At 56.0% G+C, this 57,671-nt stretch carries 53 protein-coding genes (1 of these 53 running past the window's edge); 24 read left to right on the top strand and 29 right to left on the bottom strand.

Annotated features, from left to right (window positions below; all coding sequences use genetic code 11):
- From rhaB to rhaM, 9 genes are all read left to right on the top strand, one after another.
- Positions 1-1,275, top strand: the 3' portion of a protein-coding gene (gene rhaB, locus ABLU95_RS24765; protein ID WP_032454471.1) for a rhamnulokinase. 192 nt of this gene lie to the left of the window's left edge; only the last 1,275 of its 1,467 coding nucleotides appear in the window; its start codon lies off the left edge, out of view; the stop codon is at positions 1,273-1,275.
- A complete protein-coding gene (locus tag ABLU95_RS24760; RefSeq protein WP_032454470.1) occupies positions 1,272-2,531 on the top strand; it encodes an L-rhamnose isomerase in 1,260 nt (419 codons plus the stop codon). The genes rhaB and ABLU95_RS24760 overlap by 4 nt, the downstream gene beginning before the upstream one ends.
- 149 nt (positions 2,532-2,680) lie before the next feature.
- Positions 2,681-3,511, top strand: a complete 831-nt coding sequence (rhaD, locus tag ABLU95_RS24755; RefSeq protein ID WP_023291521.1) for a rhamnulose-1-phosphate aldolase — start codon at positions 2,681-2,683, stop codon at positions 3,509-3,511.
- A gap of 81 nt (positions 3,512-3,592) precedes the next feature.
- A complete protein-coding gene (gene rhaS / locus ABLU95_RS24750; protein ID WP_023291520.1) occupies positions 3,593-4,579 on the top strand; it encodes a rhamnose ABC transporter substrate-binding protein in 987 nt (328 codons plus the stop codon).
- 113 nt (positions 4,580-4,692) lie between these two features.
- Positions 4,693-6,204 (top strand): sugar ABC transporter ATP-binding protein, encoded by a 1,512-nt coding sequence (locus tag ABLU95_RS24745; protein WP_048296391.1) that lies wholly within the window; start codon positions 4,693-4,695, stop codon positions 6,202-6,204.
- Complete coding sequence (locus ABLU95_RS24740) at positions 6,201-7,208, top strand: ABC transporter permease (RefSeq protein WP_072096694.1); 1,008 nt, start codon at positions 6,201-6,203, stop codon at positions 7,206-7,208. Before ABLU95_RS24745 ends, ABLU95_RS24740 begins: the two co-directional genes overlap by 4 nt.
- Entirely contained in the window at positions 7,205-8,209 is a 1,005-nt protein-coding gene (locus ABLU95_RS24735; protein WP_065883469.1) for an ABC transporter permease, read from the top strand. Before ABLU95_RS24740 ends, ABLU95_RS24735 begins: the two co-directional genes overlap by 4 nt.
- 157 nt (positions 8,210-8,366) lie before the next feature.
- Positions 8,367-9,515 carry a lactaldehyde reductase gene (gene fucO / locus ABLU95_RS24730; protein ID WP_289553605.1) on the top strand — a complete coding sequence of 383 codons (1,149 nt, stop codon included), beginning with the start codon at positions 8,367-8,369 and terminating at the stop codon, positions 9,513-9,515.
- Entirely contained in the window at positions 9,512-9,826 is a 315-nt protein-coding gene (rhaM, locus tag ABLU95_RS24725) for an L-rhamnose mutarotase (RefSeq protein ID WP_023291515.1), read from the top strand. Before fucO ends, rhaM begins: the two co-directional genes overlap by 4 nt.
- 47 nt (positions 9,827-9,873) lie before the next feature.
- Here the strand turns inward: rhaM and ABLU95_RS24720 are convergent, their stop codons facing one another.
- The 9 genes from ABLU95_RS24720 to ABLU95_RS24680 all read right to left on the bottom strand — a co-directional run bounded on the left by ABLU95_RS24720 (position 9,874) and on the right by ABLU95_RS24680 (position 22,645).
- Entirely contained in the window at positions 9,874-11,253 is a 1,380-nt protein-coding gene (locus ABLU95_RS24720) for a carbohydrate porin (protein WP_032429039.1), read from the bottom strand.
- A gap of 157 nt (positions 11,254-11,410) precedes the next feature.
- Positions 11,411-12,772 (bottom strand): NosD domain-containing protein, encoded by a 1,362-nt coding sequence (locus tag ABLU95_RS24715; protein WP_348880457.1) that lies wholly within the window; start codon positions 12,770-12,772, stop codon positions 11,411-11,413.
- A 59-nt stretch (positions 12,773-12,831) separates the two neighbouring features.
- Positions 12,832-14,520, bottom strand: a complete 1,689-nt coding sequence (locus ABLU95_RS24710; protein WP_348880456.1) for a glycoside hydrolase family 32 protein — start codon at positions 14,518-14,520, stop codon at positions 12,832-12,834.
- Positions 14,504-15,925, bottom strand: a complete 1,422-nt coding sequence (locus ABLU95_RS24705) for an MFS transporter (RefSeq protein WP_348880455.1) — start codon at positions 15,923-15,925, stop codon at positions 14,504-14,506. The genes ABLU95_RS24710 and ABLU95_RS24705 overlap by 17 nt, the downstream gene beginning before the upstream one ends.
- A gap of 70 nt (positions 15,926-15,995) precedes the next feature.
- Positions 15,996-17,006, bottom strand: a complete 1,011-nt coding sequence (locus tag ABLU95_RS24700; protein ID WP_023291510.1) for a LacI family DNA-binding transcriptional regulator — start codon at positions 17,004-17,006, stop codon at positions 15,996-15,998.
- Positions 17,007-17,465: 459 nt separating this feature from the next.
- Positions 17,466-18,731, bottom strand: coding sequence for an MFS transporter (locus ABLU95_RS24695; protein WP_023291509.1), 1,266 nt, complete (start codon positions 18,729-18,731; stop codon positions 17,466-17,468).
- Between the two features lie 41 nt (positions 18,732-18,772).
- A complete protein-coding gene (locus ABLU95_RS24690) occupies positions 18,773-20,896 on the bottom strand; it encodes an alpha-galactosidase (protein WP_101978044.1) in 2,124 nt (707 codons plus the stop codon).
- Between the two features lie 114 nt (positions 20,897-21,010).
- Complete coding sequence (locus tag ABLU95_RS24685) at positions 21,011-22,006, bottom strand: substrate-binding domain-containing protein (RefSeq protein WP_032454463.1); 996 nt, start codon at positions 22,004-22,006, stop codon at positions 21,011-21,013.
- A gap of 90 nt (positions 22,007-22,096) precedes the next feature.
- A complete protein-coding gene (locus ABLU95_RS24680; protein ID WP_002882865.1) occupies positions 22,097-22,645 on the bottom strand; it encodes a helix-turn-helix domain-containing protein in 549 nt (182 codons plus the stop codon).
- A gap of 100 nt (positions 22,646-22,745) precedes the next feature.
- Here ABLU95_RS24680 and ABLU95_RS24675 point away from each other — a divergent pair, with 100 nt between their 5' ends.
- Positions 22,746-23,405, top strand: coding sequence for an AzlC family ABC transporter permease (locus ABLU95_RS24675; protein ID WP_072421422.1), 660 nt, complete (start codon positions 22,746-22,748; stop codon positions 23,403-23,405).
- Positions 23,405-23,728, top strand: a complete 324-nt coding sequence (locus tag ABLU95_RS24670; protein ID WP_008807893.1) for an AzlD domain-containing protein — start codon at positions 23,405-23,407, stop codon at positions 23,726-23,728. Before ABLU95_RS24675 ends, ABLU95_RS24670 begins: the two co-directional genes overlap by 1 nt.
- On the opposite strand, the gene ABLU95_RS24665 is transcribed toward ABLU95_RS24670, so the two are convergent.
- From ABLU95_RS24665 to fdhD, 9 genes are all read right to left on the bottom strand, one after another.
- Complete coding sequence (locus tag ABLU95_RS24665; protein ID WP_348880454.1) at positions 23,725-24,318, bottom strand: AAA family ATPase; 594 nt, start codon at positions 24,316-24,318, stop codon at positions 23,725-23,727. The genes ABLU95_RS24670 and ABLU95_RS24665 overlap by 4 nt on opposite strands.
- Positions 24,315-24,752 (bottom strand): PTS sugar transporter subunit IIA, encoded by a 438-nt coding sequence (locus ABLU95_RS24660; protein WP_130939759.1) that lies wholly within the window; start codon positions 24,750-24,752, stop codon positions 24,315-24,317. Before ABLU95_RS24660 ends, ABLU95_RS24665 begins: the two co-directional genes overlap by 4 nt.
- 9 nt (positions 24,753-24,761) lie before the next feature.
- The gene (locus ABLU95_RS24655; RefSeq protein WP_017899833.1) at positions 24,762-25,031 is read right to left on the bottom strand and encodes a hypothetical protein; all 270 of its coding nucleotides are present in this window, start codon (positions 25,029-25,031) and stop codon (positions 24,762-24,764) included.
- Between the two features lie 59 nt (positions 25,032-25,090).
- Positions 25,091-25,933 carry a class II fructose-bisphosphate aldolase gene (locus tag ABLU95_RS24650; RefSeq protein WP_032429032.1) on the bottom strand — a complete coding sequence of 281 codons (843 nt, stop codon included), beginning with the start codon at positions 25,931-25,933 and terminating at the stop codon, positions 25,091-25,093.
- Entirely contained in the window at positions 25,920-27,287 is a 1,368-nt protein-coding gene (locus ABLU95_RS24645) for a PTS sugar transporter subunit IIC (RefSeq protein WP_004203642.1), read from the bottom strand. Before ABLU95_RS24645 ends, ABLU95_RS24650 begins: the two co-directional genes overlap by 14 nt.
- Positions 27,280-27,594, bottom strand: a complete 315-nt coding sequence (locus ABLU95_RS24640) for a PTS sugar transporter subunit IIB (RefSeq protein ID WP_004203640.1) — start codon at positions 27,592-27,594, stop codon at positions 27,280-27,282. The genes ABLU95_RS24645 and ABLU95_RS24640 overlap by 8 nt, the downstream gene beginning before the upstream one ends.
- A gap of 11 nt (positions 27,595-27,605) precedes the next feature.
- The gene (locus ABLU95_RS24635; protein WP_032454459.1) at positions 27,606-28,586 is read right to left on the bottom strand and encodes a 6-phosphofructokinase; all 981 of its coding nucleotides are present in this window, start codon (positions 28,584-28,586) and stop codon (positions 27,606-27,608) included.
- 389 nt (positions 28,587-28,975) lie between these two features.
- On the bottom strand, positions 28,976-29,188 hold the full coding sequence (locus ABLU95_RS24630) for a YdgH/BhsA/McbA-like domain containing protein (protein WP_023291501.1): 213 nt from the start codon (positions 29,186-29,188) through the stop codon (positions 28,976-28,978).
- A 128-nt stretch (positions 29,189-29,316) separates the two neighbouring features.
- Positions 29,317-30,153 carry a formate dehydrogenase accessory sulfurtransferase FdhD gene (fdhD, locus tag ABLU95_RS24625; protein ID WP_023291500.1) on the bottom strand — a complete coding sequence of 279 codons (837 nt, stop codon included), beginning with the start codon at positions 30,151-30,153 and terminating at the stop codon, positions 29,317-29,319.
- A gap of 156 nt (positions 30,154-30,309) precedes the next feature.
- Here fdhD and fdnG point away from each other — a divergent pair, with 156 nt between their 5' ends.
- From fdnG to ABLU95_RS24600, 5 genes are all read left to right on the top strand, one after another.
- The gene (fdnG, locus tag ABLU95_RS24620) at positions 30,310-33,360 is read left to right on the top strand and encodes a formate dehydrogenase-N subunit alpha (protein ID WP_182962358.1); all 3,051 of its coding nucleotides are present in this window, start codon (positions 30,310-30,312) and stop codon (positions 33,358-33,360) included.
- Between the two features lie 12 nt (positions 33,361-33,372).
- Positions 33,373-34,275: a formate dehydrogenase subunit beta gene (gene fdxH / locus ABLU95_RS24615; RefSeq protein ID WP_002882822.1), complete on the top strand. Its 903-nt coding sequence runs from the start codon at positions 33,373-33,375 to the stop codon at positions 34,273-34,275.
- A complete protein-coding gene (gene fdoI / locus ABLU95_RS24610; protein WP_004203632.1) occupies positions 34,272-34,907 on the top strand; it encodes a formate dehydrogenase cytochrome b556 subunit in 636 nt (211 codons plus the stop codon). The genes fdxH and fdoI overlap by 4 nt, the downstream gene beginning before the upstream one ends.
- Positions 34,904-35,833 carry a formate dehydrogenase accessory protein FdhE gene (fdhE, locus tag ABLU95_RS24605; RefSeq protein ID WP_004203631.1) on the top strand — a complete coding sequence of 310 codons (930 nt, stop codon included), beginning with the start codon at positions 34,904-34,906 and terminating at the stop codon, positions 35,831-35,833. Before fdoI ends, fdhE begins: the two co-directional genes overlap by 4 nt.
- Positions 35,834-36,110: 277 nt before the next feature.
- On the top strand, positions 36,111-37,028 hold the full coding sequence (locus tag ABLU95_RS24600; protein ID WP_065883488.1) for an alpha/beta hydrolase: 918 nt from the start codon (positions 36,111-36,113) through the stop codon (positions 37,026-37,028).
- A gap of 10 nt (positions 37,029-37,038) precedes the next feature.
- On the opposite strand, the gene fabY is transcribed toward ABLU95_RS24600, so the two are convergent.
- The 5 genes from fabY to typA all read right to left on the bottom strand — a co-directional run bounded on the left by fabY (position 37,039) and on the right by typA (position 41,871).
- Positions 37,039-37,980 (bottom strand): fatty acid biosynthesis protein FabY, encoded by a 942-nt coding sequence (fabY, locus tag ABLU95_RS24595; RefSeq protein ID WP_004178031.1) that lies wholly within the window; start codon positions 37,978-37,980, stop codon positions 37,039-37,041.
- 44 nt (positions 37,981-38,024) lie between these two features.
- Positions 38,025-38,462: a D-aminoacyl-tRNA deacylase gene (gene dtd / locus ABLU95_RS24590; RefSeq protein ID WP_004203627.1), complete on the bottom strand. Its 438-nt coding sequence runs from the start codon at positions 38,460-38,462 to the stop codon at positions 38,025-38,027.
- Positions 38,459-39,319 (bottom strand): virulence factor BrkB family protein, encoded by an 861-nt coding sequence (locus ABLU95_RS24585; RefSeq protein ID WP_004203625.1) that lies wholly within the window; start codon positions 39,317-39,319, stop codon positions 38,459-38,461. The genes dtd and ABLU95_RS24585 overlap by 4 nt, the downstream gene beginning before the upstream one ends.
- Positions 39,313-39,912 carry a glucose-1-phosphatase gene (yihX, locus tag ABLU95_RS24580; RefSeq protein ID WP_017899838.1) on the bottom strand — a complete coding sequence of 200 codons (600 nt, stop codon included), beginning with the start codon at positions 39,910-39,912 and terminating at the stop codon, positions 39,313-39,315. The genes ABLU95_RS24585 and yihX overlap by 7 nt, the downstream gene beginning before the upstream one ends.
- 135 nt (positions 39,913-40,047) lie before the next feature.
- Entirely contained in the window at positions 40,048-41,871 is a 1,824-nt protein-coding gene (gene typA, locus ABLU95_RS24575) for a ribosome-dependent GTPase TypA (protein WP_023291496.1), read from the bottom strand.
- A gap of 378 nt (positions 41,872-42,249) precedes the next feature.
- Here typA and glnA point away from each other — a divergent pair, with 378 nt between their 5' ends.
- The 4 genes from glnA (at position 42,250) to ABLU95_RS24555 (ending at position 46,536) form a co-directional block, all read left to right on the top strand.
- The gene (glnA, locus tag ABLU95_RS24570) at positions 42,250-43,659 is read left to right on the top strand and encodes a glutamate--ammonia ligase (protein ID WP_004203622.1); all 1,410 of its coding nucleotides are present in this window, start codon (positions 42,250-42,252) and stop codon (positions 43,657-43,659) included.
- Positions 43,660-43,847: 188 nt separating this feature from the next.
- Positions 43,848-44,897 (top strand): nitrogen regulation protein NR(II), encoded by a 1,050-nt coding sequence (gene glnL / locus ABLU95_RS24565; RefSeq protein WP_004203621.1) that lies wholly within the window; start codon positions 43,848-43,850, stop codon positions 44,895-44,897.
- Positions 44,898-44,905: 8 nt separating this feature from the next.
- Entirely contained in the window at positions 44,906-46,315 is a 1,410-nt protein-coding gene (glnG, locus tag ABLU95_RS24560; protein WP_002882749.1) for a nitrogen regulation protein NR(I), read from the top strand.
- A gap of 110 nt (positions 46,316-46,425) precedes the next feature.
- The gene (locus tag ABLU95_RS24555; protein WP_004152951.1) at positions 46,426-46,536 is read left to right on the top strand and encodes a YshB family small membrane protein; all 111 of its coding nucleotides are present in this window, start codon (positions 46,426-46,428) and stop codon (positions 46,534-46,536) included.
- Between the two features lie 35 nt (positions 46,537-46,571).
- Here the strand turns inward: ABLU95_RS24555 and hemN are convergent, their stop codons facing one another.
- The gene (gene hemN, locus ABLU95_RS24550) at positions 46,572-47,945 is read right to left on the bottom strand and encodes an oxygen-independent coproporphyrinogen III oxidase (protein ID WP_050534191.1); all 1,374 of its coding nucleotides are present in this window, start codon (positions 47,943-47,945) and stop codon (positions 46,572-46,574) included.
- Positions 47,946-48,133: 188 nt separating this feature from the next.
- On the bottom strand, positions 48,134-48,640 hold the full coding sequence (gene yihI, locus ABLU95_RS24545; protein ID WP_048296382.1) for a Der GTPase-activating protein YihI: 507 nt from the start codon (positions 48,638-48,640) through the stop codon (positions 48,134-48,136).
- A 584-nt stretch (positions 48,641-49,224) separates the two neighbouring features.
- On the opposite strand from yihI, the gene yihA reads away from it, so the two are divergent.
- On the top strand, positions 49,225-49,860 hold the full coding sequence (gene yihA / locus ABLU95_RS24540; RefSeq protein ID WP_023291493.1) for a ribosome biogenesis GTP-binding protein YihA/YsxC: 636 nt from the start codon (positions 49,225-49,227) through the stop codon (positions 49,858-49,860).
- A 360-nt stretch (positions 49,861-50,220) separates the two neighbouring features.
- On the opposite strand, the gene polA is transcribed toward yihA, so the two are convergent.
- On the bottom strand, positions 50,221-53,013 hold the full coding sequence (gene polA, locus ABLU95_RS24535; RefSeq protein WP_048296380.1) for a DNA polymerase I: 2,793 nt from the start codon (positions 53,011-53,013) through the stop codon (positions 50,221-50,223).
- 396 nt (positions 53,014-53,409) lie between these two features.
- Between polA and ABLU95_RS24530 the strand changes: the two genes are divergently transcribed.
- Positions 53,410-54,318, top strand: a complete 909-nt coding sequence (locus ABLU95_RS24530) for an acyltransferase (RefSeq protein ID WP_060591356.1) — start codon at positions 53,410-53,412, stop codon at positions 54,316-54,318.
- Between the two features lie 39 nt (positions 54,319-54,357).
- Here ABLU95_RS24530 and dsbA read toward each other — a convergent pair whose 3' ends face one another.
- The 3 genes from dsbA to ABLU95_RS24515 all read right to left on the bottom strand — a co-directional run bounded on the left by dsbA (position 54,358) and on the right by ABLU95_RS24515 (position 56,340).
- Complete coding sequence (gene dsbA, locus ABLU95_RS24525; RefSeq protein WP_004203613.1) at positions 54,358-54,981, bottom strand: thiol:disulfide interchange protein DsbA; 624 nt, start codon at positions 54,979-54,981, stop codon at positions 54,358-54,360.
- A 27-nt stretch (positions 54,982-55,008) separates the two neighbouring features.
- Complete coding sequence (locus ABLU95_RS24520; protein WP_065883493.1) at positions 55,009-55,995, bottom strand: serine/threonine protein kinase; 987 nt, start codon at positions 55,993-55,995, stop codon at positions 55,009-55,011.
- 75 nt (positions 55,996-56,070) lie between these two features.
- On the bottom strand, positions 56,071-56,340 hold the full coding sequence (locus ABLU95_RS24515) for a YihD family protein (protein WP_002882612.1): 270 nt from the start codon (positions 56,338-56,340) through the stop codon (positions 56,071-56,073).
- A 71-nt stretch (positions 56,341-56,411) separates the two neighbouring features.
- Between ABLU95_RS24515 and mobA the strand changes: the two genes are divergently transcribed.
- Together mobA and mobB are read left to right on the top strand one after the other, a co-directional pair.
- Complete coding sequence (gene mobA / locus ABLU95_RS24510) at positions 56,412-56,993, top strand: molybdenum cofactor guanylyltransferase MobA (protein ID WP_023291489.1); 582 nt, start codon at positions 56,412-56,414, stop codon at positions 56,991-56,993.
- Positions 56,990-57,496 carry a molybdopterin-guanine dinucleotide biosynthesis protein MobB gene (gene mobB, locus ABLU95_RS24505; RefSeq protein WP_023291488.1) on the top strand — a complete coding sequence of 169 codons (507 nt, stop codon included), beginning with the start codon at positions 56,990-56,992 and terminating at the stop codon, positions 57,494-57,496. Before mobA ends, mobB begins: the two co-directional genes overlap by 4 nt.
- The last annotated feature ends 175 nt before the right edge of the window (positions 57,497-57,671 follow it).

Genomic DNA, 57,671 nt, shown 5'->3' with positions numbered 1-57,671 from the left:
GAGAAAGTGTGTGAGCAGGGCATCCTGATCGACAGCATCGGCATCGATACCTGGGGCGTGGATTATGTCCTGCTGGATAAGCAGGGTCAGCGCGTCGGGCTGCCGGTCTCCTATCGTGACGATCGCACCCAGGGCCTGCTACGTCACGCTGAAGAACAGCTGGGCCGGGCGGAGATCTATCGCCGCAGCGGCATTCAGTTTCTGCCGTTTAACACCCTCTATCAGCTGCGCGCCCTGGTGGAGCAGCAGCCGGAGCTGGTCAGTCAGGCCGCCCATGCCGTGCTGATCCCCGACTATTTCAGCTTCCGCCTGACCGGCAATCTGAACTGGGAATATACCAACGCCACCACTACCCAATTGGTCAACATCCACAGCGATAGCTGGGATGAGACGCTGCTGAACTGGACCGGCGCGCCGCGCGAATGGTTCGGTGCGCCGACGCATCCCGGCAACGTTATCGGCCACTGGATTTGTCCGCAGGGCAATAACATCCCGGTGGTCGCCGTCGCCAGCCACGACACCGCCAGCGCGGTGATCGCCTCCCCGCTGGCCGACCGCCACGCCGCCTATCTCTCCTCCGGGACCTGGTCGCTGATGGGGTTTGAAAGCCTGACCCCGTACACCTGCGACGCGGCGCTGCAGGCCAATATCACCAACGAAGGCGGGGCCGAAGGCCGCTATCGGGTGCTGAAAAATATTATGGGCCTGTGGCTGCTGCAGCGGGTGCTGAAAGAGCAAAACGTCAGCGACCTGCAGGGGCTAATCGCCCGCACCGCCGCGCTGCCGGCGTGCCGCTTCATCATTGACTGCAATGACGACCGCTTTATCAACCCGGCCAGTATGAGCGCCGAGATCCAGGCCGCCTGCCGCGGATCCGGTCAGCCGGTTCCGGACAGCGACGCCGAACTGGCGCGCTGCATTTTCGACAGCCTGGCGCTGCTCTACGCCCGGGTGCTTAACGAGCTGGCGGCGCTGCGCGGCCAGCCCTTCAGCCAGCTGCATATCGTCGGCGGCGGCTGCCAGAACGAACTGCTCAACCAGCTGTGCGCCGACGCCTGCGGGATCGTCGTCGTGGCCGGCCCGACAGAGGCCTCCACCCTCGGCAATATCGGCATCCAGCTAATGACCCTCGACGAGCTGGCCAGCGTCGATGAGTTTCGTCAGGTGGTGCGCGGCAACGCGTCCCTCACCACCTTTACCCCCAATCCTGATAGTGAAATTGCCCGTTTCGTGGCGCAGTTTCAGCCACAACAGACCAAGGAGCTTTGCGCATGACCACTCAACTTGAACAAGCCTGGGAAATTGCTAAGCAGCGCTACGCCGCCGTCGGCGTGGATGTCGAGGAGGCCCTGCGCCAGCTGGACCGTCTGCCCGTATCCATGCACTGCTGGCAGGGTGACGACGTCGCCGGGTTCGAAAATCCGGCGGGAAGCCTGACCGGCGGCATCCAGGCCACCGGCAACTACCCGGGCAAAGCGCGCAATGCTCAGGAGCTACGCGCCGACCTTGAGCAGGCGCTGAGCCTGATCCCGGGGCCAAAGCGTCTCAACCTGCACGCTATTTATCTGGAATCCGACGCGCCGGTGGCGCGCAATGAGATTAAGCCGGAGCACTTTAAAAACTGGGTTGAGTGGGCGAAAGCCAACAAACTGGGGCTGGATTTCAACCCCTCCTGCTTCTCGCATCCGCTGAGCGCCGACGGCTTTACCCTATCGCATGCCAACGATGAGATCCGCCAGTTCTGGATCGACCATTGCAAAGCCAGCCGCCGCGTATCCGCTTATTTTGGCGAACAGCTGGGCACCCCGTCGGTGATGAATATCTGGGTGCCGGACGGCATGAAGGATATTACCGTTGACCGCTTCGCGCCGCGCCAGCGGCTGCTGAACGCGCTGGATGAAGTCATCAGCGAAAAATTCGACCCGGCGCATCACATTGACGCTGTGGAGAGCAAGCTGTTCGGTATCGGCGCCGAAAGCTACACCGTCGGCTCCAACGAGTTCTATATGGGCTACGCCACCAGCCGCCAGACGGCGCTGTGCCTGGATGCCGGCCACTTCCACCCGACGGAGGTCATCTCCGACAAGATCTCCGCCGCCATGCTCTACATCCCGCGTCTGCTACTGCACGTCAGCCGCCCGGTGCGCTGGGACAGCGACCACGTGGTGCTGCTGGATGATGAGACCCAGGCCATCGCCAGCGAAATCATTCGCCATAACCTGTTTGACCGCGTGCACATCGGCCTCGACTTCTTCGATGCCTCCATCAACCGCATCGCGGCCTGGGTGATTGGTACCCGCAATATGAAAAAAGCGCTGCTGCGCGCCCTGCTGGAACCGACCGATCAGCTGCGCCAGCTGGAGAACGACGGCGATTACACCGCCCGCCTGGCGCTGCTCGAAGAGCAAAAATCCCTGCCGTGGCAGGCCATCTGGGAGATGTACTGCCAGCGTCACGACACGCCGGCGGGCAGCCAGTGGCTGGACAACGTGCGGGCTTATGAGAATGCGGTTCTGAGCCAGCGCGGGTAATGCACGGGCTTCCCCGGGTCGCGGCTGACGCCTTACCCGGGCTACGAACCGGTAGCCCGGATAAGCCGTTTACGGCGCAATCCGGGGGCACGCACATATTTAGGGTGAGGGGGTCAACCCCTCACCGAATCAACAGGAAAGACAAGACTATGCAGAACATTATCGACGCCTGGTTCGTCCAGGGCATGATCAAAGCCACCTCCGACGCCTGGCTGAAGGGCTGGGACGAGCGCAACGGCGGCAACCTGACGCTGCGTCTGGATGAGGCGGATATCGAACCTTACGTGGCGGATTTCCACGCTAAACCGCGCTATATCGCCCTCAGCCAGCCGATGCCAACCCTGGCTAACCAGCCGTTTATCGTCACCGGCTCCGGCAAATTCTTCCGTAATGTCCAGCTCGACCCGGCCGCTAACCTTGGCGTGGTGAAAGTCGACAGCGACGGCGCGGGATACCATATCCTGTGGGGCCTGACGGAGGATGCGGTGCCGACCTCCGAGCTGCCGGCACACTTCCTGTCGCACAGCGAGCGCATCAAACTGACCGACGGCAAGGACCGGGTGATCATGCACTGTCATGCCACCAACCTGATCGCCCTGACCTACGTCCTGGAGAACCACAGCGATCTGTTCACCCGCAAGCTGTGGGAAGGCAGCACCGAATGTCTGGTGGTCTTCCCGGACGGCGTCGGCATTCTGCCATGGATGGTGCCAGGCACCGATGAAATCGGCCAGGCGACTGCGGAAACCATGCAAAAACACTCGCTGGTGCTGTGGCCGTTCCACGGCGTCTTCGGCAGCGGCCCAACCCTGGATGAGACCTTCGGTCTGATCGACACCGCCGAGAAGTCCGCCGAAGTGCTGGTGAAAGTCTTGTCCATGGGCGGTATGAAGCAGACCATCACTCGCGAAGAGCTTATCGCCCTTGGCAAACGCTTCAACGTGCAGCCGCTGCAGTCCGCGTTAGATCTTTATCCATAACAACATCGCGCCCCGCTCACCGAGACGGGGCGAAGCCTCACCTGCAAACCCTACAAAACTGACTCATGTGGAGTAAAAGCAATGAAAACAAAGACAAGCTTGATCCTCACCGTTGCCGCCCTGGCGTTGTCCGGTTCCGCCTTAGCAGAAGTCAAAATCGCCCTCGTGGCGAAATCGCTGGGAAATGGCTTCTTCGAAGCCGCCAACGTTGGCGCCCAACAGGCCGCCAAAGAGTTAGGTGATGTCAAAGTGATCTACACCGGCCCGACCACCACTACCGCCGAAGCGCAGATCGACGTGCTGAACGGGTTGATCGCCCAGGGGGTGGATGCGATCGCCATTTCCGCTAACGATCCGGACGCGGTGGTGCCGGTGCTGAAAAAAGCGATGCAGCGCGGCATCAAGGTGGTCTCGTGGGACTCCGGCGTGGCGCCGGCAGGCCGCCAAATCCATCTTAATCCCTCCAATAACGCCTTAATTGGCGAGACCAACGTCAAGCTCGCCGCCGATGCGCTGAAGGCGCTGAACGTGGAGAAGGGGGATGTGGCAGTGTTAAGCGCCACTCCGACCTCCACTAACCAGAATATCTGGATTGAGGAGATGAAAAAGGTGCTGCCGCAGTATCCGTCCGTACACCTTGTCACGGTCGCCTACGGTGACGATCTGTCGGATAAAAGCTACCGCGAAGCGGTGGGCCTGCTGAAATCATATCCGGACCTGAAAGTCATTGTTTCGCCTTCGTCGGTGGGGATCGTTGCCGCCGCGCAGGCGGTGAAGGACCAGGGCAAAATCGGCAAAGTGTATGTCACCGGGCTGGGGCTGCCGTCGGAAATGGCCGGCGCGATCAAGTCTGGCGCCAGCAAAAGTTTCGCCATCTGGAACCCGATTGACCTGGGCTACGCCGCCACCTATCTGGCCGACGATTTAGTCAAAGGCACCGCGACCAAAACCGAAGCCAGTATGGGCAAGCTGGGCAAAGTGAAGCTGGATGCCGAGGGGAACGGCGCGATGGCCGAGCCGTTTGTCTACGATGCGAGCAACATCGATAAGTTCTCGAAGATTTTCTAACCCTTGTTCCCTCACCCCGGCCCTCTGCGCGATGCGGCCAGCGGGCGCCGGACCGTTCCCTCTCCCTTTTGGGGAGAGAGTTAGGGTGAGGGGCGATTTTACGGAGAACTATCATGTCAGCATCAACGCCACTGCTGTCGCTGAAGGGGATCACCAAGATTTTTCCCGGTGTGCGTGCCCTTGAGAACGTACAGCTTGATCTCTGGCCCGGCAAAGTGACCGCCCTCATCGGCGAAAACGGCGCGGGGAAATCCACGCTGGTCAAAGTGATGACCGGTATTTATCAGCCCGAAGAGGGGGAGATCCTCTATAAAGCGATCCCCATTCATCTGCCGACGCCGGAATCGGCGCACAAGGTGGGGATCACCGCCATTCACCAGGAAACCGTGCTGTTTGACGAACTCTCGGTCAGCGAAAACATTTTCGTCGGTCAGTATCTGTATAAGGGGCTGTTCAAAACGCTCGACTGGCCCGCGATGCATCGCCGGGCTGGCGAGATCCTCGCCCGGCTTGAAGTTCTGATCGACCCGCGCGCCACGCTAAAAACGCTCAGCATCGCCCAACGGCACATGGTGGCGATTGCCCGGGCGCTGGCTTTCGACGCCCAGGTGGTGATCCTGGATGAGCCGACCGCCGCGCTCTCGCAACATGAAATTCTGGAGTTTTATCAGATCGTTGAGCGTCTGAAGCAGGACGGCAAAGCGATCCTGTTTATCTCGCATAAGTTTGATGAGATTTTCGAGCTGGCGGACTACTACACCATTCTGCGCGACGGCGTTTACGTCAGCTCCGGAGCGATAAACGACATCACCGAAGAGCGGATGGTGGCGATGATGGTGGGCCGCGCGATTACCCAAACCTACCCGAAAGTTGACTGTACCCCAGGGGAAACGGTGCTGGAGGTGCAAGACCTCTGTCACCCCACCGAGTTTGCCCATATCAGCTTCAGCCTGCGCAAGGGAGAAATTCTCGGCTTTTACGGCCTGGTGGGCGCCGGACGCACCGAGCTGATGCAGGCGCTCTCCGGCGTAACGCATCCCTCCTCCGGCGAGATCCGGCTGAACGGCAGCCCCATGCGCTTTCGCCAGCCCGCCGACGCCATCCGCGCCGGCATCGTCTGCGTACCGGAAGAGCGGCAGAAACAGGGGGCGATCATCGCCCTGCCCATCGCCCAAAACATCAGTCTGCCGCAGCTCAGTAAGCTCAACCCTAACGGCGTCCTGAACGACGCCCGGGAATGGCGGCTGGCGGACGAGTACGCCTCGCGCCTGCAGGTTAAAGCCTTCAGCTGGCGGCAGCCGGTGGAGACCCTCTCCGGCGGCAACCAGCAGAAAGTGGTGATCGGCAAATGGCTGGCGACCCATCCCGAGGTGATTATCCTCGACGAGCCGACCAAAGGCATCGATATCGGCTCTAAAGCCGCCGTGCATCAGTTTATGTCCGAGCTGGTCAGCCAGGGGCTGGCGGTGATTATGGTCTCGTCAGAGTTGCCGGAAGTGATGGGCATGGCCGACCGGATTATCGTGATGCACGAAGGGCTGATGGTCGCCGAGTACCGGGCCGGGGAAGCGACGGCGGAAACCATCGTTAGCGCCGCCAGCGGCATTGGCCAGGAGGCAGCATGATGGGACACGCATGGCTGAAGCATCGCGAAGCGCTGCTGGCGGTGGTCATCATTTTGATGATCGGCGCCATTGGCAGCCGGGCGCCATCGTTTGTTTCACCGGGCAATCTGGTGGAGATGTTTAACGATACCGCCATCCTTATCATCCTCGCCCTCGGGCAGATGATGGTGCTGCTCACCAAAGGCATCGATCTGTCGATGGCCGCCAACCTGGCGCTGACCGGGATGATCGTCGCCCTGCTTAACGCCCACTATCCGGGTATTCCGGTGGTGGCGCTGCTGGCGCTGGCAACCCTGCTGGGCCTGCTGATGGGGGTGATTAACGGCCTGCTGGTCTGGCGCCTCGGCATTCCCGCCATCGTGGTGACCCTGGGCACCATGAGCATTTATCGCGGCATTATCTTTCTGCTGACCGACGGCGGCTGGGTTAACTCACATCAGATGAGCGCTGATTTCCTCAGTCTGCCGCGCAGCGCCCTCCTGGGATTGCCGCTGCTGAGCTGGTGCGCCATCGCCGCGCTGCTGCTGGTGGGTTATTTCCTGCGCTACAGCCGCACCGGCCGGGCCTTATACACCGCAGGCGGCAACGCGACGGCGGCGTACTACACCGGTATTAACGCCGGGAAAATGCAGTTCGTCAGCTTCTGTCTCTCCGGCGCGCTGGCCGGCTTCTGCGGCTATCTGTGGATCTCGCGCTTCGCCGTCGCCTATGTCGACGTAGCGAACGGCTTTGAACTGCAGGTGGTCGCCGCCTGCGTGATCGGCGGTATCAGCACCATGGGCGGAAGCGGACGGGTGCTGGGCTGCCTGTGCGGCGCGCTGTTCCTCGGCGTCATCAATAATGCCCTGCCGGTGATCGGCATCTCGCCGTTCTGGCAAATGGCGATTTCCGGGGCGGTGATCGTCATGGCGGTGCTGCTTAACGAGCGCGGCAATCGCGGTCACGGGCGGTTAATCCTGCGTAACGCGGCGCTAGCCCGGCAGAAACAGGGGGTGAAATCATGAGCAAGATGATGGTATCTGAAGAGATGAAAAACGCCCCGGCCGCGCCGTCGCCGCTGCGCCGCCTGCTGTGCTGGGAAGGGTTTTTACTGGCGGTCACCCTGGCGGTATTTATCGGCAACGCCCTGGCTTCCCCTTATTTCCTTAATATCTGGAACCTGTCGGACGCCACCTTCACCTTTACCGAGAAAGCGATCGTCGTCCTGCCGATGGCGATGCTGATTATCGCCCGGGAAATCGATCTGTCGGTAGCCTCGACGATGGCGCTCAGCTCAACGGTGATGGGCTTCTGCGCGGCGGTGGGGATGGATACGCCGCTGCTGGTATTGGTCGGGTTGGGCGTGGGTCTGCTGTGCGGCCTGTTCAACGGTATCCTGGTGACGCGTTTTAACCTGTCGTCGATCGTGATCACCATCGGCACCATGAGCCTGTATCGCGGCATCACCTATATCCTGCTGGGCGATCAGGCGCTCAACCACTACCCGGAGAGCTTTGCCTGGTTCGGCCAGGGGTACGTGTGGGGCGCGCTCTCTTTTGAGTTTGCGCTGTTTATCCTCCTCGCGGCCGCCTTCACCTTCCTGCTGCATAAAACCAACTTTGGTCGCCGGACCTACGCCATCGGCAATAATCCGACCGGCGCCTGGTACTCCGGGATAAACGTGAAGCGCCATAACCTGGCGCTGTTCGCGCTGGTCGGGCTGATGGCCGGACTGGCGGCGGTCCTGCTGACCTCACGGCTCGGCAGTACCCGCCCTACCCTGGCGATGGGCTGGGAGCTGGCGGTTGTCACCATGGCGGTGCTCGGCGGCGTCAATATTCTCGGCGGCTCCGGCAGCATGCCCGGGGTGATCATCGCCGCCTTTCTGATGGGGCTGGTGACCTTCGGCCTGAGCCTGCTCAACGTCCCCGGCATCGTGATGTCGGTGATTATCGGCGCGATGCTGATCGTGGTTATCTCCCTGCCGATTATGACCCGGCGGATGCTGCAGCGAAGACGATGTTAATTTCCCCCCTCGCCCTAAATCCCGGAGGCGGTGCTACGCACCTGTCCTGGCGGCCTGCAGACGCCAGTGAACCTGTAGCCCGGGTAAGGCGCCAGCCGCGACCCGGGAGTGGGTGAAGGGAAACGGATTACCCAAATCAACATTAAGGAGAATTATCATGAGTTTTATGTTAGCACTACCTAAAATCAGCCTCCACGGCGCAAGCGCTATCGGCGATATGGTCAAGCTGGTAGCGGGCAAACAGTGGGGCAAGGCGCTGATCGTCACCGACGGGCAGCTGGTGAAGCTGGGCCTGCTGGACAGTCTGTTTTCCGCGCTGGATGAACAGCAGATGGCATATCAGCTGTTTGACGACGTGTTCCCCAACCCTACCGAAGCGCTGGTGCAGCAAGGCTATGCGGCGTACCAGGCGGCCCGCTGCGATTACCTGATCGCCTTCGGCGGCGGCAGCCCAATTGATACCGCCAAGGCGATAAAAATCCTCACCGCCAACCCTGGCCCCTCCATAGCCTATTCCGGCGTCGGCAAAGTGAAAAACGCTGGCGTGCCGCTGGTGGCCATCAACACCACTGCCGGCACGGCGGCGGAGATGACCAGCAACGCAGTGATTATCGATAGCGAGCGTCAGGTAAAAGAGGTGATTATCGACCCGAACCTGATCCCGGATATCGCCGTCGACGACGCCAGCGTGATGCTCGACATCCCGCCAGCCGTTACCGCCGCCACCGGCATGGACGCCCTGACCCACGCCATTGAGGCCTTTGTCTCCGTTGGCGCCCATCCCCTGACCGACGCCAACGCCCTCGAGGCCATCCGCCTGATCAACCTGTGGCTGCCGAAAGCGGTAGACGATGGACACGATCTGCAGGCCCGCGAGCAGATGGCGTTTGGCCAGTATCTGGCGGGCATGGCGTTCAACAGCGCCGGCCTCGGGCTGGTACACGCCCTGGCCCATCAGCCTGGCGCCACCCACAACCTGCCGCACGGGGTGTGCAACGCCATCCTGCTGCCGATCATCGAAAACTTTAACCGCCCGAACGCCGTGACGCGCTTCGCCCGCGTGGCGCAGGCGATGGGTGTCGATACCCGCGGCATGAGCGATGAAGCCGCCAGCATGGAGGCCATCAACGCCATTCGCGCGCTGAGCAAACGCGTGGGGATCCCCCAGGGCTTCAGCCAGCTTGGCGTCAGCAAAGCCGATATCGAAGGCTGGCTGGACAAAGCGCTGGCCGACCCGTGCGCGCCATGTAACCCGCGCCCCGCCAGCCGCGATGAGGTCCGCGAGCTCTATCTGGAGGCATTATGATCCGTAAAGCCTTTGTCATGCAGGTGAACCCCGACGCGCACGAGGAGTACCAGCGCCGTCATAACCCCATCTGGCCGGAGCTGGAGGCTACGCTGAAAGCCCACGGCGCGCACCACTACGCCATCTATCTCGATAAAGAACGCCACCTGCTGTTCGCCACGGTGGAGATTGAGTCCGAAGCGCGCTGGAACGCCGTCGCCGGGACCGAGGTATGCCAGCGCTGGTGGCAGCATATGCGTGATGTGATGCCTGCCAATCCAGACAACAGTCCGGTGAGCGCGGAGCTTAAAGAGGTGTTTTATCTGGAGTAAAACTACGGCTGCCCCGTAGTGCTGAGCGGGGCAGCCGTTTCAAGCTCTTAGAAGAAGTACTTAAAGCGCACGCGCGCGCCGTAGCGATCGTCGTCATCGCTCTGGCTCAGCTTATTGTCGCTATCCAGAATGGAGTAATAGGCGCCGAGATAGATATTAAAGTTCTGCATATTCATCACGTTCGGAATTTGATACGACGCGTGGAAGGTATGAATATTGTAGGTGCCTTCATCCTTAATCCAGCAATCGTTATCGCAAATCACCCCGGCATAATCGCTGATTTTGTTATGCGCGTAGATATATCCCAGCTCGAAGCGCCGCCACAGCGCGTTCACCCCGGCGGTCAAATCCTGTTCGTTGCTGGCGTCCATATAAGCGGTGTTCAGATTCACCACCACCCCGTCCTCCGGGTCGCGCTTCAGGCCGTTCCAGGTCATGGTCAGGCCATAGCCGGTGCGCCCCGACTGATCGATAAAGTTGCCCTGGGCATCTTTATAGCCGTAGGCGTTCTGCACCACGTTCGCTTCCATGGCCGCGGCAACGGAAAATTCGTCTTTCGCCCATGACACCACCGGACGCAAATAGGCGACGTTCTTTTTCTGCTCCATATCTCGACCATGGTAGCCATCGTTGTCGTACAGCGACGTACCGTCTTCCAGCAGGGTGTTGAGCTCAAAATACCAGTTATCAAGCTGCTTGCTCAGCAGAAAGTTGCCGCCTGCGTCAGAGCGGCCGCGCCCCTCTTTCATCATATAGATATAGCCATGGCCGTCGCTGTAGAGGTCGTTGGCGGTATTACCGGAGTGCTCGACGAAGGTGTCCTGGTTCAGCGGGAACATATCGTACGCTTCAAAGCGCCCCACTTTCACCTTCCAGTCGTTCTCCTGACCAAAGAAGAAAACCGCGTCGTCGAGGTTCATCGAGCCGGTCATATCCGCCAGCGGCTGGACAGAGAAACCGGCAAAATAGCCGTTATCCGTTTTGCGGATACCGTCGAAGCCGAGCAGGATACGGCCGTTTAAATCCCACTTATCGTAGGTGGGATCGCTGCCGACATCGGCGTTGGTCATCGCCAGCAGACCGTGTTTGCTTTCCGCGTCCATGTTGAACTCCACGTCGCCGTAGATTTTCAGATCGCCATAGCCGGATAATTTCAGCTCCGGGACGCTAAGATTCTTTTTACTCTCCGCGGTTGCTGCCGCGCTGTTTACCGGCACACGAGTTTGCGCCGCCTGAATCGCGGCATTCTGCTTCGCCTGCAAATCCCGCACCTGGCCTTCCGCTACCGTCGCCCGGCTTTCCGCGGCGGCTAGCCGCGCTTCAAGCTGTTCCATTCGTTGTTCCAGCGTCAGTTGATTATTTTTTCCGACCGCCGATCCCGTCATTAAACACAAGCCTAGCGCTATTGATAATGTTGTTTTATTCATTTTTATTTTCCCAGAGGTAAAAGGTGGGATAAGGTGAATAAAAATATTCACCTTTTATATTTTGATTTTTATTTAGCAGAAGAATGAATGAAATAACGTGTAATCTGCCTCCTTAAATAACGTCATTCGCTATACGGATTAACAAACAGAGTGAATATTAATTTCCAGCAACCGGTGTCGCCCTGAAGGCATTACGCGCTCTGTCTATGACCACCTGTGCGTCACTGCCGCTATCAAGTATCGTGTTTTGCGCGGATTCTTTTTCTACCTGTACGGCGACCGCATCGAGTTCTTTTAACCTGCCCGTCGTCAGCAAAGCGCTGACCTGCGCCGCAAAGCAGGCATCCTCTTCAGAGGGCTGCGCCTGCGCCGCTGACGTCTCCGTGGTCGCCACGATATGGTTATTCACAATATAATTCCCTTTGCCGGAAACAAGGCGGATGATGACCGGTTTTATTCCCAGCGGCTTGAGATACTGGACATCAATCGTTTCGGAAATATGATTGGCAATAACCGAATTATTACTGCCGTTTATATGCAGCAAGCCATAGGCGTCATCCAGGCCGTTGTCATAGGCCTGCATCGGCGGCCAGGGTTCACGATCGCGCAAGAAATGGTTTGCCGAGATCAGATTCTCCGCGCAGTTGTTCTCGAGAACGAGCATTCCCGGATAAAATGAATGGAATCGATTGCTGGTGATGCTAGAGCGGACCACGCCCGATAAGTGCACGCTGCTCGCACCACGGGGAAAAATATTGTTGGTAGAAATCAATAACCCCCCGAAGTTTTGCGCGTAAATAGAATAGCCTTTATAGCCCGCGCCAATCAGGTTATCGGTTATTTTTGAAGCCTGCCCGGCGCCACGCAGCTCGATACAGTTACCGCATTCGGCGATAAAGTTATTATGGATCGCCATTGCATCGCTATTGTACGTGGTGAGGCCATGCTCCAGATAGATAAATCCCATCCCGGTAATGCGGAAAGCGTCCTGCGCGCTGGCGATATAAATGCCGGTTTTACCGTTCGTATAGGTATTTTCCGGGTCGTTGTTTCCCAGCCCATCATCAACAAAGTGCAAACCATCAATACAGAAGTTTTCGAACGCCACCGAACTGATACGCGGCGCCCCGCTGCGTTTCACGTAAAATGCAGCGCCAGCATGTTCTTCATCGCCGGGCTGCGGGCAGAGATCGACCAGGATACGGCTCCCGCCCGGCCATATATCGTGCAAATTCGCCCACTCGTCCGCCGGCGTATTAAAGCGAATGCTCGAGGAGACAAAACCATGCCCGGAGCCCATAATTTTTAAATAACTGATATCAATTAAGACCTGCGTCTTCAGATGATAATCACCGGGCGGAATATAAATCGCGGCGCCCGGTTTACCCCCGTCGTTAATATCGGTTTCAGTTTGTCGCGATTTAATATCGGCGAGAATACTGTTAATGACTTCGCCAATATCCTCATACGGGTTGCCGACGTGCCACTGCGTAACATCATAATAATTTTTACGTACCATGAAAAACCGCCTCTAATGATAATAAGAAATCGAACATCAACGCTTAAATTTGACTTTGCTTATTCCTGCGAATACGTCGAGCGATATTGCGTAAGCTGTGCCGGCGCGCCGGAGAGCTGGATCCGGGTGAGCTGACTGCATGAGTAATAGCGTCGCGTACCGCATACGCTGCCCTGATTTGCGAAGACCTCAACAATCCCGGCATCAAAACACAGCGTGACGTCGCTGACGCCGGCCACCGGCGCGCGGTAACGCCCATCGTCCCGGCCTTTTTCATATAGCGTCAGATTTTTACCGTCCTGTTCGAGGATGATTTGCTGGCCGCTATCGCCCGTTAACGTCAAACGGAAACCATCGGCAGGCATAAAGGTTACAATGCCGGCTTTACAGCCTTTCTCATTAACCCAGATATCACCGTCATCCAGCGCATGGCGGCTGACGACCAATGATTCCGGCGGCAGCTCCGGCATCATGCATAGCCGCTGCTGCGCATTGAGATGAAAGCGACGCGGGAGCGACATTTCCCCCGAGTAAGCGGAGTCCACCGGTTTCTGCGTCGCCCAGTTATATAACCAGGCAAAGCCGATTCTTCGATCGTCCTCACCCCAGGTTTGCAGGGCGTAGAAATCCGTACCGAAATCTAAAGTCTGCAGCGGCTGCTCGGACGGCGTGAAATAGCCGTTCCGGAAAGTACCGGTCTGGGCAAAAAGCAAATTATGTCGCCCGGTTGTCGGCTCCGTGTAGCCAACGACGCCGATAATTAATACCCATACGCCATCCAGGCAGAAGAAATCCGGGCATTCGACGCAGCGACCGCCGTTTTCGCGAAAATAGCCGGGAGCGACATACAGCACATGATGGAACGTCCAGCGTTCACTATCCGCCGAGTGAAATAGCAGCATCGCCGGATCGCCATTTACCGACGCGCCGAGGATCATATAAAAGGTGGCATCGGCCTCTTCGTACCAGACTTTTGGATCGCGGAAATCGCAGTCCACGCCCGCAGGCAGGTCGGTTAAGACGGTTTTTACCCATTCCGGCTTATCGTAGTCGTCGTGCGCAACGGCCATTTTCTGCACTTCCCGGTATCCGCGATACAGATCGTAAGCCGGGAGTCGTTCGGTATACCAGAAGCGGGTTTTTCCTTGTTTATCAATATACGCGCTGCCGGAAAACGCACCGCCCGTCGCGCCTAACGCGGAAAGATTCTGCTCTGGCTGCAGGAAAACCGGATAATGCCGCCAGTGATACAGATCGCGGCTCACCGCATGATTCCAGTGCATTGGGCCCCATTGGCTGGAGTGCGGATGATACTGATAAAACAGATGCCACTCGCCGTTCTTGTAGTGCAGCCCGTTAGGGTCGTTCATCCAGCCGGTACGCGGCGAGAAATGCAATGCCGGACGCAGCGGCTCCTGCAGATACTCGTCAGCAATATCCTGACCGCTCATCAGGCGCAAATCCTGCCCGGCTGTCGCGATAAAGGTGACGCCGCTCGCGCGCAGTGAATCCGGATGCCAGGTGTAACAAAGCGATATCTCGCTATATTCCGACTGCCACTCCAGGGTGGCAACGCCGTCCTGAAACGAGGTCCAGGTAAAATACTGGAAATAGCCCGACGCCTCCTGAATCTTAAATATAATCTGACCGTTCACGCGAATAGAAAACAGGGGTTGCGCCGCCGGTTTGGACGCTTTCAGCCACAAATCAATGCGCTGACCTTGTTTTATATTAAATGACAGGGACATCCTGAACCTCCTGTGGTTGACCGCGACCTTTTTCCAGCTCACGTTTTGCAAGATCCGTTTTGATTTTCTCAAGGAACGCGTTATTCAGCTTGAAGTAGCGCACCAGATACGCGCTGATGAAATAACTCACCATCGGCAACAGTGAGAACATCATAATAATCCCTTGAATAGTCTGAGAATTCTGCTGCGGCTCATTCGCGACATAGCCGGTAAACGCCAGAATCCAGGCGACGATTGCGCCAGCGACCGCCAGCCCCATTTTGAGCATAAACAGGTTTCCCGCAAAGGAGATGCCGGTCAGACGTTTACCAAATTTCCAGTCGCCGTAGTCATCGACATCGGACATCATCGCCCACAGAATGGGGCCAGACTGAATTAAATGCAGAACGTTAATAATGATGAATAGCGTCATCAGCGGGGTCAGCGATTGCGGATCAACAAACCACAGCGCAAATGAGAGAATGCCGAGAATAATATTAATAATGCGGAACAGCGCCAGCTTATCAAAGCGATCGGTAAGCGGTTTGGCAAGCACGCTGCCCAGCATATTACAGGCCACGCCCAGCGCCATAAAGAAGGTAATAAATCCGACAGACGCCTTCATGACATAAGTCGCATAATAAATAGTGACGCCACCGCGGATAAATGCCGGAAAAACGTTCAGGAAAGTAATAGAGATCATTAAGAGCCACTGATCGTTTTTGATAATGTCCCGCAGGTCTTTTTTCAACGACTCGTTTTGCTTAACCGATACCACCCGCTCTTTAATGCTGGAAAAGCAGAACAGGAACATCAGCGTTGCCGCACCACCCATAATGACCATGGTCAGCTGGAAACCGGAGGCGCGGTCGCCATTACCCAGCCAGTCCGTTAACGGCAGAATAGAGGAGGAGATAATTAATGTTGCCAGGCCATTCAGGAAAAAGCGCCATGACAAACAGCCCATACGCTCTTTCTGATTGAGGGTAATGACGCCGCCGACCGAGCAATAGGGAATATTAATCGCGGTATAAATCAGCGACATAACCAGATAGGTAACCCAGGCATAAATAATCTTGCCGTTCATGCTGAGCTCTGGGGTCGTGAACATCAGTACCGCCCCCAGACCAAACGGAAATGCCATCCATAATAGCCATGGACGGAATTTTCCCCAGCGCGACACGGTGCGGTCGCAGATTGCCCCCATCAGCGGATCGCTAAACGCGTCGAAGATGCGAATCACCAGGAATAATGTGCCCACCACTCCGGCATTGAGGCCATAGACATCGGTATAGAACCACGTCAGATAGAGCGCCAGTACGCTCCATATCATTCCTGAACCGGCGTCACCCATGCCGTAGCCGATCTTCTCCCTCAGCCCCAGCTTTTCATAAGCGCTTGGCTTTTCCATTGCGGTAGCAGACATAAATACACCTATTTTTTGTTAAAAGGAGCCCATGGCGCCAAATTTCGCGCCATTTCTAAACATAAATCCCTTACAGGGAAGTAATATTAATTTTTACGCTGCTCTCACGAATAATTAACCGAGAGACAATTTCGTGCATTTCAATACTGTCCGGCTGCTGTTGATGTTTCACCATCTGAAACGCGAGGTGAGCAATTTCATTTACCGGCTGTGCAACGCTGGTGATTTTTTTTGTTTGCGCCAGTAGGGTATTATCAAAGCTGGCAATCGCAATATCTTCAGGAGCGGAGATGCCTTTTTCTTTTAGTCCATCGATAATATAGTTTGCCGCAATATCATTATACACTAAGAGGCATGTACAGGTTCGCGTCGGCTCGCTGAGTTTCTCGATAACATCATCAAGAATACTAATATGGCCTGATATCTTTTCACCCTCGCCTTTGGCTATCCAGAACGAATTATCTTTAGCAAGCTTTAAACCGTGACTCGCTATTTTTTTGCTGTACGACGAAACCTTACGGCTATCCACCCCTTCCTGGGCCACAAAGCCAAATGAAAGATGGCCTGTATGAATAAAATGTTCCGCAATACTTTCTGCGCCCCGGTCCTGATTAATCGATACGGAATTAAAGAACCGGGATACCTGGGTGACGACGGCGACCGGGATCCGGGTAATGCTTAACCATTCTGAAAGTTCGGCTTCTGCTTCTGTCGGCACCCATAGCAAACTGTCAATGCCCATCCCCACTAAGGTCTGAATAATATGTTTATCCTGCTGCGGCTGATTCTGATGCGTTTTAACGATCACCGATTTGCCGATATACCGGGCCTCTTCTTCCACCGTCGCCAGCAGTTCACAGAAGTGAGGATTCACCAGATTAGGCAAAACCACACCAATCAGCCCTGAACATTTCCCGCTAAGCTGAAACGAACTTTTGCTGGGAACATAGCAAAGATAATCCATCGCCTCCCGCACCGCCTTACGCGTTTCCGCGACTACGCTGGGGTGATTATTCAGGACTCGTGATACGGTCGCCGTCGAGACCCCAGCTCTTTTCGCTACGTCTTTAATCGATGCCATGGTGATTGATCATACCCTCTAACAATGGTGTTCACTATAAATTGTGAACTCTGCCAGGAATGTAATCCAGTTCACATGTTGCTGCGTTACATAGATCCATACTCTGGCCTCGCATTTTTATTTTACTGGTCATCTTTATTAAGATACGTTAATTGAGAAAAATAACATAATAAAAAGATATCAAGCTTTCCAGACAGGAAATACAGAGGTGTGATGATATCATTACAGCTCATCACGAGTATGAGGGAGTTAACTTTTATTGACCGAAAGGATTATCTCTTTTTTACAAAAAGAAGAATAAGTTATAGCCCTTATATAGGGTAAAGCCGGGTACAATTCTGGCGGTTATTGTTCATTCCTTATATTTTAATGCCTACCGCTGCTTATGCGCTCTTTCATTTTCACCATAAAAATATTCTTATCTTTCAGTCACATCCATGTGATCTTACCTTCCAATGATTAAACCGTCATCGCATTATCGCGCAGCGGCTCAGTTTTCGTCTTACCCGCTAACGTAAACGCCGATATTAAAGTGACGGTGAGGGCAATACCGCCGAGGATCATATAGGTCTCCTGGAAACCAATCCGATCATACATATTCCCGGCGAAGGCGGAGAGGAAGATCGCCGCCACCTGCTTGGCGAACTGGAAGCCCACCAGGTAAATGGTCGCCGACAGGCGGACGTCAAACACGCCGGTAATATATTTAAAGGCGCCCACCAGCAGGAATGGCACCTCCAGCGCATGGAGCATTTTCAGCGCCACCACTTCCGCGGCGGTGGTGGCGAAGGAAGAGCCAATCATTCTTGCCGCCATCACCATCCCGGCAATCAGCAAGGTATTCTTCGCCCCGATGCGGTTAATAATCCACGGCGAGCTGAACATAATGATGGCGTTACAAATTTCTCCCGCGGTGGTGGCGAAACCAAAGGCACGGGTGCCTGCTTCCGGGGTCGCGAAGAACGATTTAAAGAAGGTGGCGAACTGCTGATCGAAAACGTCATACACGCAGGCCACACCGATGACGTACAGAATAAACATCCACATCTTCCGCTGGCGGAACATGCGCACCGCCGTTTTTAAATCGATCGCCGGGCGATTGGCGCCGAGCGAGTCCATTACCTGCGCGGACTGACTGGCCTGCGGTTTGGCGATAGCCACCAGCACCACCAGCAGCAGCGCGGCGGCCGAGCCCATCCAGAACACCCACTCCGGGTTAACGCTGAACAGCATCCCCGCCGTGGTGGCGCACAGCGCCCAGCCCAGGCAACCAAAGGTGCGCGCCTTGCCGTATTCAAACCCGCTGTTGCGGCTTACCCGTTCGATATAGGCCTCCATCGCGCCGGCGCCGGCGGAGAACACAAAGCCAATGTAAGCGCCGCCGCTCAGCGCCCCGAGCCAGATATTGGTTTTCAGCAGCGGAGCGAAAACATAGAGGAAGAAGGGAGCAATCAGCACCAGCAAAACGGTCACGATCCACATCAGGTGTTTTTTCAGCCCCAGCTTGTCAGAGATCACCCCGAGGATCGGCTGGAAACAGATGGCGAACAGCGACAGGCTGGAGAAAACGAGGCCGGTTTCGGTTTTATTCAGGCCGATGACGTCCGACAGCCAGATCGGCAGAAACGGAAAGCAGGTGGCCATGATGAAGAAGTAGAGAAAGAAGAACAGCCCGAAAATCCAGAAGTTGGGGTTGTTTTTGTGGGTACAGACGGTCGGGTTCATTATATTTTCCTCAAGAAGGGCCGCGGCGCGGCCCGGTACCATCACACGCGTTGCAGGCCAATCAGAATGGCGCTTTCCGGGTCGAGGATGGGCAGCGCCAGCCCCGCCTGCTGTAGCCACTCACCGCTTACGGTCTGCGGCGTCGTCATCCATGCCGGCAGCTTCCGCATGGTGTGGCCGCCCTCGCCGGTGATCTGTATGTTCGGATGATCGAGGAGCGTCACCTGATAGCGGGCGCTCGCCTCCAGCCCCGCCAGGCGCAGCGGCGCCATCAGGGTGTAGTCCGGCATCGCCAGCTGGCTGACGAGGAAAATCGCCTGCGCTTTATCCGGGCTGACGACGCCATGGGCAAGGGTGGTGGCGTCCGGCATATCCATCCGCCACTGCACGCCGTGATGGATCACGTCGCGCCACTGCTTATGCAGGGCCGCGTATTTCCGGTACCCGGCGCGTTCTTCTTCATCGGCGCTCACCGGATCCAGCTCAAGCCCCATATGACCGAACAGCGCCGTCAGGCCGCGGAAGGCGATACTGTGCTGGCGGAAGGTGGCATGACAGTGGCGATTACCGATGTGCGCGCCCATCACCTCCGGCGGGAAGAAGTAGCTCATGCCGCGCTGGATGGTATTGCGTTCAAGGGCGTCATTGTTGTCAGAAGCCCAGAAGCGATGGCTTCGCTTGAGGACTTCATAATCGATACGACCGCCGCCGGAGGAGCAGGATTCAAATTCAATATGCGGGAAGCGGGCCACCAGCGTATCGAGCAGGCGATAGAACTGGCGGGTTTGCGCATCGGCGGCAGCTTTACCGTTATGCCCGGGCTGTACCAGCTCGCGGTTCATATCCCACTTCACATAATCCACCGCGTGCTCGCCCAGCAGCCAGCTCATCCGCTCCAGCAGATAATCAAAAGCTTCCGGAATATTCAGGTTCAGGACAAACTGATGACGCCCGGGAAGCGGCGTATAGCCCGGCAGCGCCAGCACCCAATCAGGGTGTGCCCGAAACAGATCAGAATCCGGGTTAATCATCTCAGGCTCCACCCAGATGCCGAACTCCATCCCCAGCGACTTCACGTGGTCGATAACCGGCGTCAGGCCGTGGGGATATTTGTCCTCATCGAGATACCAGTCGCCGAGCGCCGCCCAGTCGTCGTTGCGACCTTTAAACCAGCCGTCGTCAATGATAAAACGCTCCACGCCCAGCGCCGCTGCTTCATCCGCCATGCGCATGATGTAGTCCGGATCGTGGTCGAAATAGATCCCCTCCCAGGTGTTGAGATGCACCGGGCGCGGCTTGTTGCCCGGGAAGCGAATAATCCGTTCGCGCAGATAACGATGGAACTGCTGGCTCATGCCGTTCAGCCCGTTCGCCGAGTAGCTGGCATACAGGTACGGCGTCCATAAGGTTTCCCCTTCCGCCAGCGCCATTTCGCCAGGCAGATAGAGCGCCTCGGCCTGCAGATAGCGGCGGCCATCGGTTTTCACTTCCGCCCGCAGGCGGTGATTACCGCTCCAGCCCAGGTGCACGCCCCACACTTCGCCCTGCATCTCGCTAAAGGCGTGGCTGCCGGTGATCAGGGCCGGGAAATGTTCGTGAGAGGTACGCCCGCGGCGGTTCTCCAGCACAAAGCTGTCGTGTTCAAGGAGCAGACGATGGGGCTGGAATTCGCGGATCCAGCGGCCGTGAAAAGCCATTACCTCGCGAGCGCGTTCGGCGACCGGCAGCGTGACCGCCAGGCGATCCACCTGCCATGGGCTGGCGCGCAGATTGGTCACGCCATGGCGCACGCTCAGCACGCCGCTGCTATCAAGCTGGATTTCACTGCACAACCGCAGGCCGGCCTGCGGGTCTTCGCTGACCAGGGTCAGCGTCTGGCCCTCGTGCCGCACTTCGCTGGTGGCGAAAATCGGCGAAGCGTCCAGCCCCTGGCGATGGCCTTCAATGCCCGGAGCGCCAAACAGACCATGGCCCAGCTCCGCCATTAAGGTGACCGGGGAATCGACGTCGAGGCGGCCATTGGCGACCGGCCGCGTCAGGCTGTTGACATCCTGCGGCGAAAAGTGGCTTAAATGCGGCCCCCAGTAGATAATTTCGGCGAAAGGGCGGGTTTTGATCACCACGTCAGCCGCTGCGCTTTGCAGGCGTATAATCGAATCAGACATTAGACATCTCCACTTCAAGGAATGCCTTACTGTTGATCCGAAACGTTTCGGACACCAACCAAAACGTTTCGGATCCGTGATCGAGTTCAGGAAATTAATCTATGGAGAGAGGTATCAGGCGGTTTCGCCGGGGATGAATTCGGGTTGCCAGAGCACCTGGAGCGAGGCCAGATCCTCGCCGGCGATTAAGCGGCGGACCATCGTGGCTATCTGGCGGCCCACCCCCTGTCGGGTGGACTGAACCACTGCGCCTACCGGGGTGTCGATGATGCTGTCCTGCGGCAAACCGTCGTAGACCACCAGTGAGACGCGATCGGCGCCGGTAAGACGCCCGAGCTGAGCCAGGGCCATCGCCGCGCCGTCGCCATGGGTGTTGCAGTCGGTGACAATCGCCGTTGGCGGTTCAGGCAAGCGCAGCAGCTCCATCGTTGCCTGAAACCCGCCGCGGCGGGTGGGCGGCACGCTGCGCAGCCAGGTTTCCGCCAGGCCCGCTTCGCGCAGGGCTTCCAGGTAACCGTTGCGCCGTTGGGTAATAAACGCCTGATTATTATTTTCACTCAGCAGCGCGATGCGCCGATGCCCCTGGCTAATCAGATGGCGGGTGGCGCGGTAGGTGCCCGCCTGGTTATCGAAATCAAACCAGGCGTAGGGCTGCGGCAGGCGGCTACGGCCCAGCGCGAGGAAAGGAAAGCCGGAAGAGAGCAGCTGAATCAGGCGCGGGTCGTCGTCCAGGGTATGCGCGACGATCAGCGCATCGACGCGACGGCTCTGCACCATGCGCATATACCCGTGCTTATCGGCCTGTTCATCATCGGCGATCAGCAGTAAATCAATCTCATAGCGCGCCAGTTCGTGGCTGATTTCTCCCACCATTTCGAGAAAGACGTTGTTATTCAGCGGCGCGGGACGTACCGGGAAAACGAGGCCAACGGCGTCGATTTTGCCCATTTTCAGGCGACGCGCGAACGTGTTTGGGCGATATCCGCGACGCTGCGCTTCAGCCTCGACGCGAGCACGGGTCTCCTGCGACACATCATCATAGCCGTTTAACGCGCGGCTGACGGTCGTAACCGAGATCCCAAGTTCTTTAGCAATGGCTTTCAGCGACATAGGTATGCCTGTCTTCGCGGAAGAATGCGGCTAGTGTCCCGCAATACGGCTATGGCGTCCAGCGAGAGCGCGACGCCCGCCGGTGCGATATCAGTTTTGCTCAGCGATCAGCAGCGCCTGCGTATCCGGCTCCAGGGCCTGAAACACATGCTCCTGATCCGCCGGGTAGCAGATATAGTCGCCCTCGCCGAGCTCTTCCGGCGCCGACGTCAATCCTACCCGCGCGCGCCCCTGAGTGACGATAATATGTTCCACTGACCCTGGCGGATGCGGATGCGAAATGCGGTCGGCGCCGGGCTGGGTGAGCAGCAAATAGATGTCCCTACGCGCGCCGGGCGGGCAGGCGGCCAGCAAAATAGCCTGATAGTTCGCCTGCTCAGCCACCACTTTTGTCCCCTCGCCGCGGCGGATCACCTGCGTTTTGTTCACCTGCGGCTCAAGCAGCCGGGCAAATGGAATATCCAGCGCCACGCAGAGCGACCACAGCGTTTCCAGACTAGGATTACCGTTGCCGGACTCCAGTTGCGATAGCGTGGATTTGGCGATACCCGCCCGACGCGCGACTTCCGCCAGCGAAAGCCCGGTCCGCGCCCGCTCCCGCACCAGACTTTTGGCGATAACGCTGATTGGCTGTGTCATACCCGCCCCTTTGTTTTTTATATCGAACGATTCGTTCGCCTTGAAAAACGATCATTATGTGTTCATTATAATGGAAATTCGTTCGATATAGCTAAGTGATATGAAACAAACTCTCTCCAGTCTCAGCGGAGACACGATAAAAGCGATTGCTTTAGTTTGCCTCGCCGTCGGGGTGGTGGGCATGTCCTATGGGTCGCTGGCAGTGGCTTACGGCTTCCCCTTATGGGTGCCGCTCGTGCTTTCGATGTCCGTGCTGGCGGGCGCCTCTGAATTTATGTTTATCGGCATTGTCGCCAGCGGCGGTAGCCCACTGGCCGCCGCCGCCGCTGGCCTGTTAGTCAACGCGCGTCATATCCCTTTCGGGGTGACCGTGCGTGAACTGGTGGGTCAGCGCGCCTTAAGCTTTATCGGGTGCCACATTATGAACGACGAGAGCGTGGTCTTTGGCTTGTCGCAGCCCACCCCCGCGCAGCGCAAAGCGGCCTACTGGCTGTGCGGCGCCGGCGTGGCGCTGATCTGGCCTTTGGGTACGCTCACCGGCGCGGCCGTCGGCAAACTGCTGCCGGCGCCGGAGACCATCGGGCTTGATGCGGTCTTCCCGGCAATCCTGCTGGCGCTGGTGATCCCGGCCTTTAAAAACCGTACCACGCTGATCCGCGCCGCCAGCGGCGCCGCGCTGGCGCTTGCCGCCGTGCCGTTTGCGCCTACCGGGCTTCCGGTGCTGCTCTCGCTGTTTGGTTTACTGTCGAGGAAAAAATAATGGGCAATATGACGCTGTTTATCGCCGGTATCGCCATCCTGTCGCTGGGAACCTATCTGATGCGTCTTGGCGGCGCGAAGCTTGGTAATCGGCTGGCCTTTTCCGAGCGCTCGCAGGCGCTGCTTTCCGATGCGGCGACGGTGCTGCTTTTTTCCGTCGCCCTGGCCACCACTTTCTATGAAGGCGCGCATTTCGCCGGCATGGCGCGCGTTCTGGGCGTTGCCGTCGCCGTGTTCCTCGCCTGGCGCAAGGTGCCGCTGATCGGCGTAATTATCGCCGCGGCGGTGGTGACGGCGCTGCTGCGGCTGGCGGGTATGCCCTAGGACGGGTATGCGAAATTCGCCAGGCCGGTGCGTTGTCCGCTAATTGTGCCTTCAAGCCAGTGAATAACCGGCGTTATCTCCAGCGGGCACCGCTGGTCTATCGTCAGAAGGGGCCCTAAAGACATGGGCTGCGCACGCCCGGCCAGCTGGGCCAGCTCCGGCAGATACTCTTCGCCGGGGTGGCCCGGTGACCGCGTCGCCAGCCGCGAGGCATAGCGCGCGACCGCCAGCTCGGGGGTGATATGGTTCCAGATCTCAATCACCTGCTCCACGCCCGCCTGCTGCAGCAATTTTTGCAAGGTCTCCCGGGGCTGGAAGCCGAACCAGGCGTCGATCAACCAGACCATGCTGGCAGGCGATGCGCCGACAATCGACCAGATCACCTCATACGCCGCACAGCCCAGTTGGCGATTCATTGGCCGGTCGACCGGGGCCAGACGCGCCATAAACGGCTCTTTGATGCCGTCGATCGTCAATACCGGCAGGCTGAAGGTCTCCGCCAGCAAACGGGTGATGGTACTCTTCCCCGAAGCCGGAATGCCGTTGATTAAAATAGCCGTTTTGCAGACTGGGGTCAGATGTCTGTTCATAGTAATGCGATAACCTCCTCCCGGCTGCGGGCCATCCGCAGTTTGGCCATCGTGTCATTGTTATCCAGCAGCGCGACGATGGAGCGGATCCCCTCCTCGATATGCGCATTGCTATCCCGGGCGCCAAACATAATGACAATGTCGGCCTTTTCACTGTCTGCAAAGGGAATCGGCTTTTCCAACAGCACCAGGCTAAAGCAGTTGCGTCTGACGCCGCACTCGGGTCGGGCATGGGGGATAGCAATACCTTCATCGAAAACGTAATAGGCGCCATGGTTCAGGGTATTGTCGATCACCGCCTGGCTATATTCGGTCGAAATAAAGCCTTTTGCCTCCAGCGGGCGGGCAGCCAGCTTTATTACCCGCTGCCAGTCGGACTCCACAACGCCAACCTGAATGGCATCGGCCTCAATAAGCAGTTCTTTTATGGTCATGCTGTATTCCTAAATATTGCGGCGAATAATATTGCGTAAATTATCAATCTGCAGAAACAGCGTATCAATATCCTGCCGGTGGGTGGTGCTTTTGGCATATATGGATAGCGCCCGGTTGTAAGTCAGCATCAATGTTTTTTGCACCTCGCTATTGCCAGGCTGGCGCTGTAGTTCGCCTTCCAGCCTGGCAATCTCCTCCGCCAACTGACGGGACTGTTGATCATAATCCTGCAGCGGGGTTTGCTCTTTTTTCCACAACGTTTTCAATGATTCAAACATAGCAAGTTCCCTCCCTGGCGGAAGACAGGGCAACGAAATAGAGAGTGACGGAGAAAACGTTATTTAAATAACGCCATTTTTTCCATTAAGACATCAGTGACAGCCTGGTTGGCGGGAATTAAGAATTTCCGTACGCTGTCATTCACTTTCCCTTTCTCAAACGTCGTTTTACAGCGGTCAACCCACTGCACGTTCATTTCCGTCCCGACGTTCACTTTATTAATCCCTTCGGTGACGGCCAGCCGCATATCCTCATCGCTGACACCGGTACCGCCATGCAGCACCAGCGGCACGCCGGTCGCCGCGCTAATCTGTTTCAGCCGCTGGTGCTGTATCTGCGCTTTACCGGTGTAGAGGCCATGCACAGTGCCCACCGAGACGGCCAGCATATCGACCTGGGTCTCCTCCACAAAGCGTTTTGCGTCTTCGACGGTGGTAAAACAGATATCTTCCGCCGCCACCGCTTTTCCATCCTCTGACCCGCCGATCGCCCCCAGTTCGCCTTCTACCGTAATATTGCGCGGGCGGGCCATTTCCACCACTATTCGCGTATTACCGATATTTTCCTCAAGGCTTAAATGTGAGCCGTCGTACATCACCGACGAAAAGCCCGCGTTCATTGCCGTCTCGATGGCCTTAATATCTGAGCAGTGGTCAAGATGCAGACAGGTTGGAATATTTTCACTGTCCGCTAATGAACGCACGGCGTCGACCAGCAAACGATAGCCGAGGTACTCCGCGGTCCCGGTTGAAATTTGGATCATTAACGGGCTGTGGCTGTTTTGCGCGGCTTTGAAAAATGCCGGTAGCATCTCAATACAGTGCAAGTTAAACGAGCCAATCGCTTTAAAATTTCTCTCTTGGGCGATTTTTAAAATCTCATTGAAATTATACAGACTCATGAACATTTTCCCCTTTCGGCTTAGCGGATTTCCCGTTGACAAACCATGCCAGTGCGGCGACAAACACAATAAATAAGGCGACAAAGAGCCAGTTATTCTGGAAGGCGTGGCCTAATACCAGACCCGAGCTGATGACGTCAGAGTCGCTGAAGGTGACGCCCGTAAAGCCGTAACTCTCCAGCATGGGCACCAGAATGGCCGGCAGAAACGTGATAAACAGACCGTGAATAACCCCGCCGATCATTGCCCCGCGGCGTCCGCCCAGCGCGTTGCCAAATACCCCTGCCGTGCCGCCGGCGAAAAAGTTGGTTAACAGCCCGGGGAGGATCATCGCCAGACCGAACATTGGGAAGACCAGCATGCCGATAATCGAGCCGACGGTCGTCGCCAGAAATCCGACAATCACCGCATTCGGCGCATAAGGAAACAGTACCGGGCAATCGAGAGCCGGCTTCGCATCCGGGACAATACGCATTGCGATACCGCGAAAGGCCGGCACCAGCTCGTTGAGCAATAAACGCACGCCGCTATAGAGGACAAAAACCCCGGCGACAAACTGAATGGACTGCATAAAGGCATACATCAGGTAGTTAATCCCGCCGGAGAACTGCGCGATGTACTGCGGGCCCGCCGCGATAGCCGGGATGAGATACATCGGCACCATCACCACCGCCATGGCCAGATAGGTATCCTGCAGAAACTTAAAGTTATCAGGCAGCTCGAGATCTTCCGTGGAGCGGGAACCTTTGCCGACGACCTTCGCGACGGCGGCCTGCACCAGATAACCGATGGTACAGAAGTGCCCCAGGGCTACGTCGTCAGACCCGGTTATGCGCCTGACCACCGGCTGCGCCAGGGCCGGCATTAACACCGCCATCACGCCGCCGAAGATGCCCCCGGTTAAAATCAGCGGTACGCCGGTGAGCCCGGATTTATAGCCAATCACGGCGCCGATCGTCGCCATCCACAGCAGCGCCTGACCGGTCAGGAAAATATATTTTAGCGGCGTCAGACGGGCGATAATAATATTGACGGCAAAGATCACCAACAGCGTCAGCGCCACTTCCGAACCTAATTCCCGATTCGCTAACCCGGCGATGGCGGCCACATCGGTAATGTAGCCCTTCATGCCAAACCCCTGGGTGAAGATATCGTTGAGGAAGGTTAGCGTGGCGACAATGATGTTGATCCCGGCCATCATAATTAAGAAGCCGAGCAGCGTTTTAAACGTCCCTTCCGCGGTTTTTCCCGGGGATTTCTTTTGCAGGATCAGGCCAAGCATGGCAATAAAAGCAATAAGAATAGATGCCTGACCAAGTAAATCCTTAACGATAAACGCAACGAAGCTATTCATAATCAGCCACCTTCAGATGACGTTCTTTTAAGAATGCGACGATTTTGGTTTCAATTTCCTCTTTATCCGTAAGTTTATTGAGCACCACGACGCGTTTAATTTCCTCTTCAGTGGCATCGGCAGTTAAGATGTCGGCAAAGGTTTTTTGCGTCAAAATCATATCCGATTTAAAGGCTCCGGCTTCGGATACGGTGGTGTGTTCAATATGAGCGGGAATTTCCAGCTTTTTTAAAACTGCCTTCGCCGTCATTTCAATGGCAAAGCTTGAACCGAGGCCGCAGCCACATACGCATAAAATTTTCAGCATGGAGGGTCTCCTCAAATAATATTGAGTTGCTTGGCAAGTTTATAATGATGTCCTTCAGTATCGACCAGACGTTTTTTCATACTGACTAAATCAATCGGAATAGGTTTATTACTGGAATTAATTATTATGGCTTTATTTTTCATACCTGACTGAATACAGCGAACCACCTCACTGGCCATAATGGTGCCCTGATAAATCTCTTCACAGGTCGGTTCACCGCTGCGTAAGCCATAGCCGACAATCGTTTTACGGATACGGACGCCAATTTGCGGTTCCAGCTGTTTGATCATGGTATCAATCGCTCCCTGAAAGCCGGGAGAGTACTCTTTGGTGTAGCCTTCTGAGCAGAGGATAACGACGCTGTTCTGCATGCTCAGCTTCCGGGTAATCCGTTCCGCAAGCATGGCCAGCGGCATCTGCGCCTCCGGGATCAGGGCAATATCCGCATTGCATTTAATGGCGGACTGTAACGTTAGTTCTCCACAATAACCTCCTAATATCTCAACCATAAAAACCCGCCCCGGCAGCGCTCTTCCGGTATTTCTTAAACGGGAGACTTCTTTAATAATCTGCTCGCAGGCCGTGGAAAAACCAATCGTATAATCACTGCCATACACATCATTATCGATAGTCATTCCCACGCCAAAGCAATTAATATCAAATTCACTTAGGGTATTGAGAAACTGCAGGCTGCCATCCCCCCCGGCCATAATAAGCACATCAATACGCAACGATTTAAGTTTTTTAGCAATCATTTCATATTCGCTGCGCTGCAGTTTGCGACTGGTGCGTCCGGAGGTAATGATCGGCACAGCGGTAATAGAGAAATCAACCAGATCGCGCCACGCGATATCCTGATGATTTTTCTCCAGCAGGCCAGGAATACCGCCATTAAACAGGGTGATCTCGGCATCAGCCTGCCTGGCAATCTGGAATATAAAATTATTCATTCCCGAAACATCCCCGCCGCTAATAACGATGCCAATTTTCATGACGCTTCCTCGCTCATTTGCCTGACGACATTTTTCCCTGACTGCAAGACTTCTATTTGCAATGGAGATCACATAATGCGTATTAAATTAGGTCCGTGAATAGTTGACAGGAGTGATATCACGCTTATTTTTGTGATAAACATCTCATTAAAAGAGAGTGATCTTCATCGCTTTCTGGTTTTAATATCTTTATATTTCATAGCGTTAAAACATCGAGATATTCAGCATTGAAGATGTTTCATTTGCGGTAATAATGGGGATTTAAGAAAAGAACGGAAACGTGAGTACTGCCACATTTTTTTCGCGGCGGTGGGAAATAGTGGCTGTTTTTTGCCAAAGCGGAAACAAAAAAAGCGCCCTGAGGCGCTCTTTCGACAGTAACGTTACGCTTATTTGTTCAGTTCCGCAGTCATATGCACGCGGTTGCCGGTAAACGCTTCGGTAATTTTGTAAGACGAAGCGCCTGCTGCCTGGGCCTGCGCGGCGATTTTCGCTTCCGCGCCGTCCATCGTTGTCGCGGTAGCGGTGACGGTTTCAGCAGCGAAGGAAGCAAAAGAGGCGGCCATAGCGATTACTGCGACAAAAGTTTTGATGCTTTTCATGAGATAAACCCTTTCATTTAGTTGTTTAGATAAGGCGTTGTGCCTTGATGTGTTAAATAGTAGCCCGCACATCACCAAACAAAAAGCGGAAGGATTTGCTGTCATTGTTCAAATTTACTGATCAACTTTTAACCCGCATTCAAACGCTGCGGGTGGGTGTAGATCGTCGCCCTGCCCGGCTTGCAAAAGCCCACCAGCGTCAGGTTGCAGCGCTCGGCGACTTCCACCGCTAAGGTAGTAGCTGCTGATACCGCGAACAGGATCTCGACGCCGCACATCGCGGCTTTCTGCACCATTTCATAGCTGGCGCGGCTGGATACCAGCGCGGCGCCAGGCAGCCAGCCCTCGCCGATTTCCGCCCGCCGGCCGAGCAGTTTATCCAGCGCCACATGCCGGCCGACGTCTTCAAAACCGCCCGCCAGTTCGCCCGTCGACCGGACCCAGGCGGCCGCGTGGGTGCAGCCGGTGAGTCGGCCGATCGGTTGAAAGTCGTTAAGATGCGCCAGAGCCTGGTCGAGGTTGGCGAGATCGAACGTCTGGGTGAACGGCAGCGGCTGGACCGGCTTACCAATATCATTGAGCTGCTCGACGCCGCATACCCCGCAGCCGGTGCGCCCGGCCAGCGCGCGTCGCCGGGCTTTGAGCCCCATAAAACGCCGGCTGGAGAGTTCAATCTGCACCTCAAGGCCGTTGCACATCGACACCACGTCCATGCCGAAAATCTCCCGCCGATGCTCAATAATCCCTTCGGATAAGGAGAAGCCGACGGCGAATTGCTCGAGGTCTTTCGGCGTGGCCATCATCACTACGTGGGAGATACCGTTGTAGACCAGCGCGACGGGGACCTCTTCCGCTAACTCATCTGGCTGAGGGTGTTGCAGATCCTCGCGCTTCCAGAGGGAGACCTGGCGATATCCTGTGATATTCGTCACATTTTCGATTTGTTCGAGAGGCTTCTTGTTCACTTTGCTTTAACCGTATTGGAACAGGCATACACACAATGTGGTATTCTGTTTTTATCCCTTCAGGAATGAGGGAAATATGCCCTAATTCTGAACCTTTGCGGCCTTCACCGCAAAGCAAATAACTACATGTGACAATGTCGAAACAAGGAGCGAACCATGCAGGTCAGCAGAAGGCAGTTCTTTAAGATCTGCGCTGGCGGTATGGCGGGAACCACGGCAGCAGCGCTGGGCTTTGCCCCGGCAACTGCGCTCGCGGAGACACGGCAGTACAAATTGCTGCGCACACGCGAAACCCGTAACACCTGCACATACTGTTCTGTCGGCTGTGGGCTGTTGATGTATAGCCTCGGCGACGGCGCAAAAAACGCCAAAGCATCCATTTTCCATATCGAAGGCGATCCGGATCATCCGGTTAACCGTGGTGCGCTCTGTCCGAAAGGGGCCGGTCTGGTGGACTTTATCCATTCTGAAAGCCGCCTGAAATTCCCGGAATATCGCGCGCCAGGCTCCGATAAATGGCAGCAAATCAGCTGGGACGAAGCGTTCGATCGCATCGCGAAGCTGATGAAAGAGGACCGCGACGCCAACTTTATCGCACAAAACGACGCCGGCACCACCGTCAACCGCTGGTTGACCACCGGGATGCTGTGCGCCTCCGCTTCCAGTAACGAAACCGGCTATTTAACGCAAAAATTCACCCGCGCCCTCGGGATGCTGGCGGTGGATAACCAGGCGCGTGTCTGACACGGACCAACGGTAGCAAGTCTTGCTCCAACATTTGGTCGCGGTGCGATGACCAACCACTGGGTGGATATTAAGAACGCCAACCTGATCGTGGTGATGGGCGGTAACGCCGCTGAAGCGCATCCGGTGGGATTCCGCTGGGCGATGGAAGCCAAAATCCATAACGGTGCCAAACTCATCGTTATCGATCCGCGCTTCACGCGTACAGCGTCGGTGGCTGATTTCTATACCCCGATTCGTTCCGGTACCGACATTACCTTCCTGTCGGGCGTGATCCTGTACCTGCTGAATAACGAAAAATTCAACCGCGAATACACCGAAGCCTACACCAACGCCAGCCTGATCGTGCGTGAGGACTACAGCTTCGACGACGGGCTGTTCAGCGGCTATAACGCAGAAAAACGCCAGTATGACAAAACCAGCTGGAACTATGAGCTGGACGAAAACGGCTTCGCCAAACGCGATACCACGCTGCAACATCCGCGCTGCGTCTGGAACCTGCTGAAGCAGCACGTTTCCCGTTATACCCCGGATGTGGTCGAAAACATCTGCGGTACGCCGAAGGCCGACTTCCTCAAAGTCTGTGAATACATTGCCGAAACCAGCGCGCCGGATAAAACCGCGTCGTTCCTGTACGCTCTCGGCTGGACCCAGCACTCCATCGGCGCGCAGAACATCCGCACCATGGCGATGATCCAGCTGCTGCTCGGCAACATGGGGATGGCAGGCGGCGGCGTCAACGCCCTGCGCGGCCACTCCAATATCCAGGGTCTGACCGACCTCGGCCTGCTCTCTACCAGCCTGCCGGGCTACATGTCGCTGCCTAACGAAAAACAGGCCGACCTGCAGACCTACCTGACGGCTAACACGCCGAAGCCGCTGCTGAAAGACCAGGTCAACTACTGGGGCAACTATCCGAAGTTCTTCGTCTCCATGATGAAAGCCTTCTTCGGCGATAAAGCGACAGCAGAAAACAGCTGGGGCTTTGACTGGCTGCCGAAATGGGATAAGAGCTACGACGTTCTGCAGTACTTCGAGATGATGAATCAGGGCAAAGTGAATGGCTATATTTGCCAGGGCTTTAACCCGGTCGCCTCGTTCCCGAACAAAAACAAGGTCGTCGCTTCCCTGTCGAAGCTGAAGTTCCTCGTGACCATCGACCCGCTCAATACCGAAACGTCCACCTTCTGGCAAAACCACGGTGAGTCGAACGATGTTGACCCGTCGACAATCCAGACCGAAGTGTTCCGTCTGCCGTCCACCTGCTTCGCCGAAGAGAACGGGTCTATCGTCAACTCCGGCCGCTGGCTGCAGTGGCACTGGAAAGGTGCGGACGCCCCGGGGATCGCTGTCACCGATGGCGAAATCCTCGCCGGTATCTTCACTCGCCTGCGTAAGATGTATGCCGAAGAGGGTGGCCCGGCGCCAGAGCCAGTGCTCAACATGACGTGGAATTACTCCACACCGCATGAGCCGGCGTCGGAAGAAGTGGCGATGGAAAGCAACGGTAAAGCGCTGGCGGATATTACCGACCCGGCGACCGGCGCGGTGATCGTCAAGAAAGGGCAGCAGCTGAGCTCCTTCGCACAGCTACGCGACGACGGCACGACCTCCAGCGGCTGCTGGATCTTCGCCGGAAGCTGGACGCCGGAAGGCAACCAGATGGCGCGCCGCGATAACGCCGATCCGTCCGGTCTGGGCAATACGCTGGGCTGGGCCTGGGCATGGCCGCTCAACCGCCGCATCCTGTATAACCGCGCCTCCGCGGACCCACAGGGTAAACCGTGGGATCCTAAACGTCAGTTGCTGAAGTGGGACGGCGCGAAATGGGGCGGCGTGGATATTCCGGACTACAGCGCCGCCGCGCCTGGCAGCGACGTCGGTCCGTTTATCATGCAGCCGGAAGGGATGGGCCGTCTGTTCGCTATCGATAAGATGGCGGAAGGACCGTTCCCGGAACACTACGAGCCGTTTGAAACGCCGCTCGGGACTAACCCGCTGCACCCGAACGTGGTCTCTAACCCAGCCGCTCGCGTCTTCAAAGGCGATCTCGAGCAGATGGGCAAAGCGGAGAAATTCCCGTACGTCGGCACCACTTACCGCCTGACCGAACACTTCCACTACTGGACCAAGCACGCGCTGCTTAACGCCATCGCGCAGCCGGAGCAGTTTGTGGAGATCGGTGAAAAACTGGCGAATAAGCTTGGCATCAGCCATGGCGATACCGTCAAGGTCTCCTCCAACCGCGGCTACATCAAGGCCAAGGCGGTGGTGACCAAACGTATTCGCACGCTGAAAGTGGACGGTAAGGATATCGATACCATCGGCATTCCTATTCACTGGGGCTATGAGGGCGTGGCGAAAAAAGGCTTTATTGCCAATACCCTGACGCCGTTCGTCGGTGATGCGAACACGCAGACGCCGGAGTTCAAAGCTTTCCTCGTGAACGTGGAAAAGGTGTAACGGAGACGACTTATGGCTTATCAATCGCAAGATATTATTCGTCGTTCCGCGACTAACGGTTTCACCCCCGCGCCTCAGGCGCGGGACCACCAGCAGGAGGTGGCGAAGCTTATCGACGTCACCACCTGTATCGGCTGCAAAGCCTGTCAGGTGGCCTGCTCCGAATGGAACGATATTCGTGATGAAGTCGGTCACAACGTCGGGGTGTATGACAACCCGGCGGACCTGACCGCCAAGTCATGGACGGTAATGCGCTTCTCGGAAGTGGAGCAAAACGACAAGCTGGAATGGCTCATCCGCAAAGATGGCTGCATGCACTGCGCCGATCCGGGCTGCCTGAAGGCCTGCCCGTCAGAAGGCGCGATCATTCAGTACGCCAACGGCATCGTCGATTTCCAGTCCGAGCAGTGCATCGGCTGCGGTTACTGTATCGCCGGCTGTCCTTTCGATGTGCCACGTCTGAACCCGGAAGACAACCGCGTCTACAAATGTACCCTGTGCGTAGACCGCGTCACCGTCGGCCAGGAACCGGCCTGCGTGAAAACCTGCCCAACCGGCGCCATCCACTTTGGCTCCAAAGAGGATATGAAAACGCTGGCCGGCGAGCGCGTGGCTGAGCTGAAAACCCGCGGTTACGACAATGCGGGCCTGTACGATCCGGCCGGCGTCGGCGGCACCCACGTCATGTACGTGCTGCACCATGCCGACAAGCCGAATCTGTACCACGGCCTGCCGGAAAACCCGGAGATCAGCCAGACCGTCAAGTTCTGGAAAGGCATCTGGAAACCGCTGGCGGCCGTCGGCTTCGCCGCGACCTTCGCAGCCAGTATCTTCCACTACGTCGGCGTCGGTCCGAACCGCGCGGAAGAGGAAGAGGACAACCTGCATGAAGAGAAAGACGAGGTGCGCAAATGAAACGACGTGACACCATCGTGCGCTACACGGCGCCGGAACGCATCAACCACTGGGTCACCGCCTTCTGCTTCATCCTGGCGGCGGTAAGCGGGTTAGGCTTTTTCTTCCCGTCCTTTAACTGGCTGATGCATATCCTCGGCACGCCGCAGCTGGCGCGAATTCTCCACCCATTCGTCGGGGTGGTGATGTTCGCGTCGTTCATCATCATGTTTTTCCGTTACTGGCACCACAACCTAATCAATCGGGATGATATCTTTTGGGCGAAGAATATTCGTAAGATCGTCGTCAACGAGGAGGTAGGCGATACCGGGCGCTATAACTTCGGCCAGAAATGCGTATTCTGGGCGGCGATTATCTTCCTGGTACTGCTGCTGGTGAGCGGTGTGATCATCTGGCGTCCGTATTTTGCGCCGGCTTTCTCAATCCCGGTGATCCGATTTGCGCTGATGCTGCATTCATTTGCCGCAGTGGCGTTAATTGTGGTTATCATGGTGCATATCTACGCCGCCCTCTGGGTGAAAGGCACCATTACCGCGATGGTGGAAGGCTGGGTCACCAGTACGTGGGCGAAGAAACATCACCCGCGCTGGTACCGAGAGGTCCGCCAGAAACAGGAAAAGTCATCTGAATGAGTATTCGCATAATCCCGCAAGACGAGCTGGGTTCGAGCGAGAAACGCACGGCGGAAGCCATTCCGCCGCTACTGTTCCCCAGACTGAAAAATTTGTATAACCGCCGCGCTGAACGCCTGCGCGAGCTGGCCGCCAACAACCCGCTGGGCGATTATCTGCGCTTTGCCGCGCTGATCGCCCATGCCCAGGAAGTGGTGCTGTACGACCATCCGCTGCAGATGGATCTCACCGCCCGCATTAAAGCGGCCAGCGAACAGGGCAAGCCGCCGCTGGATATCCACGTCCTGCCGCGCGACAAACACTGGCATAAGCTGCTGCACTCGCTGATTGCCGAGCTGAAGCCGGAGATGAGCGGCCCGGCGCTGGCGGTGATTGAGAATCTGGAAAAAGCCTCTGAGCAGGAGCTGGAGCAGATGGCCAGCGCGCTGTTTGCTTCCGACTTCGCCTCGGTCAGCAGCGATAAAGCGCCGTTCATCTGGGCCGCGCTGTCGCTCTACTGGGCGCAGATGGCCAGTCTGATCCCAGGGAAAGCGCGCGCCGAATACGGCGAACAGCGCCAGTTCTGCCCGGTGTGCGGCTCGATGCCGGTCTCCAGCATCGTGCAGATCGGTACCACCCAGGGGCTGCGCTATCTGCACTGCAATCTGTGCGAAACCGAGTGGCACGTGGTACGCGTCAAATGTAGCAATTGCGAACAGAGCCGCGATCTGCACTACTGGTCACTGGACAACGAGCAGGCTGCGGTGAAAGCTGAAAGCTGTGGCGACTGCGGAACCTACCTGAAGATTATGTATCAGGAGAAGGATCCGAAAGTCGAAGCCGTCGCCGACGATTTGGCATCCCTGGTGCTCGACGCCCGCATGGAGCAGGAAGGCTTCGCCAGAAGCTCAATAAACCCGTTCATGTTCCCCGGCGAAGGGGAGTAAGTTCTCATCAAACCGGGAAGCACTTGCGACCCGGTCTTTCAATGCGCTTCTATAAAGCTCATCTTGCTACGCCATTGGCTTACAGTAATCGAATCAGGCTCGTACAGCTACCAGTCACACATTACAAGTGCCAAACCGCAGTATCCAGCACCTCGGCCGGCGTACACGCATTTTTGCGAGCCGCTTTCCAGAACGTAAAGGCGATCTCATCAAGTCTGTCTTTTCGCCATAATCCAGGCTATAACACTGGATATTAAAACAGTATAAGGAACTTCACATGGCGCTGGAAAAAGGGATTGCTTCGCTGGTTGAGGCGTTTATTGCGGCAGAGCGTCCGTCATCACGCGATCAATATATTGATGATCGGAGAGCCGGCTATATCGCCAGCGCGGTGCTCGCCGGGGAGATGGAAACCAGAGTGCGGGTGGAGGATATCACGCTGGAGGGGATGAACTTCCGCATCGTTTCACCGCCCACCGCCAGCGGCTTGTTGCCGACACTTATCTACTACCACGGCGGCTGTTTTGTCAGCGGCGGCTTTGCCACCCACGACAATCAGCTCCGTCAGCTAGCCTGGTTCAGCGGCTGCCGGGTGATCGCCGTGCAGTACCGCCTGGCGCCGGAGCATACCTTTCCGGCAGCGCACGATGACGCAGAACAAGGTGTCATGATTATCCACCGACACGCGGAGCAGCTTGGCGTTGACGCATCACGCATCACCCTGGCTGGCGACAGCGCCGGCGGGCACCTCGCTCTGGTAACGGCCCTGCGCCTGAAAGCGAATACGGCGTGGCAACCCGCGCAACTGATTCTGATTTATCCCATGCTTGACCCCACCGCCAGCATGGCGAGCTACGTCAGCAACGGCGCTGACTATGTGATTACCCGGGACACGCTGCTGAGCGGCTATGAAATGTACCTCGCCTCGACGCCGGCGAACCATCCGGATGCCAGTCCGCTCTGGCGCGACGATTTTCACGGTCTGCCGCCGGTGCATATTCTGACGGCGGAGTTCGATCCTTTACGCGACGAGGGCGAAGCGCTGCATCGAAGGCTGATGGCGCAAGGGGTGGAGAGTTCCTGTCAGCGCTATCTGGGGGTGATCCACGGCTTCTTTCAGCTGGGGGGGATCAGCCGCGCCGCGCGAGAGGCCATGCGGGATATCGCCTGGCGCGTAGCATCGCCAGGACGATAACCGCCCGGGGCTACTCTTCCTCGTTGCCGCCCTCTTCGTAAGAGCCAAAGGGCTTCGCCGGCAGCACGATGTAGATCCCCTCGAATACGGCGCCCTGTTTATCGTCGCCAAAAAGCTCCACCTGCATTTGCACGCGGGCTTTACGCCCACGCGCCAGACGGTCAAGATCGCCGCTCAGCGAACCGAGGTCGGCAATGGCGCTGGGGCGGCCGCTAATGGGCTGACTGTAGCGGATGTGCGCATCCGCCAGAATGATGGTGCCCCCCAGGTGCCGCTCGCGCAGCATCAGCCAGATAAGCCCCCATCCGGTTAAGGTGGCGAGAGAGAACAAGCTGCCGGCAAACAGCGTGTGGTGCGGATTCTGATTCCCCGCTTCCGGCATGGTAGTAATAAATTTCTGCCCGGTGTACTGCTGAATGCGCACGCCCATCTTTTCACTCAGCGGGATATGCTGATACCACGCCTGCTGTAGCTGCGCGCACCAGTCGCCGCGGTGGAGAATATCGTCCAGCGACGCGACCGGTTTAATCATCAGGAAATGACGGATCGGCGTGGTGGTCGGGGTAGTAATCTCCCCCTGATTGACAAAGCCGAGCTTGGCGAAAAACTCTACCGCATCTTCGCGAGCGCTACAGGTGACCCGCTTAACCCCTTCCTGACGCGCGACGGACTCGAGGGTCATCGCCATCAGCGTACCCAGCCCTTTATCCTGCACCGAGGGATGAACGGCCATAAAGCGAATGGAAGCTTCATTCTCCGCATTGATATATAGCCGGCCGACGGCCACCAGGTTGCCCTCTTCATCCACCACCATCTGATGATGCGCCATCGCATCCCAGGCGTCACGTTCCGAACCCTTAGGCTGATGCAGCGGCTTACGCAGCATTTCCCAACGGAACTGATAGTAGCTCTCTAACTCTTCTGCTGTTTGCGGTACACGAAGGTGATACATAGTCGTACTCTCTTTTGTTACCCGCAGCCTGCCCGGAAGCTGGGTCATACCTGCAACCAAAAGGTCACGGGACCATCATTGACCAAAGAAACCTGCATATCCGCAGCGAATCTTCCGGTCTGGGTGTTCATTTCCTGCTGGCGACAGCGGGCGACAAAATACTCATACAGCGCCTCAGCGCGGTCCGGAGCAGCACCTTTCGAGAAGCTCGGCCGCATCCCCCGCTCGGTATCGGCCGCCAGCGTAAATTGCGAAACCACCAGCACGCTGCCGCCCGCCTGCTGAACATTCAGGTTCATTTTCCCCTCCGCATCGCTGAAGATGCGGTAGCCCAGCACGCGCTCGCAGAGGCGATTCGCTTTTTGTTCATCATCGTCTTTTTCGACCCCCAGCAGCACCAGAAGCCCCGGGCCAATTTCGCCCGTCACTTCGTCCGCCACGGTAACGCTTGCACGGGATACGCGTTGAATTAATGCAATCATGGTTGTTCTGTTTCTTCTGTTTTAAGTTTGCGGTATTCACCGAGAGTGACAGTAATTTCAGCGCCAAGCAAGACGATACACCAGGTCCAGTACACCCAGACGAACAAAATCGGCACCACCGAAATCACGCCATAAATGAGCTGATAGGACGGAAAGGTGGTGATATAGAGGGCAAACGCTTTTTTACCTGCCTCGAACAGCAGCGCCGCCACCAGCGCCCCGATCACCGCGTCGCGGTTCCGCACCTGGGTGGTGGGTACAATACTGTAGAGCAGCCAGAATGCTGCCCAGGAGAGGATCAGCGGGAAAAGGCGGAGCAGATTATCAATTACGCCGTCCAGGTCGCTTGCCCAGCGCAGCGACAGCAGATAGGAACTGATCGCCAGGCTGGCGCCCGCCAGCAGCGGACCAAGGGTCAGGATCATCCAGTAGACGGCAAAGGAGTAAACTTTGGGCCGGCTGCGCGTGCTGCGCCAGATGGTGTTTAGCGCGCTGTCGATCGAGTACATCAGCAGCAGCGAGGTCACGATCAGGCCAAAGGCGCCTACGGCGGTCATGCGGCTGGAATTGGCGACGAACTGCTCGATATATCCCTGGATCACATCCCCGGTCGCCGGAATAAAATTGGCGAAGATAAAATGGCGGATCTGCACGCTGACTTCGGAGAACATGGGGAAGGCCGCAAACAGCGCGAACACGACGGCAATCAGCGGCACCAGGGACAGTAATGACACATAGGCGAGGTTCCCCGCCAGGGTGGTCATATGGTCTTCATCAATACGCCGCCACAGCAGCTTAAGCCACGCCAGCAGCGGCCGGGTATGGTGGAGTAATTTTTGATGAACGGTTCTTAGCATAGCTGTTTCGCGAAATAGTCAGGGATGGTCTTCTTCCCGGTCACCAGAATACTGGTGATCCCCAACCGGTTAGCCCCTGCTATATTATCGACGTTATCATCAAAAAAGACCGTATCTGCGGCGGAAAAACCCTCTTCTTCCAGTACTCGCTGATAAATTTGCGCTTCAGGCTTACGCATTCCCATCTCCTGAGACAGATAGATGCGATCGGCGGCAGCGCGCACTTCCGGGTATTCATCCGGCCAGAACGTGGTGTGAAGACGATTGGTATTGGAGAGCACCACCACGCGATGGCCCTGGGCACGCAGTTTTTGCATGATCGCAATCACTTCCGGACGCAGCGCGACAAACACCGCCTGCCAGCCGTGAGCAAACTGCTCATAGCTGAGGGACATATTCATTTCATGGCACATGGCGGCGGCAAAATCTTCATCGCTGAGCTCGCCGCGCTCATGCTGATGGAATGCCTCTCCCATGGTGAAATGCTGCTTCAGCGTCGCCAGCGGGATGCGGGTTAAATCGCTCCAGGCCCCCAATACCCGGTTGAAGTCAATGTCGACAATCACATTACCTAAATCAAAGATATAGAGCATTTTCGTCTCCTTCCGCGCCGTGGAAAATTAACTTTAGCGGGAAAGGCAGGATTTGACTATTGGCGTGTGATGCAGGAATCAAAAAAAGAAACCCCGCCGGAGAGGCGGGGTTTTACGAACAACAAGAAGAATAAATTACTCTTCTTTTGCACCGCGCATTGCGCGTTTACGGTCGTTCTCGGTCAGGTGACGTTTACGGATACGGATAGAGGTCGGAGTGACTTCTACCAGTTCGTCGTCATCGATGAACTCCAGAGCCTGCTCCAGGGTCATCTTAACCGGCGGAACCAGAACCGTGGCTTCGTCAGTACCGGACGCACGCATGTTGGTCAGTTTCTTACCGGTCAGGCAGTTTACCGTCAGGTCGTTAGAACGGCTGTGAATACCGATGATCTGGCCTTCGTAAACTTCCGCACCGTGACCGAGGAACAGCTTACCGCGATCCTGCAGACCGAACAGGGCGAACGCTACCGCTTTACCCTGACCGTTGGAGATCAGCACGCCGTTGTTACGCTGGCCCACTTCGCCCGGACGAACGTCGTCGTAGTGGCTGAAGGTGGAGTACAGCAGACCGGTACCGGAGGTCATGGTCATGAACTCTGAACGGAAGCCGATCAAACCGCGGCTTGGGATCACGTAGTCGAGACGTACGCGGCCTTTTCCGTCCGGATTCATGTTTTTCAGGTCGCCTTTACGCTCGCCCAGCGCCTGCATAACAGAACCCTGGTGCTGCTCTTCGACGTCCAGCGTCACGTTCTCGAACGGCTCTTGTTTACGGCCGTCGATTTCACGGAAGATAACTTTCGGACGGGAAACCGCCATCTCGAAACCTTCACGACGCATGTTTTCAATCAGAACGGACAGGTGCAGTTCACCACGGCCGGAAACGCGGAACGCATCAGCGTCTTCGGTTTCTTCAACGCGCAGCGCAACGTTGTGCACCAGCTCTTTGTTCAGGCGGTCCAGAATCTGGCGAGAGGTAACGAACTTACCTTCTTTACCGCAGAACGGAGAGGTGTTGACGTTGAAGAACATGGAAACGGTCGGTTCATCGACGGACAGAGCCGGCAGCGCTTCGACATTCTGCGGGTCGCAGATGGTGTCGGAGATGTTCAGCTCGCCCAGACCGGTGATCGCGATGATGTCGCCAGCTTCAGCTACGTCGCTCTCGATACGCTCAAGACCCAGGTGGGTCAGTACTTTACCGACTTTACCGTTACGGGTTTTGCCTTCGCTATCGATGATAGTGACCTGCTGGTTCGGCTTCACTTTACCGCGTTTGATGCGGCCGATGCCGATGACGCCAACGTAGTTGTTGTAGTCCAGCTGGGAGATCTGCATCTGCAGCGGACCGTCAAGGTCAACGTCCGGCGCCGGCACGCGATCGACAATCGCCTGGTACAGCGGGGTCATGTCTTCAGCCATGTCTTCGTGGTCCAGACCCGCGATACCGTTCAGCGCGGACGCGTAAACGATCGGGAAGTCCAGCTGTTCGTCGGTCGCGTCGAGGTTAACGAACAGGTCGAACACCTGATCGACAACCCAGTCCGGACGCGCGCCCGGGCGGTCAACTTTGTTGATGACCACGATCGGCTTCAGACCGTGGGCAAAAGCTTTTTTGGTCACGAAGCGCGTTTGCGGCATCGGGCCATCAAAGGCATCTACCACCAGCAGCACAGAGTCAACCATGGACATAACACGCTCAACTTCACCTCCGAAGTCGGCGTGCCCAGGGGTATCAACGATGTTGATACGGTAATCATTCCATTTGATTGCGGTGTTTTTCGCGAGGATGGTAATCCCACGCTCTTTCTCCAAATCGTTGGAGTCCATCACACGTTCTTGTGCTTCAGTACGTGCGTCGAACGTACCGGATTGCTGTAGCAGCTTGTCAACCAGGGTAGTTTTACCATGGTCAACGTGCGCGATGATGGCGATATTACGCAGATTTTCGATCACAACTTTGCCTCAGGCATTAGAAATAGCGCGTTATTGTACACGTATTAAGCGAAGGACTGAACAGGATCACAAACATCCTCCGCAAACAAGTATTGCAGAGTTTCTTTGTGACCGCTTTCACGGAGCGATAAAAGGGCACCGTAACAAAAATTGCACCAAAATGGTGCTCAATGTTCACACTGAGGCACTATTTTGGTGCATTATCTCCATCATGGTGCAGTCCTTTTGCACTATGGTGCGCATGATACAGCGTTTTATGGGGCATTTAAAAGTTGGCACAGATTTCGCTTTATATTTTTTAAGGCAACAACGCCACTTTTAAGCAGTATGAAGTTTTCGTTACCACGACGACAATGACCAATCCGGGAGAGTTTAAGTATGTCCGCTGAACACGTTTTGACGATGCTGAACGAGCACGAAGTGAAGTTTGTCGATCTGCGCTTCACCGATACCAAAGGTAAAGAACAGCACGTCACGATTCCGTCTCATCAGGTAAATGCCGAATTCTTCGAAGAAGGCAAAATGTTTGATGGCTCCTCGATTGGTGGCTGGAAAGGTATCAACGAATCTGACATGGTCCTGATGCCGGACGCTTCCACCGCGGTCATTGACCCGTTCTACGAAGAACCGACCCTGATCATCCGCTGCGATATCCTCGAGCCTGGCACCCTGCAGGGCTATGACCGTGACCCGCGCTCCATCGCGAAACGCGCTGAAGAGTACCTGCGCGCTACCGGCATCGCTGACACCGTCCTGTTCGGGCCAGAACCAGAATTCTTCCTGTTCGACGACATCCGTTTCGGCGCCTCTATCTCCGGCTCCCATGTCGCGATCGATGACATCGAAGGTGCGTGGAACTCCTCCACCAAATACGAAGGCGGTAACAAAGGTCACCGTCCGGGCGTGAAAGGGGGTTACTTCCCGGTTCCGCCAGTAGACTCTTCTCAGGATATCCGTTCCACCATGTGTATGATCATGGAAGAGATGGGCCTGGTTGTTGAAGCTCACCACCACGAAGTGGCTACCGCAGGTCAGAACGAAGTGGCAACCCGCTTCAACACCATGACCAAAAAAGCGGACGAAATTCAGATTTACAAATACGTTGTTCACAACGTCGCTCACCGCTTCGGTAAAACCGCGACCTTTATGCCGAAACCGATGTTCGGCGACAACGGTTCCGGTATGCACTGCCATATGTCTCTGGCGAAGAACGGCACCAACCTGTTCTCCGGCGACAAATACGCAGGTCTGTCTGAGCAGGCGCTGTTCTACATCGGCGGCGTAATCAAACACGCTAAAGCCATCAACGCCCTGGCGAACCCGACCACCAACTCCTACAAGCGTCTGGTCCCGGGTTACGAAGCGCCGGTTATGCTGGCTTACTCTGCCCGTAACCGCTCTGCCTCCATCCGTATTCCGGTGGTGACCTCTCCGAAAGCGCGTCGTATCGAAGTGCGCTTCCCGGACCCGGCTGCCAACCCGTACCTGTGCTTTGCGGCGCTGCTGATGGCTGGCCTTGATGGTATCAAGAACAAAATCCATCCGGGCGAAGCAATGGACAAAAACCTGTACGACCTGCCGCCGGAAGAAGCGAAAGAGATCCCGCAGGTTGCCGGTTCTCTGGAAGAAGCCCTGCAGGCCCTGGATGCTGACCGCGAGTTCCTGACAGCTGGCGGCGTATTCACTAATGACGCTATCGATGCTTACATCGCCCTGCGTCTGGAAGAGAACGACCGCGTACGCATGACTCCGCATCCGGTTGAGTTCGAACTGTACTACAGCGTCTAATTTTGCTGTAAATCCAGGGTATGTCGTGTTGTGGCGCGGGATGCCCGGGATATTTTGTTGCCGTGGAAACTTTCAGCCCATCTCAGGATGGGCTTTTTTCTCCACCAACACGCTGATCTCGCGAGCTTTTTACCGATAAAAAGCTATACTGCACTAAATTGGTGCACTCTTTTTCAGGAGACTGTCGAATGGCAACAGGCACACTGCCCGATGCTGGGCAGATCCTTAACTCTCTTATCAACAGTATCTTACTGGTCGATGACGACCTGGCGGTGCACTTTGCCAATCCTGCGGCCCAGCAGCTACTGGCGCAGAGTTCGCGCAAACTGTTTGGCACCCCGTTACCTGAGCTGTTGAGCTATTTCTCATTGAATATCGGGCTGATGCAGGAGAGTCTGCAGGCGGGCCAGGGTTTTACCGATAACGAAGTGACGCTGGTTATCGATGGCCGCTCGCATATCCTGTCGCTGACCGCCCAGCGGCTGCCGGAAGGCTTTATTCTGCTGGAAATGGCGCCGATGGATAACCAGCGCCGCCTGAGCCAGGAGCAGCTGCAGCACGCGCAGCAGGTCGCCGCCCGCGATCTGGTCCGCGGCCTGGCGCACGAGATTAAAAACCCGTTAGGCGGCCTGCGCGGCGCGGCACAGCTGCTCAGCAAAGCCCTGCCCGACCCGGCGCTAACGGAATATACCAAAGTGATCATCGAGCAGGCCGACCGGCTGAGAAATCTGGTCGATCGCCTGCTCGGGCCACAGCATCCGGGCATGCACGTTACCGAAAGCATCCACAAGGTCGCCGAACGGGTAGTGAAACTGGTCTCGATGGAGTTGCCGGACAACGTGAAGTTGATCCGTGATTACGACCCCAGCCTGCCGGAACTCCCCCACGACCCGGATCAAATTGAACAGGTGTTGCTGAACATCGTCCGTAATGCGCTGCAGGCGCTGGGGCCGGAAGGGGGCGAAATTGTTCTCCGTACCCGGACCGCTTTCCAGCTGACGCTGCACGGGGTGCGTTATCGCCTCGCCGCCCGTATTGACGTCGAAGATAATGGCCCGGGTATTCCGCCCCAGCTCCAGGATACGTTGTTTTATCCGATGGTCAGCGGCCGCGAAGGCGGTACCGGCCTGGGCTTATCTATCGCCCGCAGCCTTATCGATCAGCACTCCGGCAAAATTGAATTCACCAGCTGGCCGGGTCATACCGAATTTTCGGTATACCTGCCTATTCGGAAGTAGAGGTGTTTATGCAACGAGGGATAGCCTGGATCGTTGATGACGATAGCTCCATCCGCTGGGTGCTTGAACGCGCGCTCACCGGAGCCGGCTTGAGCTGCACAACGTTCGAAAGCGGCAATGAGGTGCTAGATGCCCTCACCACCAAAACCCCGGATGTACTGCTGTCAGATATCCGTATGCCGGGAATGGATGGCCTGGCGCTGCTCAAACAGATTAAGCAGCGTCATCCAATGCTTCCGGTCATCATAATGACCGCGCATTCCGATCTGGACGCCGCGGTCAGCGCTTATCAACAAGGCGCGTTTGATTATCTGCCCAAACCTTTTGATATCGATGAAGCCGTCGCCCTCGTCGACCGGGCGATTAGCCACTATCAGGAGCAGCAGCAGCCGCGAAATGCGCCGATAAGCAGCCCCACCGCCGATATCATTGGCGAGGCGCCGGCCATGCAGGATGTCTTTCGCATTATTGGCCGTCTGTCGCGCTCATCCATCAGCGTGCTGATCAATGGCGAATCCGGTACCGGTAAAGAGCTTGTCGCTCATGCCCTGCATCGTCATAGCCCGCGCTCAAAAGCGCCATTTATCGCGCTGAATATGGCGGCGATCCCCAAGGACCTGATCGAATCGGAACTGTTTGGGCATGAAAAAGGGGCCTTTACCGGCGCCAATACCGTCCGTCAGGGTCGCTTTGAACAGGCTGACGGCGGTACGCTGTTCCTGGATGAAATTGGCGATATGCCGCTGGATGTCCAGACTCGCCTGCTGCGCGTTCTGGCGGATGGCCAGTTTTATCGCGTGGGCGGTTACGCGCCGGTGAAGGTCGATGTGCGGATCATCGCCGCCACCCACCAGAATCTGGAGCAGCGGGTGCAGGAGGGGAAATTCCGTGAAGATTTATTCCACCGCCTGAACGTGATCCGGGTGCATTTGCCGCCGCTGCGCGAGCGTCGGGAAGATATTCCTCGTCTGGCCCGCCATTTTCTGCAGATTGCCGCCCGCGAGCTAGGTGTTGAAGCCAAACAGCTGCATCCGGAAACGGAGACAGCGCTGACCCGCCTGGCGTGGCCGGGCAACGTTCGCCAGCTGGAAAACACCTGTCGCTGGCTCACCGTCATGGCCGCCGGCCAGGAGGTGCTGACGCAGGATCTGCCGAGCGAACTGTTTGAGACCACCATTCCTGATAGCCCGACGCAGATGCAGCCAGACAGCTGGGCGACGCTGCTGGGTCAGTGGGCCGATCGGGCGCTGCGCTCCGGTCATCAAAACCTGCTCTCAGAAGCGCAACCCGAAATGGAACGCACGCTGCTGACAACCGCCCTGCGTCATACTCAAGGACATAAACAGGAGGCTGCGCGCCTGCTGGGATGGGGTCGTAATACCCTGACGCGTAAGCTAAAAGAGTTGGGTATGGAGTAGGGTTTAACGGCGTGATGAAAAATAGCCGATCAGCGCAAAGTGCTGCTATTTTGTACTTTACTGTTCCGATGAGTTGAGTATGATCGTGCCCGGCATTAGGGGAGAGCATCATGTTTGAATCACTGGTGAGTATGATATCGAGCGGCGCCGCTGCGAGTCACACGCCGCAAACGGCAGTCGCTGCCGTGCTGTGCGCTGCGCTGGTCGGGCTGTTCAGCTAATTGTTCCCCCTCTCCTGCGGGAGAGGGGGAAAACATTAAATCACCCGTGAGAACTGCTGCATCCGAGCCTTTTGCCGGAGATAGGCATCAAAGCACATGCAGATGTTGCGGATCAGCAGGCGGCCTTTCGCCGTTACCTGGATAGCCTTACTCTCCACCACCACCAGCCCGTCATGCGCCAGCGGCGCCAGCAGTTTCAGGTCCTCGGCAAAATAAGTCTGAAAATCCACGGCCCACTGCGCTTCGACGGCATCAATATCCAGACGGAAGTTACAGATCAACGCCTTAATCACGTCGCGACGCAAACAGTCGTCACGGGTTAACGCGATCCCGCGCCACAGGGCGTTCCCTTGCTCTGCCACCTGCTGGTAGTACTGCTTCAGCTCTTTTTGGTTCTGAGCGTAGCTGTCGCCAATCATGCTGATCGCAGACACGCCCATCCCCAGCAAATCGGTATCGCCCTGAGTGGTGTAGCCCTGGAAATTGCGATGCAGTACGCCGTGACGTTGCGCGACCGCTAATTCATCATCAGGACGCGCGAAGTGGTCCATGCCGATAAACTGATAGCCCGCCGCCGTCAGCGAGCCGATGGTCTCCTGGAGGATCTCCAGCTTCTGTTCAGCAGAGGGCAGATCGGCATCTTTAATTTTGCGCTGTGCGGCAAAGAGCGTGGGCAGATGCGCGTAGTTAAACACGCTCAGGCGGTCAGGGTTGAGCTCGGCGACCTTTTGCAGGGTGAAGGCAAAGCTCTCCGGCGTTTGCTTCGGCAGGCCGTAGATGAGGTCGATATTGGTCGAAGTAAATCCAATCTCCCGCGCATGGCGAAGCAAGTCAAAGATGAACGCTTCGTCCTGCTCGCGGTTAACCAGACGCTGAACCTCTTTATTGAAGTCCTGCACGCCCATACTCAGGCGGTTGAAACCCTCAGCGCGTAAATGATCGAGGACATCCAGCTCGATTTCACGCGGATCGACCTCGATAGAGATCTCGGCTTCGGCGCTGAAATGAAAATGGGTACGCAACAGATCCATCAGGCGACTGATTTGCGCCTTATTGAGATAGGTCGGCGTGCCGCCTCCCCAGTGCAGTTGCTTAACCTGACGGTTGGCAAACAGCGGCGCGCGGTGGATGATCTCCTGTTCAAGGAGATCGAGATACTGATCGGCCTTATGCTGCTGGCGGGTGACGATCTTATTGCAGCCGCAGAAATAACACAGCTTATGGCAAAACGGGATATGCACATACAGCGACAGGGGACGCTGTGGGTAACGGGCCACAGCGGCATCGAATTCCGCCGCGCCGAATTGTGGTGAAAACTCCAGCGCGGTGGGATACGAGGTATAGCGCGGCCCGGAATAGTTATATTTCTGGATCAGGGCCAGATCCCAGTCGATTATCTGCTCAGACATGCTCACTCCTTCCGATGGTGCCGCCGACGGGTACGCCGTCCCGGCCCCACCGCACCGCGGGTCATGAGCCGGTTGCGCAGCCATTTCTGACGCCGCGACAACCGTCGTAGTTTAACGAATAACCACAGCAGATAACATATAACCAGAAGGGTTATAAGCAGTACCGGGGATCCGATGGGATGCAAATGTTAGTTTCCACCCTTCAGCAGACGCATCATATCTTCCTGACGCTCTTCCTCTTCTTCATCTTCGTCATCGTAAGAGAGGCCGAGCTGCTGCATCAGCTCATCAATACGATCCAGTTTGGCATCCACCCAGCTCTGCTCTTCAGCATTCAGGGTACCGCCCTCTTCCAGACGTTCCAGCAGCGCGTCCAGGCGCTCATCATTCTCCAGCAACTCCAGCTCAGCCTGCGGTGAAAGCATAGGTTTCTCGCTCTTTGGTTTATGCTGCTTGGGAGCTGGAGCGCTGCTTTCGCTCGCGCCCAGCGGGATTGGTTTTTTGCTGCCCACGCGCGGATCTTGCGCCTGGCGCTGTTTTTTACCCGCTGAAGCCGCATCGCCGCCGTTCGCGCGACTTCCTGCCGCGTGGCCACGATGTTTCTTCTGCCGTTTGCGATCGCGAGCTTCCTGATTTAACTCTTCACGCGACTTGCGGCCGGATTTGCCACGGGTGGCGGATGTCGGTTTTTTCATGGTGTGTAATCTTCAGACAGTATTATTCAGTATAGAATTGAGGCGGAATCTAGCAGAAAGCAAGCAAAGAAAAAAGGCGACAGATTACTCTGTCGCCTTTTTCCTCACTGACCACCCTTAACGGGCTCTTCTTTCCCTGTTCGCTAACGACTTACCCTGTCTTTCCCTTAGCGTCCAACGGTCCCTGTTTCTTCCTTTTCCCTTTGAAACGTTTCCAAAACGCGTGTCATCCTGACAATCCTGTGGTCTTCGCCTCCTGGCGCTTCCTGACCCCTCGTCCTGAGTCCTCATCCTTTTCAGCATCCTCGCCGTTGTGTATTACTTTACCGTGTTGACAAAAATCGACAACCAGTCTGGCCGTTAAAAATCTACTTTCAGATTTCTCTATTTTTATAATTTATTTAGTTTCATATGGTTATGATTTATTGGCCTTATTTTTCTCAGGCATGTCCTATACGAAGAATAGCCAATGTCTCACAAAGTGCAGGGTTTTTACTTACAGAACCGGCGTGCGGTAAAAACAGCCTTTTTCTGCTGTTCAGGTATAATCCCTGCCATAGCCTGTTTTAACGGAGACGACCGTCTTGACCAACTGGAATTATCAACTGACGCACTTTGTCACCAGCGCGCCAGATATCCGCCATCTTCCTGCCGATACTGGTATTGAAGTGGCATTCGCCGGCCGCTCCAATGCGGGAAAATCCAGCGCACTGAATACGCTGACCAACCAGAAAAGCCTGGCGCGGACCTCCAAAACGCCCGGACGTACACAGCTGATTAACCTGTTCGAAGTTGCCGAAGGCAAACGCCTGGTCGACCTGCCCGGCTATGGTTATGCGCAAGTCCCGGAAGAGATGAAGATCAAGTGGCAGCGCGCGCTGGGAGAATATCTGGAAAAACGTCTGTGCCTGAAGGGCCTGGTGGTTCTGATGGACATTCGCCACCCGCTTAAAGATCTCGATCAGCAGATGATCCAATGGGCGGTAGAAAGCGATATTCAGGTGCTGGTGCTGCTGACCAAAGCCGATAAGCTCGCCAGCGGCGCGCGTAAAGCGCAAGTGAATATGGTGCGTGAAGCGGTACTGGCCTTCAATGGCGATGTCCAGGTTGAACCCTTCTCCTCGCTGAAAAAATCTGGCGTGGATAAGCTGCGACAGAAGCTGGATAGCTGGTTTAACGAAATCCCGCCGCAGGAAGAAGAGCGCGCCGCAGACGAGTAATCGTCACGAACAGCCGGATAAGAGCGTACCGCGCCTTATCCGGGTTCCTCTCCAGAATCAAGCACAAGCGTGTCCTGTCCCTTTGCCACTTTTCTTTCGCGCAATAAAAAACGCCCCGGTCATAAATGACCGGGGCGGCTAAAATATTCAGCCAAATCCGATTACGTGAAGTAAAAGGTCTGAAAGATAGAACATCTTACCTCTGTACCCTACGCGAATAACTCTACTCTTCTTTCGCTCACGGATAAAGCATTTTTTGTAGTTTTTTTTCACTATTTACATAGCAAATTCAAATGATCCTCACAAAACTCTATAAGTTATGTTGCTTACTTACAGAAAATCGCGTTGCGCTTTGTATACTTAGTGCGCTTGATCCCAGTTTTCTCCGCTGCCCACTTCCACCAGCAACGGTACCGCCAGCGTAGTGCTGTTCTCCATCAGTTCGTGGATCTTTTTCGATACGGCATCAAGCTCATCTTTATGCACTTCAAAGACCAGTTCATCGTGAACCTGCATGATCATCCGCACGCGAGGCTTCTCGCTGCGCAGCCATTCATCAACGGCAATCATCGCCCGCTTGATGATATCCGCAGCCGTCCCCTGCATCGGGGCGTTAATCGCCGCACGTTCCGCACCGGCGCGACGAGCGCCATTGCTGGACTTGATATCCGGTAAATAGAGTCGACGGCCATCCAGCGTTTCAACATAACCTTGCTCCTTCGCCTGCGCGCGGGTGCGCTCCATATACTCCAGCACGCCCGGATAACGCTCGAAATAAAGATCCATGTACTTCTGCGCTTCTTTACGCGGGATGTTCAGCTGGCGGGCCAGGCCAAAGGCGCTCATGCCATAGATCAGACCGAAGTTGATAGCTTTCGCACTGCGCCGCTGTTCGCTGCTGACGCTGTCCAGCGGTAAGCCAAACACTTCAGCCGCCGTCGCCCGGTGAATATCCTTCCCTTCCGCGAAGGCGGTCAGCAGGCCTTTATCCCGCGACAGGTGCGCCATAATGCGCAGCTCGATTTGCGAGTAGTCCGCCGAGACAATGACGTAATCTTCCGGCGCGATAAACGCCTGGCGAATACGGCGCCCTTCTTCGTTACGCACCGGAATGTTTTGCAGGTTAGGATCGGTAGACGACAAACGGCCAGTGGCGGTAACCGCCTGATGATAGGAGGTATGCACGCGGCCCGTTTTGGGGTTAATCATCAGCGGCAGCTTATCGGTATAGGTCGACTTCAGCTTCGCCAGCCCACGGTACTCCAGAATCACCTTCGGCAACGGGTAATCGAGCGCCAGCTCTTCCAGTACCTCTTCAGAGGTTGACGGCGCGCCGCCCGGCGTCTTCTTCAGCGGTTTGATACCCTGTTTTTCAAACAGGATCGTTTGCAGCTGTTTGGTGGAGGAGAGATTAAACGCTTCCCCGGCGATCTCATGCGCCCGCTGCTCCAGCTCAACCAGGCGCTGGGCAATTTCCTGCGAGTGCGCATGCAGCACGGCGGGGTCGATTTTAACGCCATTGCGCTCAACGCGAGACAGCACCGGCACCAGCGGCATTTCAATGTGCTGGAAGATATTTAGCGGACCTTCATGCTGCTGCAGCTTCGGCCACATTTTCAGATGCAACTGAAGCGTGACGTCGGCGTCTTCCGCCGCGTAGCGACCAGCCTCTTCCAGCGCAATCTGGTTAAAGGTGAGCTGATTCTTACCCTTGCCAGCGATCTCTTCGAAGGTAATCGTTTTATGCTTCAGCCAGCGGTCGGAAAGACTGTCCATATCGTGGCGGCCCGCCACGCTGTCGAGAATGTAAGATTCCAGCATGGTATCGAACGCAATCCCGCGCAGCTCAATGTCGTAATTAGCCAAAATGCCACGATCGTATTTGAGATTTTGCCCAACCTTGAGCAGCTTCTCATCCTCCAGCAGCGGTTTAAGCAGCGCCAGCACGCGCTCGCGCGGGATCTGGTCCGGCGCATCAAGGTAATCATGCGCTACCGGGACATAGGCGGCCACACCCGGCTCAACAGCGAATGAAAGGCCGACCATGTTGGCGGAGATGTTATCCAGGCTGTCGGTTTCCGTATCAAAGGCAAAGAGCGGCGCCTGCTTCAGCTTATCGATCCAGGTGAGCAGCGTGGCCTCATCAAGGATAGTGACATAGTGCTCTGCTGAAAGTGCAGTAGCGGCTTCAACCTCTTCTTCGGCTTCTGCCGCTGCTGCAGGCACTGCAGGTTTCGCAGCCGGTTTGCCCCCCTTCGCCTGCAGCCATTTCCCGGCTTCAACGTCGGTGGTCCAGCGCTTAAACTCATACTGTCTGAACAGCGCCAGCAGATCGTCTGCCGCCGGCGGCTGCACCTCAAGCTCTTCACAAGTGAGCTCCAGCTCGACGTCGGTTTTGATGGTCGCCAGCTGATAAGAGAGATAAGCCACCTCCTTGTTCTGCTCCAGCTTCGCCGCCATCGTTTTCGCGCCGCGGAAGCTCAGTTCAGCGATTTTCTCCGGTTCCGCATACAGCGTATCGAGGCCGCCAAGGCCTTGCAGCAGCGCCTGGGCGGTCTTTTCGCCCACGCCCGGCACGCCAGGAATGTTATCCGAGGAGTCGCCCATCAGCGCCAGGAAATCAATAATCAGCTCCGGCGGGACGCCGTATTTGGTAACCACCTCATCCGGCCCGAGGATAGTGTTGGTCATGGTATTGATCAGGGTGATCCCCGGCGTCACCAGCTGGGCCATGTCTTTATCGCCGGTACTGATCAGCACCGGACGTCCGGCCCTTTCCGCTTCCCGCGCCAGGGTGCCAATCACATCGTCAGCTTCGACGCCCGGGACTGCCATCAGCGGCAGCCCCATCGCTTTCACCATCTTATGCAACGGCTCAATCTGCGCGCGCAGATCGTCCGGCATCGGCGGGCGATGAGATTTGTAATGTTCGAACAATTCATCACGGAAGGTTTTCCCTTTCGCATCAAAGACCACGACGGCATGAGTCGGTTGATACTGCAGAATCAAACTGCGCAGCATATTCAGTACGCCGTACATAGCCCCGGTGGGCTCCCCTGCGCTGTTAGTCAGCGGCGGAAACGCATGATACGCCCGATAAAGATAGGAGGAGCCGTCAACGAGGATGAGAGGGTTTTCTGGGATCTGAACCATAATTTCCGTGCCTGTTTATCAGATTATGGATAAAGGATGCCACAGACGGGCATGAAATCCTGAATTTTTCCCGCATTTCGCGGAAAAGATTCAACGATCGTCGCGATCGCGCGACAACTTAGTTTGTGGATAACTTTGTGCATAGTTTTACAACGTCAGCTTATCCGCCCCGGGAAATAAATGAATAAATAGTATTAATTACTATTTATCAATCACTTAAAAACAGATCAACGATCCTGGCATTAATTTGATGACCTAATCTTCCATGTGGATAGAAGATCCTTGTTTTTTTCTGTTCTGGTAAGACCCGTCATTTGCCGCGTTTTCTGGTAAAATCAGCCCCTTGCGCAGCTTAAAGGCGCTCTTTGTCAGCCTAACTTTCTGAATAAACTAACTATGTCGAGATTACTCGCTGCGATAACACTTCCGCTGAGTATCGCCTTAACCATCTTAGTCACCGTTATCTGCTCTGTACCGATCATCGTCGCCGGGCTGATTAAACTGCTGGTCCCCATTCCAGCGGTATGGCGCTCTATATCCGTTTTTTGCAATTTTATGATGTACTGCTGGTGCGAAGGGCTGGCGCTGCTGTTGCATCTCAATCCCTGGCTAAAATGGGACGTCCAGGGTCTGGAAGGCCTGAACAAAAAGAACTGGTATCTGCTGATCAGCAACCACCACAGCTGGGCAGATATCGTGGTGCTGTGCGTACTGTTCCGCAAGCATATTCCGATGAATAAGTACTTCCTTAAACAACAGCTGGCGTGGGTACCGTTCATCGGTCTCGCCTGCTGGGCGCTGGATATGCCTTTTATGCGCCGCTATTCGCGTAGCTATCTTATTCGTCACCCGGAACGCCGTGGTAAAGATGTCGAAACCACCCGCCGTTCATGTGAGAAATTCCGCTCACATCCGACGACTATCGTCAATTTCGTGGAAGGCTCACGTTTTACCGACGCAAAAAAGCGCGAGACGCGCTCCCCTTACCACAATCTTTTACCACCGAAAGCGGCAGGTATTGCCATGGCGCTCAATGTTCTCGGTTCGCAGTTCGATAAACTGCTGAACGTTACGCTGTGCTACCCGGAAAATAATGCAAGGCCGTTTTACGACATGTTAAGCGGCCGACTGACGCGCATTGTGGTTCGTATCAATCTGGTACCGATTGGCGAAGAGCTACACGGCGATTACGTCAACGATAAGAACTTTAAGCGTGGCTTCCAGCGCTGGCTGAATGGGCTGTGGGAAGAGAAAGACCGTCAGTTAACTGACATCATGCGGGACAAAGAAAGGGCGCCACGGTAAAGCAGATAGAGTAACGCCGGTCAGTGACCGGCGTTTTTTTTATTTCTTCTCAACCAGCTGCTTCACGGTATCCGCATACTGAGCGACGAAGACATCCATATTGCTGGTGTCCATCCCCTGCGGGTTCAGCTGGTACTTACCATTGACGTACATAGCCGGTACCCCCTGCAGCTGCAGATCGGCTGCCGCTTTCTCCTGCTGAGCGACCAGAGATTTCACCACGAAGCTGTTCCATGCGGCATCGTAGTCTTCCCCTTTCACGCCAGCGTCGACGAACACTTTACGAATGTCAGCCAGGCTCTGCACGGTCTGGTTTTTCTGCACCGCTTCGAACATCGGCGCCGTAATTTTATCTTCAACGCCCAGCGCGATGGCAACAGCCCATGCCTGCGTCAGCTCCTTGCCCAGCGGCCCCAGGAACTCGACGTGGTATTTGGTCATTTTGGTGCCTTCTGGCAGTTTCTGGCGCACGCTGTCAGAGACATGCAGCACTTCTTCAAACTGATAGCAGTGCGGGCAGTAGAATGAAAAGAACTCAAGCACCTGTGGCTCGCCAGCAACCGGCTTATCAAGGGTGATGTACTGCTTGCCGTCGGTGATCTGGGCAGCGGATGCACTAAAAGCCAGAATCATACCAGCCAGCGCCAGCCAAACTTTTTTCATGATTTACTCTCTCCTGGATATATCACATTAATACATTGGCGTTAACTGAAGCGGGGGTTCCTGTAGAACCTTCACCTGCTCAAGAAAAGTAGACGTCTGCCCTCGCCAGTAATCCTCCCCGGTTAACCAGGGGAAATTAACCGGGAAAGCCGGATCGTCCCAGCGTCTGAGCAACCACGCCAGATAATAAACCAGTCGCATGGCGCGTAAAGGTTCAATAAGCGCGATTTCATCGCTGTTAAAGGGGCTGAATTCCTCATAGGCCTCGACGATGGTCTCCAGCTGCATACGCTGTTCAGCCTGATCGCCGTTGAGCAGCATCCACAGATCCTGAATCGCCGGGCCGGTTCGCGCATCGTCTAAGTCAACAAACAGCGGCCCATCGCGCCAGAGGATATTGCCTGCATGGCAGTCGCCATGCAGGCGCAAAGTAGTCCCGCCGCCGTGCCATTGGGTCATGACGGCAGCGATGAGTTTATCGGTCGCCTTCAGGAAATCGGCCTTCAGGCCTGAGGGGATAAGCGTCGACTGTTCAAATACCTGGCGCGGTTCCAGCAGATACTCCTGCACGCCAATCTCCGGACGCGCAGAAAAGCGCTGTTTGCGCCCGGTCTGGTGCAGGCGCCCAAGATAACGGCCAACCCACTCCATCTGATCAAGGTTATCCGCCTCGAACTGTCGGCCGCCAAGGCTTGGGAAAACGGCAAAATAAAATCCCTGATGCTGATGAAGCGTACTGTCGTTAAATAACAGCGGCGCAGCAACGGGCACTTCATCTTCTACAAGCTGAAGCGCAAACTGGTGTTCTTCAAGGATCTGCGCTGCCGACCAGCGCTCAGGACGATAGAACTTCACCACATAGCGATGACGCTCTTCGTCCTGGAACTGATAAACGCGGTTCTCATAGCTGTTCAGCGGGGTAAGACCGGAGTCCACCCGCATACCCAGATCGAATAATCCATCGATAATGGTATCCGGGCGAAGCGTCTGAAAAGTAAAAGCCTTATCGTGCATCCTGACATCCGATAATCGTACGAATAGTTCAGGATATCATCTCATTGCGCTTTACGCGGCAGCGCTTACAACCTTTTACTCTTTTATTACGCCGCGGGCGCGCAACAGCGCGGTTTTAAAGTCCTCTTCATAATCCTTCTGAATACCCGGGATGACAGCATCTTTTGAAGAGTCACGCATCTTCAGGTGATAGATCAGAATATCGTCGGAAAGATCGCTCAGTTCGCCATCATAGCCGGCCTCTTTCGCCAACTTCTGCAAAAATTGCATCAGGTTCAGTTCAGGCTCTTTCTGCCAGGCGGGCTGGAGGAGTTCAATTACTTCATTCAGACGTTTACATTTCATGGTCATGCTCCTTACTCTTGATAGGGACAAGTTAACAGGGTCAATCCCACAATGAAAGAGGCGATATTCATATGCAAAGCGAGGCGATAACCGGCGTCGTGCTGGCGGGCGGCAGGGCCACGCGAATGGGCGGCATTGATAAAGGATTACAGTTGCTCAATGGACGTCCTCTCTGGCGACACGTCGCGGAGGCATTAGCTCCGCAGGTAGATGAGTTAGTGATTAGCGCCAACCGTCACCTTACGCAGTGGCAAGCCAGTGGATATCCGGTGTTTCGTGATACGCAGGCGGGGTACCCGGGTCCTTTAGCCGGTATGCTTGCCGTGATGCAGCAGGTCGCGAGTCCATGGTTTGTTTTTTGCCCCTGCGACACGCCCTTCATTCCGTCATTTTTAGTTGAGCGCTTTATCCAGCAAAAAAGCGCTGCGCCGGTGGTTTGGGCCCATGACGGCGAACGGGATCATCCCGCCGTTGCGCTGGCGCATCGGCAAATTATTCCGCATCTGGAGGCCTATCTTGCCAGCGGCGAACGCCGGGTAATGGTGTTCATGCGCCAGATGGGCGGCCATCCGGTTAGCTTCAGCGAGGTAAAATCGGCTTTTATGAATGTGAATACGCTCGAGGATTTGCAACGTATGCAGGAGCCATCATGATCCCGCTATTAGCGATTGCCGCCTGGAGCGGTACAGGGAAAACGACATTATTAAAGCGTCTCATTCCTGAGCTGTGCGCTCAAGGATTACGCCCTGGTCTGATCAAGCATACCCATCATGATATGGACGTGGATAAGCCGGGCAAAGATAGCTATGAATTGCGCAAGGCGGGCGCTGCGCAAACCATTGTCGCCAGCGAACAGCGGTGGGCGCTGATGACCGAAACACCCGAGAAGCCGGAATTAGATCTCACATGGCTGGTCAGTCGAATGGATGCCAGCAGGCTGGACCTTGTTTTGGTCGAGGGTTTCAAGCATGAAGCAGTGCCTAAGATCCTGCTTTTTCGGCAAAACAGCGGCCATCGTGTGGAAGAGTTAACGATGGATGATCATACGATCGCCGTGGCCAGCGATGTATCGATCGCGACCTCACTTCCGCTGTTGGATTTAAATAATATTCCGCAGATTGCGACATTTATTGTCGGCTGGTTAGCGAAGCAGTAGCAGAACTTCAGGCGATATTTTTCCCTGAGTCGGTGCTGCATATCTTGTCCGCGCCACAGGAGGGGCGTAGCTCCATGTCGGATCCGTAGCCCCGGTAAGCGCAGCGCCACCGGGGGAGGCATACCCCACACAGCAAAAAACCCCGCACCTTTCGGGACGGGGTTCTTTTTAAACG

The organism is Klebsiella sp. GG_Kp146 (assembly GCF_040061975.1).
GTDB lineage: Bacteria > Pseudomonadota > Gammaproteobacteria > Enterobacterales > Enterobacteriaceae > Klebsiella > Klebsiella quasipneumoniae.
Note: the sequence above shows the minus strand (reverse complement) of the source record. Positions and strands in the feature narration are given on the sequence as shown.

Excerpts from the sequence above, each read along its gene's own strand:
- ABLU95_RS24760 (WP_032454470.1), top strand. The coding sequence starts at position 1,272 with ATGACCACTCAACTTGAACAAGCCTGGGAAATTGCTAAGCAGCGCTAC.
- rhaD (WP_023291521.1), top strand. The coding sequence starts at position 2,681 with ATGCAGAACATTATCGACGCCTGGTTCGTCCAGGGCATGATCAAAGCC.
- rhaS (WP_023291520.1), top strand. The coding sequence starts at position 3,593 with ATGAAAACAAAGACAAGCTTGATCCTCACCGTTGCCGCCCTGGCGTTG.
- ABLU95_RS24745 (WP_048296391.1), top strand. The coding sequence starts at position 4,693 with ATGTCAGCATCAACGCCACTGCTGTCGCTGAAGGGGATCACCAAGATT.
- ABLU95_RS24740 (WP_072096694.1), top strand. The coding sequence starts at position 6,201 with ATGATGGGACACGCATGGCTGAAGCATCGCGAAGCGCTGCTGGCGGTG.
- ABLU95_RS24735 (WP_065883469.1), top strand. The coding sequence starts at position 7,205 with ATGAGCAAGATGATGGTATCTGAAGAGATGAAAAACGCCCCGGCCGCG.
- fucO (WP_289553605.1), top strand. The coding sequence starts at position 8,367 with ATGAGTTTTATGTTAGCACTACCTAAAATCAGCCTCCACGGCGCAAGC.
- rhaM (WP_023291515.1), top strand. The coding sequence starts at position 9,512 with ATGATCCGTAAAGCCTTTGTCATGCAGGTGAACCCCGACGCGCACGAG.
- ABLU95_RS24720 (WP_032429039.1), bottom strand. The coding sequence starts at position 11,253 with ATGAATAAAACAACATTATCAATAGCGCTAGGCTTGTGTTTAATGACG.
- ABLU95_RS24715 (WP_348880457.1), bottom strand. The coding sequence starts at position 12,772 with ATGGTACGTAAAAATTATTATGATGTTACGCAGTGGCACGTCGGCAAC.
- ABLU95_RS24710 (WP_348880456.1), bottom strand. The coding sequence starts at position 14,520 with ATGTCCCTGTCATTTAATATAAAACAAGGTCAGCGCATTGATTTGTGG.
- ABLU95_RS24705 (WP_348880455.1), bottom strand. The coding sequence starts at position 15,925 with ATGTCTGCTACCGCAATGGAAAAGCCAAGCGCTTATGAAAAGCTGGGG.
- ABLU95_RS24700 (WP_023291510.1), bottom strand. The coding sequence starts at position 17,006 with ATGGCATCGATTAAAGACGTAGCGAAAAGAGCTGGGGTCTCGACGGCG.
- ABLU95_RS24695 (WP_023291509.1), bottom strand. The coding sequence starts at position 18,731 with ATGAACCCGACCGTCTGTACCCACAAAAACAACCCCAACTTCTGGATT.
- ABLU95_RS24690 (WP_101978044.1), bottom strand. The coding sequence starts at position 20,896 with ATGTCTGATTCGATTATACGCCTGCAAAGCGCAGCGGCTGACGTGGTG.
- ABLU95_RS24685 (WP_032454463.1), bottom strand. The coding sequence starts at position 22,006 with ATGTCGCTGAAAGCCATTGCTAAAGAACTTGGGATCTCGGTTACGACC.
- ABLU95_RS24680 (WP_002882865.1), bottom strand. The coding sequence starts at position 22,645 with ATGACACAGCCAATCAGCGTTATCGCCAAAAGTCTGGTGCGGGAGCGG.
- ABLU95_RS24675 (WP_072421422.1), top strand. The coding sequence starts at position 22,746 with ATGAAACAAACTCTCTCCAGTCTCAGCGGAGACACGATAAAAGCGATT.
- ABLU95_RS24670 (WP_008807893.1), top strand. The coding sequence starts at position 23,405 with ATGGGCAATATGACGCTGTTTATCGCCGGTATCGCCATCCTGTCGCTG.
- ABLU95_RS24665 (WP_348880454.1), bottom strand. The coding sequence starts at position 24,318 with ATGAACAGACATCTGACCCCAGTCTGCAAAACGGCTATTTTAATCAAC.
- ABLU95_RS24660 (WP_130939759.1), bottom strand. The coding sequence starts at position 24,752 with ATGACCATAAAAGAACTGCTTATTGAGGCCGATGCCATTCAGGTTGGC.
- ABLU95_RS24655 (WP_017899833.1), bottom strand. The coding sequence starts at position 25,031 with ATGTTTGAATCATTGAAAACGTTGTGGAAAAAAGAGCAAACCCCGCTG.
- ABLU95_RS24650 (WP_032429032.1), bottom strand. The coding sequence starts at position 25,933 with ATGAGTCTGTATAATTTCAATGAGATTTTAAAAATCGCCCAAGAGAGA.
- ABLU95_RS24645 (WP_004203642.1), bottom strand. The coding sequence starts at position 27,287 with ATGAATAGCTTCGTTGCGTTTATCGTTAAGGATTTACTTGGTCAGGCA.
- ABLU95_RS24640 (WP_004203640.1), bottom strand. The coding sequence starts at position 27,594 with ATGCTGAAAATTTTATGCGTATGTGGCTGCGGCCTCGGTTCAAGCTTT.
- ABLU95_RS24635 (WP_032454459.1), bottom strand. The coding sequence starts at position 28,586 with ATGAAAATTGGCATCGTTATTAGCGGCGGGGATGTTTCGGGAATGAAT.
- ABLU95_RS24630 (WP_023291501.1), bottom strand. The coding sequence starts at position 29,188 with ATGAAAAGCATCAAAACTTTTGTCGCAGTAATCGCTATGGCCGCCTCT.
- fdxH (WP_002882822.1), top strand. The coding sequence starts at position 33,373 with ATGGCTTATCAATCGCAAGATATTATTCGTCGTTCCGCGACTAACGGT.
- fdoI (WP_004203632.1), top strand. The coding sequence starts at position 34,272 with ATGAAACGACGTGACACCATCGTGCGCTACACGGCGCCGGAACGCATC.
- fdhE (WP_004203631.1), top strand. The coding sequence starts at position 34,904 with ATGAGTATTCGCATAATCCCGCAAGACGAGCTGGGTTCGAGCGAGAAA.
- ABLU95_RS24600 (WP_065883488.1), top strand. The coding sequence starts at position 36,111 with ATGGCGCTGGAAAAAGGGATTGCTTCGCTGGTTGAGGCGTTTATTGCG.
- fabY (WP_004178031.1), bottom strand. The coding sequence starts at position 37,980 with ATGTATCACCTTCGTGTACCGCAAACAGCAGAAGAGTTAGAGAGCTAC.
- dtd (WP_004203627.1), bottom strand. The coding sequence starts at position 38,462 with ATGATTGCATTAATTCAACGCGTATCCCGTGCAAGCGTTACCGTGGCG.
- ABLU95_RS24585 (WP_004203625.1), bottom strand. The coding sequence starts at position 39,319 with ATGCTAAGAACCGTTCATCAAAAATTACTCCACCATACCCGGCCGCTG.
- yihX (WP_017899838.1), bottom strand. The coding sequence starts at position 39,912 with ATGCTCTATATCTTTGATTTAGGTAATGTGATTGTCGACATTGACTTC.
- glnA (WP_004203622.1), top strand. The coding sequence starts at position 42,250 with ATGTCCGCTGAACACGTTTTGACGATGCTGAACGAGCACGAAGTGAAG.
- glnL (WP_004203621.1), top strand. The coding sequence starts at position 43,848 with ATGGCAACAGGCACACTGCCCGATGCTGGGCAGATCCTTAACTCTCTT.
- glnG (WP_002882749.1), top strand. The coding sequence starts at position 44,906 with ATGCAACGAGGGATAGCCTGGATCGTTGATGACGATAGCTCCATCCGC.
- ABLU95_RS24555 (WP_004152951.1), top strand. The coding sequence starts at position 46,426 with ATGTTTGAATCACTGGTGAGTATGATATCGAGCGGCGCCGCTGCGAGT.
- hemN (WP_050534191.1), bottom strand. The coding sequence starts at position 47,945 with ATGTCTGAGCAGATAATCGACTGGGATCTGGCCCTGATCCAGAAATAT.
- yihI (WP_048296382.1), bottom strand. The coding sequence starts at position 48,640 with ATGAAAAAACCGACATCCGCCACCCGTGGCAAATCCGGCCGCAAGTCG.
- polA (WP_048296380.1), bottom strand. The coding sequence starts at position 53,013 with ATGGTTCAGATCCCAGAAAACCCTCTCATCCTCGTTGACGGCTCCTCC.
- ABLU95_RS24530 (WP_060591356.1), top strand. The coding sequence starts at position 53,410 with ATGTCGAGATTACTCGCTGCGATAACACTTCCGCTGAGTATCGCCTTA.
- dsbA (WP_004203613.1), bottom strand. The coding sequence starts at position 54,981 with ATGAAAAAAGTTTGGCTGGCGCTGGCTGGTATGATTCTGGCTTTTAGT.
- ABLU95_RS24520 (WP_065883493.1), bottom strand. The coding sequence starts at position 55,995 with ATGCACGATAAGGCTTTTACTTTTCAGACGCTTCGCCCGGATACCATT.
- ABLU95_RS24515 (WP_002882612.1), bottom strand. The coding sequence starts at position 56,340 with ATGAAATGTAAACGTCTGAATGAAGTAATTGAACTCCTCCAGCCCGCC.
- mobA (WP_023291489.1), top strand. The coding sequence starts at position 56,412 with ATGCAAAGCGAGGCGATAACCGGCGTCGTGCTGGCGGGCGGCAGGGCC.
- mobB (WP_023291488.1), top strand. The coding sequence starts at position 56,990 with ATGATCCCGCTATTAGCGATTGCCGCCTGGAGCGGTACAGGGAAAACG.